Here is a 56,591-nt window from a genome sequence, read left to right as displayed (position 1 = left end):
CGGAAGGACCGACGCCAGGGCGGACGGCCGGCGCCGGTAGTGCCGCGCGCAAGGTGGTGCTTTGCTGAGGAGAGTGAGGGTGGAGCGCGGCTCGGGGGGAACCCCAGTGCGGTACTGCAGCGCGGCCACGAGAGGAGCGATCACGATGGAGAGCGAGCGAGCGCACCCGGAATCCGTGTCGGTGGAGCTGAGCGGATGCAGCAAGGAGGACGCCCGGATCGTCTTCGACGCCCTGTGCGGCTGCTACTCGTCCGACCGGTGTACGGACGACGTGCCCCGCGAGTTCCACGAGGTGCGCCCGACGGTGTGGCTCGGCACCTTCGACGTCGCCGAGACCCATGGGCCCGAGTGCGGGCCCACCCGGCTCGGGGCGTCCGTCGTCGCGGACGTGCAGGGCGGCTACTGGGCGATCGACCGGTTCCGCATGACCCTGGACACCCTGTTCACCGTCCAGGACCTGGCCACGGCCTCCGGGGACCAGGAGCGGGAACTGCACGTCCGCCTGGAGAGCCGCTGACGGCACCGGCGGTGTGAGGGGCGCCGGCCGCCGCGGGAAGGCTGCGGCCGTACGGCCGTCGGAGTGACGGCGGCCGTCCCCTCCGCCCCGGGGACGCGCGCCCCGACCTTTTGCAACTAGTTGCACAACTGCCTCCGGGTCCTCTACAACTAGCGGGTACGCCACCACGCACGGAGGGCCCGATGAGCCGTTACCCGCACCTGCTGAGCCCGCTCGATCTGGGCTTCACCACCCTGCCCAACCGCGTCCTGATGGGTTCCATGCACGTCGGGCTGGAAGAGGCGCAGGGCGGCTTCGAGCGCATGGCGGAGTTCTACGCGGCCCGCGCCCGCGGGGGAGTGGGACTCATCGTCACCGGCGGCATCGCCCCCAACGACGAGGGACGGCCGTACGAGGGCGGCGCCAAGCTGACCACCGAGGCCGAAGCCGGCCGGCACGCCGTCGTCACCGCCGCCGTACACCGCGAGGGCGGCCGGATCGCCCTGCAGATCCTGCACTTCGGCCGCTACGCCTACCACCGCGACCTCGTCGCCCCCAGCCCCCTCCAGGCGCCCATCAGCCCCTTCGTCCCCCGCGAGCTGACCGACGCCGACATCGAGCGGACCATCGACGACTACGTCCGCACCGCCCGCCTCGCCCGGCAGGCCGGGTACGACGGCGTCGAGATCATGGGCTCCGAGGGCTACCTGATCAACGAGTTCGTCGCCGCGCCCACCAACCGGCGCACCGACCGCTGGGGCGGCTCGTACGAGAACCGCATGCGCCTGCCGGTCGAGATCGTCCGCCGGGTGCGCGAGGCGGTCGGGGAGGACTTCATCGTCATCTACCGGCTGTCCATGCTGGACCTGGTGCCCGGCGGCTCGACGCTGGAGGAGGTGATCCGGCTCGCCCGCGCCGTCGAGGCGGCCGGCGCCACCCTCATCAACACCGGCATCGGCTGGCACGAGGCGCGCATCCCCACCATCGCCACCTCCGTGCCGCGCGGCGCCTACACCTGGGTGACCAGGAAGCTCATGGGCGCCGTCTCGGTCCCGCTCGTCACCACCAACCGCATCAACACCCCGGAACTCGCCGAGCGGTTGATCGCCGACGGCTGCGCCGACATGGTCTCCATGGCCCGCCCGATGCTCGCCGACCCCGACTTCGTCGCCAAGGCCGCCGCCGGGACGCCCGAGGCCATCAACACCTGCATCGGCTGCAACCAGGCCTGCCTCGACCACACCTTCAGCGGGAAGATCACCTCCTGCCTGGTCAACCCGCGCGCCTGCCACGAGACGGAACTGGTGCTGTCGCCGACCCGCCGGCGCAAGAGCGTCGCCGTAGTCGGCGCCGGCCCGGCGGGCCTCGCCTGCGCGGTGGCGGCGGCCGAACGCGGCCACGCGGTCACCCTGTTCGACGCCGCCCCCGAGATCGGCGGCCAGCTCAACGTCGCCCGGAAGGTCCCCGGCAAGCAGGAGTTCGACGAGACGCTGCGCTACTTCGGCCACCAGCTCGCGGCACACGGCGTCGACGTACGGCTGAACACGCGCGTGGGCGCGGCCGACCTCGCCGGCTACGACGAGGTCGTCGTCGCCACGGGTGTCGCCCCGCGCATCCCCGACATCCCGGGCGTCGACCACCCGCGCGTCCTCGGCTACCTAGACGTGCTCCAGGGGGGTGCCCCCGTCGGCGACCGGGTGGCGATCCTCGGTGCGGGCGGCATCGGCTTCGACGTCGCCGAGTACCTGACCGACGGCGGCGACAGGACCAGCGAGGACCCGGCGGCGTACTTCCGGGCCTGGGGCGTCGACACGGACCACCGCACGCCCGGCGGCCTCACCGCACCCGAGCGGCCCGCGCCGCCGCGCACCGTCCACCTGCTCCAGCGCAGGAGCACCAAGGTCGGTGCCGGGCTGGGCAGGACCACGGGCTGGATCCACCGCACCGAACTCAAGCACCGCGGCGTCACCATGGTGCCCGGCGTGCGCTACGACCGGATCGACGACGCCGGACTGCACATCACCGTCGACGGCACCAGCAGTGTCCTGGAGGTCGACACCATCGTCCTGTGCACCGGGCAGGAGCCGCGCCGCGACCTGTACGAGGCACTGCTGGCCGCCGGGCGCGCCGCGCACCTCATCGGCGGCGCGGACGTGGCCACCGAACTGGACGCCAAGCGCGCCGTCAAGCAGGGCACGGAACTGGCGGCGTCCCTGTAGCGGCCGCCCCCGGACACGGCGGGGGCCGGGACCCGGGCCTCGGCCTCGGTCTGGGCCTGGATCGCTGCCGGGGCCGGGGTTCCGCCTGGTCCTGGGTTTCTGTCCGGTCCTGGTTTCTGTCCGGTCCCGGGCCGGGGACCCGGCCGTCCGGCGACGCGGCCCTCCCTAGGATGGGCCGCATGTCACTCCCGCACGCCATCCTCACCGCCCTGCTGGAGAAGCCGTCCTCCGGGCTGGAGCTGACGCGCCGCTTCGACCGGTCGATCGGCTACTTCTGGTCGGCGACGCATCAGCAGATCTACCGTGAGCTGGGGAGACTGGAGGCGGACGGCCTGATCCGCACGCTGCCGGCCGAGCAGCCGGCCCGCGGGCAGAAGAAGAGTTACGAGGTCCTGGCGGCGGGCCGCGCGGAACTGGCCCGCTGGACCGCCGCCGCCCAGGAGCCGAAGCCGCTGAGGGACGCCCTGCTGCTGCGGCTGCGCGCCGCCGCTGTGGTCGGCACGGCCGGCCTCGAAGACGACCTCAGGCGCCATCTCGCACTGCATGCGAGGCAGTTGGCGGAGTACCGGGAGATCGAGGAGCGCGACTTCCCGCCCGGCCGGGACAGCTCCCAGGACCGGCTGCGGCACCTGGTGCTGCGGGCCGGGATCGACCTGGAGACGTTCTGGACCCAGTGGCTCGGCCACGCACTGGAGGAGTTCACCGACCTGCCGGACGGCACCTGAGACCGCGCTCCCGCGCTGCCCGGCCCGGCGGACGCCGGACGGGCGGCCGTCACCGCGTCAGGTGCCTGGGACTACCGGTCCTCACAGCCGGTACGGTCTGGAGCGGTGGCGCAGTACCCAGCCGGTGGCGATCAGCGCGGCCCCCACGAGGGCCCCGCCCGCCGCCAGCGTGACCGCACCGTACTCCTTGACGCCCCCGCCGAGGCCCCCCATCACACCGGGCGAGTGCCCGGCCGGCGCGGACGTGGCCGACGCCGTCGGCCCGGAGGCGGCGGTGACGACGACCGACTGGGTTCCGGCGGTGATGTTGTCCGCGCACACCACGATCACGGTGTACGTGCCCGGCCGCACACTCTGCCAGGCGGCCGACTGACTCACGCTCGTCCCCGTGAGCGCCGCTCTGCGGCCCTGCGCGAAGCTGGTCTGGCCGCGTCCGAGCAGCGATGCCGTCCCCCAGCCGCCGCCGACCGGGGTGCACGCGCTGGTGGTGACCGACACGGTGGAGCCGTCGGCGCGCACCGAGATGCCCGGCGCCGCCGCCGCCGGTCCTGCGGCGACGGCGAGCGTGACGGCGGCTGCCGCCGCGACCGGGGCGCGGCGCGGGCGTGGCTGAGTGTGGCGCATGGGACAGTCCTCCGGCGGCACGGTCGGCGGGCCACCCCATGTGCCGCCGGAGATAGGGGATCGCCCGTGCTGCCTCCTCAGGGGCAGCCAACGCCCACCGGGCGCCCGTCGCACGCGCGGCGCACCCGCCCGGGTGACGGCGGGCACCTCCCGGTCGCCGGTCCGGTCGTATGGCCTGACGGCGGCTCTGGTCCGGGCCGGTCGAGTCGGCCTGACGATGTGTCCGGTCGGGGTCCCGGGTCGGACGGTCCGACGGTGTGTCCGGTCAGGGTCCGGTCCGACGGTGCGTCCGGTCCGGTTCGGTTGGGACGGCCTGACGGTGTGTCCGGTCCGGTTCGGTTGGGACGGCCTGACGGTGTGTCCGGTCCGGGTCCGGTCGGACGGTTTCCCCGGCGTGTGGAGTCCCGGTCCCGTCGGACGGCCCTACCGCCCTCCCGCCCCGGTGGTCACCGTCCGTTCCGCCGAGAAGCCGCCCCAGGTACCGTCGGGCAACCGCGCCCGCAACCGCACCCGGTGGCTGACCCGGGCGTCCCGGCCCAGGTAGAAGCTGTACGACGCCTTCTCGCGCGAAGGCGGCCCGCCCCAGACGAGGGAGGTGGCCGGCTGCCCGTCGAGCTGGACCTGGTACTCCGTCACCTCACCGCCGGTGCACGGCGTGACCCAGTCGAGGTCGAGGTGGTACGCCCCGTCCGCACGGAGTGTCGCGGCCCGGAACGCGGTGGGCGCGGTGCCCTGCCCGTCGCCGACGGCGCCCCGCCCGCACGCCGTGAGCAGCGCCAGGGCCCCGCACACCGCGACGACACGCCCGGGAAGGCGGCACGGGCGGGAATCGGACTCCGGAACGCTTTGCACGAGGTCGGCCTCCCCGTCAACTGCGGCGTGGGGAGCCCGCACACCGCTGCGGTCATTAGTCCGGACCAATATGCCGAGCTGACCGGGGACCCATCAAGAGGCGGGGGTGCGCGAGCCGCCCGCAGCGGTGCGTATGCTGACCGCATCCCAGTCGAACTACCCGGTGGCTCCGGGTAGTTCGAGCCGTGGCGTGGATCGCTGTCGTCGCTGGTCCCACGCCTGCGCCGGTGGCCGGGGGAGTTCAGGACCCGTGGGTCCGGCCCCCGGTCGCCCGGCAGGCGTTACGGGCCTTGAGCGGCCCCGTCCCCTAACGTGTGGTCGCACGATCGCATTCATCACCGATGAGATGAATGTCTGTCAATGTCCCCGAGGAGAGGGTTCCTCATCGTGCGTGTCCAGTCGCTGACCCTCGTCGCGGCGAGCGCCGCCCTGCTGGCTCCGACGACACTGCCCGCCGCCCCGTCCCCGCACCACCCGCGCAGCGAGCCGGCGGCCCGCGACGAGGGCGAGGTCGGCGCCGCCGACCTGCTGGCCAGGACGCGCGGCTGCGCCCAGGTGTCCCGCGGCCGCTACCGCTCCGACGCGGGCGCCCGGGCCACCATCCCGGTCTGCGGGCTGCCCGGCGCCGTCTACTGGAAGGCGGACCTGGACATCGACTGCGACGGGCGGCCCACCCGGCGCTGCAACCGCCGCACCGACCCGCAGTTCTCGCCCACCGCCGCCTACGCGCAGTCCGACGGCCGCCGGCTGAACGCCGAACGCCTGCCCTACATCGTGCTGCCCGCCCCCAGCCGCATCTGGGACCACCGCGCCAAGGGCCTGCGCGGCGGTTCGGTCGCCGCCCTCGTCTACCGGGGCCGGGTGCGCTACGCGGTCGTCGGCGACACGGGGCCACGGGACCTCATCGGCGAGGCCTCCTACGCCGCCGCGCGGCAGCTCGGCATCTCCGCCGACCCGCTCGGCGGCGGAGCGCGTTCGGGAGTGACGTACATCGTCTTCGAGAACTCGCGGGTCGGCCGCATCGAGGACCACGCGGCGGCTGTGGCAGAGGGCGAGCGGCTGGCCCGGCGGCTGGTGGGTGCCGGCGCACGCGTCGGATGACCGGGGGACGGGACGGCCCGGCGGTCCCGCCCCCGGCCCGGTTCACACCTTCCGGTAGGCGTAGGCGTCCGCGGCAGCCGCCTCCACCTCGTCCAGTCCGGCCCCCGTGGCGGCCGTCACGACGGCCGCCACCGCGCCCTCGACGAACGGGGCGTCCACCAGCCGCGTGCCGTCCGGCAGTTCGTCGCCCTCGGCGAGCAGTGCCTTCACCGTGAGCACGGCACTGCCGAGGTCGGTCAGCACGGCCACCCCGGCCCCCCCGTCCACGGCCGCCGCCGCCGCGGCGACCAGCTCCGCGCTGGTGCCCAGCCCGCCGCCCTCGCGGCCGCCCGCGGGCGCCACGAGGACCTCCTCGGCCCCGCCGGCAAGTCCCTTCGCCAGGTCCGCCACCGAGGCCGCGACCTCGGCGCTGTGCGACACCAGCACGATCCCGACCCGTCCGCCGTCACCCACGTCAGCCCTCCGCCCCTTCGGCCGTGCCACTGGCCCCGCTCGTCCTGCCGGTCCCAACTGTTCTGCCGGATTCGGTCGCTCCCGTCGCTCCGGTCGTCCCGGCCGTCTCGGCCAGCGCGGCGATGAGCAGTGCCGACGACGTGGCGCCGGGGTCCTGGTGCCCGATGCTGCGCTCCCCGAGATAGCTCGCCCGGCCCTTGCGGGCCTGCAACGGCGTGGTCGCCTCGGCGCCCCGGTCGGCGGCGGCGCGCGCGGCGGCGAAGCCCTCGCCGAGCGCCTCCACGGCCGGCACCAGCGCGTCGACCATCGTCTTGTCGCCCGGCGCGGCCCCGCCCAGCTTCATCACCCCGTCCACTCCGGCCCGCAGCGCCTCGGCGAGCTGCTCCTCGGACACCTCGGAGGCGTCCGCCAGAGCCTTGCCGGTGCGGCGCAGCAGCGTCCCGTACAGCGGCCCCGACGCGCCACCGACCGTCGAGATCAGCTGCCGCCCGGCCAGCGTGAGGACCCCGCCGGGCGTGTCGGGTGCCTCCTGCTCCAGCGTGGCCCGCACGGCCGAGAAGCCGCGCTGCAGATTGCTGCCGTGGTCGGCGTCCCCGATGGCCGAGTCGAGGTCGGTGAGCCGCTGCGCCTCACGGTCGACGGACGCGGCCGTCGCCGTCATCCAGCGGTGGAAGAAATCGGCGTCGAGCACTGGAACTCCCTTGCGTGGTGGATACGGTCGAGCTGCCGGCACGGTCACAGACCCCAGCGCAGGCCCGGCGTGTTCACGGGCGCGTCCCACAGCCGCAGCAACTCCTCGTCGATCTGGCACAGCGTGACCGAGGCGCCCGCCATGTCGAGGGAGGTGACGTAGTTGCCGACCAGCGCGCGGGCCACGGCCACACCGCGCTCGGCCAGGACCCGGTGCACCTCGGCGCCGAAGCCGTACAGCTCCAGCAGCGGGGTGGCGCCCATCCCGTTGACCAGGAGCAGTACGGGGTTGCGCGGGTTCATGTCCTCCAGGATCGCGTTCACCGCGAAGTCCGCGATCTCCCCCGACGTCATCATCGGCCGCCGCTCCCGGCCCGGCTCGCCGTGGATGCCGATGCCCAGCTCCAGCTCACCGGCCGGCAGGTCGAAGGTGGGGCTCCCCTTGGCCGGGGTGGTGACGGCGCTCAGCGCGACACCGAAGCTGCGCGCGTTCTCGTTGACCCGCCGGGCGATCGACTCGACCTGCTCCAGTGGCCGGCCCTCCTCCGCCGCGGCGCCCGCGATCTTCTCCACGAACAGGGTGCCGCCCGTGCCGCGCCGCCCCGCGGTGTACAGGCTGTCGGTCACCGCGACGTCGTCGTCGACCAGTACCTTGGCGGTCCGGATGCCCTCGTCCTCGGCGAGTTCGGCCGCCATGTCGAAGTTGAGCACGTCACCCGTGTAGTTCTTCACGACGAACAGCACACCCGCGCCGCTGTCCACGGCCGCCGCGGCCCGCAGCATCTGGTCGGGCACCGGGGAGGTGAAGACCTCACCGGGGCACGCGGCCGAGAGCATCCCGGGACCCACGAACCCTCCGTGCAGGGGCTCGTGCCCCGATCCGCCCCCGGACACCAGCGCGACCTTTCCGGCCACCGGAGCGTCCCGCCGGACGATCACCCGGTTGTCCACGTCGACCGTCAACTCGGGATGGGCCGCCGCCATGCCGCGCAGCGCGTCCGCGACCACGGTTTCCGCAACGTTGATCAGCATCCTCATGGGTACCTCCTGGGAAATTCGGCAGGCGGGTCTCGGCTGGGGTTCCGCTGTCGGCAGTATCGGTCTTGCGGCAGCGAAGGTCACGCGCGGGAACGTCATGGGCGCGCCCCGGTCCGGGACCACGATCAGGACGCGTACGGACGCCGCCGTCCTCGCACACCGGGGCCTCGCCGGCCCATGGGGCGCCCGCATCGCCCGCACCCACCCGCGGCACCCGGGCGGCGTAGGCGCAGAGCGTTCTGTACGCCCTTTCCGGCGTGCCCTCAGGGTGCGGACATGAGCAGTCAGGCCCCCACCTCGGAGGATGTCGCCGGGGAGGCCGGTGTGTCCCGGGCGACCGTCTCCCGGGCGACTGTCTCCCGGGTCGTCAACGGGGTCCGCGACGTGGACCCCGGGACCCAGGAACTGGTGCACCGGGCCATCGAACGGACCGGCTACGCCCCCGACCGGGCCGCCCGAGCGCCGGTGCCCCGGCGCGCGGAGACCATCGCGCGCGTCGTCTGCGGAGCCGGTGACGCTCCGGGGGGCAGTCAGGAGGCCTTCGCCGCCCGGATCTTCGCGGACCCCTTCTCACGGCGGCAGTCGAGCGGTGTCGCGCACGAGCCGGCCCAGGGGTACCGCGTCCCACCCCATGGTCCGACCGTGCACGACGGCACCGCCCGCGGCGCCGCCGCCGACGATGCCGGGCAACCCGCTGCCCACGCCGAACAGGCGGCCGCCGTCCGGCGCGGCGAGCAGCAGGGCGCGCGGACGCCCGCCGCGGGAGTCGGCTGCCGCTCTCCTCCACCAGCCCCTCGGCGATCGACTCCGTCGCGACGTTGCTGATGGAGCCCGAACTCACTCCGGTGGCCCGGAGGCGCGCGCCGCGGCTCGACGGGCCGTCGAAATACAACTGTTGCACAACGGCGGTCCGGCTTTCCCCCGCAGGTCACGTGCCGTGCGGGCGCCGTCCTCCGGTACCTGGCCTCCTTGTTCGCGGACGGAGGGGGACGAGGTTCGTGCCCGGCCTCTTGACGCCTTCTTCTTGCGGGTCTTAACTCACTCCCTAAATTAAGCCATTGCCTCCTTCAGGAGTCGAACGCTGACGACGTTCGGAGCGGGGCGCGGCTGTCCACTCCCGGAAAGGGACACCAGGAGCCATGCGCAACATCCGAGCCGCGGCCGTAGGCGCCGTCACCCTCTCTCTCGCCCTCGCGGCCACGGCCTGCGGAGGCGGTGCTTCCACCGGCGGCGGGTCCAACGACTCGCCCAAGACGCTCACTTACTGGGCCTCGAACCAGGGCGCCAGCATCTCCGTGGACAAGAAGGTCCTCCAGCCCGAACTCGACAAGTTCGAGAAGCGGACGGGCATCAAGGTGAAGCTGGAGGTCGTTCCCTGGGCGGACCTGCTGAACCGGATCCTGACCGCGACCACCTCCGGGCAGGGTCCCGACGTCCTCAACATCGGCAACACCTGGAGCGCCTCCCTCCAGGCGACCGGCGCCCTGCTGCCCTGGGACGCGGCGAACTTCGCCAAGATCGGCGGCAAGGACCGCTTCGTCGACTCCGCCCTCGGTTCCACCGGCGCCCAGGGCAAGGACCCGGCAGCCGTACCCCTGTACTCGATGGCGTACGCGCTCTACTACAACAAGAAGATCTTCGCCGACGCGGGAATCGCCCAGCCGCCCGCCACCTGGGCCGAGCTGACCGCCGACGGCAAGAAGATCCAGGCCAAGGGCAAACAGGTCATCGGGGCCGAGGGGGCCAACCTCTCCGAGAACATCCACCAGGTGTTCGTGTTCGCCGAGCAGCACGGCGCCCACTTCTTCGGCGCCGACGGCAAGCCCGACTTCACCAGCGACGCGGCGGTCGCGGCGGTCAAGCAGTACGTCGACCTGATGGCCAAGGACAAGGTCATCCCGGTCAGCAACGCCGAGTACGCGCAGAACCAGTCCCTGAGCGACTTCGCCAAGGGCAGGACGGCGATGGTGCTGTGGCAGACCGCGTCCGCCACCTTCAAGGCGCTGGGCATGAAGGACTCCGACTGGGCCGCCGCCCCCGCGCCCGTGCAGTCGGGCGCTCCGGGTACGGGAGCGCAGATCAACTCGATGGTGGCCGGCATCAACATGGCGGTCTTCAAGAACACCCACAACCTCGACGGCGCCGCACAGTTCGTGAAGTTCATGACGAGCGACGAGGAACAGAAGATCCTCAACACCGCCTACGGCTCCATCCCGCCGGTCAAGTCCGCCCAGGCGGACCCGGCGTTCAACTCCCAGGGCACTGCGGTGCTCCGCCGGACCCTCGCCGGCAGTGCGCAGGCGCTGCCGCAGGTGGCCGACGAGTCCCAGTTCGAGACGGCCGTCGGAACGGCGGTGAAGGAACTGTTCGCCGACGCCGCGGCCGGCCGCGCGGTGACCACCGACTCGGTGAAGGCCAAGCTGCAGAAGGCCCAGCAGCAGATGCCGGCGAAGTGAGCACGGACACCCCCATGGCGACCACTGCCTCCGAGACGGGTGCGCGGCCGGTGCACCGGACTTCCCCCGGTGCGGCGCGCGGCCCGCGCCGCACCGGGCGGATCAAGCGCATCGCACTGCCGTACCTGCTCCTGCTGCCCGCACTCGTCCTCGAACTCCTCGTCCACCTGGTGCCGATGGTCATCGGCATCGCGATGAGCTTCAAGGAACTCACCCAGTTCTACATCCGGGACTGGGGTACCGCCCCCTGGTCCGGCATCGACAACTACAAGCTGTCGGTGGACGTCGACGGCCCGGTCGGCGAGGCCCTGCTGCACTCCTTCCTCGTCACCGTCGGCTTCACCCTGCTCTCGGTCGGGCTGTGCTGGGCGATCGGCACCGCCGCCGCCGTCTTCATGCAGGACACCTTCCGCGGGCGCGGCCCGCTGCGGACCGTCTTCCTGATCCCGTACGCCCTGCCCGTCTACGCCGCCGTCATCACCTGGGCGTTCATGTTCCAGCACGACAACGGCCTGGTGAACCACGTCCTGCACGACCAACTGCACCTCACCGGAGAACCCTCCTTCTGGCTCATCGGCGACAACAGCTTCTACGCCCTGCTCACCGTCTCGGTGTGGAAGGGATGGCCGTTCGCCTTCCTCATCGTCATGGCTGGACTGCAGAACATCCCCACTGAGCTGTACGAGGCCGCCGCCCTGGACGGCGCCGGCCGGTGGCAGCAGATCCGCCGCATCACCCTGCCGTCGCTGCGCCCGGTCAACCAGGTGCTGGTCCTCGTGCTGTTCCTGTGGACGTTCAACGACTTCAACACGCCCTACGTGCTGTTCGGCAAGGCGGCACCCGAGGCCGCGGACCTCGTCTCGATCCACATCTACCAGTCGTCCTTCGTCACCTGGAACTTCGGCACCGGCTCGGCCATGTCGGTCCTCTTGCTGCTGTTCCTGCTGGTGGTGACGGGCGTCTACCTGCTGCTGACCTCCCGAGGAAGGAAGACGGCCGATGTCTAGCACCGTCCGGACGCCCCGGCCGGCCCGTGCGCCGATGGCCCCGCCGCGATCGTTCCTGTGGTCGCGGCGGATCTTCCTCACCCTGCTCACCGGGTTCGTCCTGGTGCCGGTCTACGTGATGGTGTCCAGCTCGCTCAAGCCGCTGCAGGACGTCTCGGGGAAGTTCCGCTGGCTGCCCAGCGGACTGACCCTGCGCCCGTACGTCGACATCTGGTCGACGGTCCCGCTCGCGAAGTACTTCATGAACTCCCTCATCGTGGCGGGCGCGGCGACCGCCGGCTCGGTGGTGATCGCGGTCTTCGCCGCCTACGCGGTCAGCCGCTACTCCTTTTGCGGCAAACGCCTCTTCACGGTCACCGTGCTGTCCACGCAGATGTTCCCCGGCATCCTCTTCCTGCTGCCGTTGTTCCTCCTCTACGTCAACATCGGCAACGCCACCGGCATCGCCCTGTTCGGCTCGCGAGGCGGCCTGGTCCTGACGTATCTCACGTTCACCCTGCCGTTCTCGATCTGGATGCTCATCGGGTACTTCGACTCGGTGCCGCGCGACCTGGACGAGGCGGCCCTGGTGGACGGCTGCGGACCACTGCGCGCCCTGTTCCGCGTCGTCGTACCGGCGGCTGTCCCCGGCATCGTCGCCGTCGCCGTCTACGCCTTCATGACCGCCTGGGGAGAGGTGCTGTTCGCCTCGGTCATGACCGACGACGCCACCCGCACCCTCGCCGTGGGCCTGCAGGGCTACTCCACGCTGAACGACGTCTACTGGAACCAGATCATGGCCGCCTCGCTCGTCGTCAGCGTCCCCGTGGTCGCCGGATTCCTCCTCCTGCAGCGCTACCTCGTCACGGGACTCACCGCGGGCGCGGTCAAGTAGCACACCCCCGTTCTCCTCCGAAAGGCTCTCCGTGTCCGACTCGACAGACCTCGCCGCCTTCCCCCGCGACTTCCTCTGGGGCACCGCCACGTCCGCATACCAGGTCGAAGGCGCCGTGGCCGAGGACGGCCGCTCGCCGTCCATCTGGGACACCTTCTCGCACACACCCGGAAAGACCGACAACGGCGACCACGGCGACACCGCCTGCGACCACTACCACCGCTGGCCGCAGGACGTGGCCCTGATGAAGCAACTGGGCACCAACGCCTACCGGCTGTCCATCGCCTGGCCCCGGGTCGTCCCGGACGGTGACGGCCCCGTCAACGCCAAGGGACTCGCCTTCTACGACCGGCTGGTCGACGGCCTGCTGGAGGCGGGCATCACCCCGAGCATCACCGTCTACCACTGGGACCTTCCCCAGACCCTGCAGGACCGCGGCGGCTGGACCGAGCGGGCCACCGCCGAACACCTGGCCCGCTACGCGTCCCTCGTCGCCGAACGCCTGGGCGACCGGGTCACCCACTGGGCCACCCTGAACGAGCCGCTGTGCTCCGCCTGGATCGGTCACCTCGAAGGCCGGATGGCTCCCGGCCTCACCGACCTGACCGCGGCCGTCCGCGCCTCCTACCACCTGCTCCTCGCACACGGCCTGGCCACACAGGCCGTCCGGGCGGCCGTCCCGGGCGCACAGGTCGGCCTGGTCACCAACCACTCGACGGTCGCGGCGGCCTCGACGAGCACGGCGGACGTAGCCGCGGCGGCGCGGATGGACGGCCACACCAACCGCTGGTGGCTGGACCCGGTCTACGGCCGCGGTTTCCCCGCCGACATGCGGGAGCTGTACGGAGTCGAACTGCCCGAGCAGGCAGGCGACTTCGCGACCATCGCCGCACCGCTCGACTGGCACGGCCTCAACTACTACTTCCCGGCCACCGTCACCGACGACCCCACCGGGCCGGCCCCCTACGCCCGCGAGATCCGGCTGCCCGACGTACCGCGCACCGGCATGGACTGGCAGATCGACGCCGACGGCCTGGAGAGCCTGCTGATGCGGCTCACCGACGACTACGGCGTCCGCCGCCTGTACGTCACCGAGAACGGCTCGGCCTTCCCCGACACGGTCGCCCCCGACGGCAGCGTGGACGACCCGGGCCGCACCCGCTACCTGGAGCAGCACCTGGCGGCCTGCGCCCGCGCCGTGCGCAAGGGCGCCCCGCTCGCCGGCTACTTCGCCTGGTCCCTGCTCGACAACTTCGAGTGGGCCTACGGCTACGACAAGCGTTTCGGTCTCGTCCACGTCGACTACGGGACCCAGAAGCGCACCGTCAAGACGAGCGGACGGCGCTACGCGGAGATCGTCCGGGCGCACCGCCGGGGCCTCGCCACCGGGTGACACCTGCCGTACGCACGCAGACCCCGTCCGCCGTGACACATCAGGCGGGCGGGGCCGCCGGCGCGCGGCGACGCGACACTCACGCCTGGGTTACGTGTTCGAGGACGGCCTGCACCCCAACGAGGCCGGGTCCCACGCCATAGCCTCCGCCATGGACCTCGACGCCTTGTGAACGGGCTGCCTCAACCGGGGCACGCGGGCTGTTCACCCGGCTGCCCGCCGGGCCGCACCAGCTCGGCGTTGAACTGCGCCCCGGTCAGCAGGGCGAGGTTGGACAGCCACAGCCACACGAGGAAGACGACCACGCCTGCGAGGGAGCCGTACAAGCGGTGGTAGGTGCTCACATGCGAGGCGTACACGGCGAAGCCCAGGGAGACGAAGAGCAGGAGAACGACCGCCAGACCGCCGCCCGGCGCCATCCTGCGCACCGGCCGGGACGGAGCCGGACCCGAGCGGTACAGCACCAGGACCAGAGCGACCGCCACCGCCGCCAGAACGGGCCAGCGCAGCGCCTCCCACGCGGCCTGGGGCACGTCGCCCAGGCTCAGCGCCCGGCCCAGCCGGCGGGCGGCGCTGCCACTGAGCAGCAGCGCGAGCGTCGTCGTCAGGAGCAGGGAGATCAGCACGAGAGCGGTGATGACGATGCGCGGGGCGGTCCGCCACACCGGCCGGTGCGCGCCGGTGCGGTGCATGGCGTGCAGGGCCCGGCGGAAGACGCTCAGATAGCTGGAGCCCGACCACAGCGCGCCCACGCCGCCGAAGGCGACCAGCACCCACGCCGCCGACGACTGCTCGGCCAGCTGCTGCAGGGTGCTGCGCAGCAGCCCGCGGGACGCGACGGGGACGGCCCCCGTCACCCGGTCGATCACCTCCGGGGTCGCGGCGGGCATGGTCAGCCCCAGCACCGAAAGGATCACCAGCAGCACGGGGAACAGGGCGAGCATCGCGTAGTAGGTCAGAGCCGCGGCCCAGTCGGTGACGTCGTCGTTCCACAGGGCCACCGGTGTCCGGCGCAGCGCCGCCCACCACCGCTTTCCCCTGGTGCCGGCTTCGCGCATGATCTCGCTGCTCTCACTGTCCGTCGTTCGGGGGCCCGGCACCTTCGGCCTTCGTACCGGTGGGACCGGTGGGCTCGGCGCGTACGACGACCGCGTAGGAGCCGACGCCGAGGAGGCGCTCCCCGCAGATGTCGCCGAGGGCCGTGTACAGCATGCGGATGTGCCCGGTCGCGTCGTCGAAGGCGACGTCCTTGACGGTGCCGCGGGCGACGCCGTGTTCGGTCAGGAGGCGGTGGCCGATGACCTCGTGGTGGGTGGGGAAGTTCCTCGTGCCGGGATCGGAGGTGGCGCGGGAGCGCACGATGACTGCGTCCCGCCCCATCGCCTCGACGGCCTCCCAGGCGATGGGCGCGGCATGCCTGCGGGCTTTGGACAGGCGCAGGCAGGCGATGGTCCTGGTGTGCGCGTCCACGGTCAGGCCGTCGACGCGCCCGAGGAGTTCCGCCTCCTCCGCCGTGATCACAGGGAGGCCCACGGCCTGGGTGAAGAGCATCATGCCTGCCTTCCCTCCGCGGCGGGGGGTGCGTCCGTGGCCGGCGGTGTGCCCGCGGCCGGGCGTGTGTCCGCGGCCGGCTCTCGGGTGTGCGCGTCGAAGGCCTCGACCTGGGCGCTGAAGCTGGGCAGGTCGTGGGTGACGTAGTGGCGGGCGTGCGAGGGGACGACGAGGGCGCGCCCGGAGACGGCGCGTGTGTCTCCGCGGGGGATGAACACCTTCCGCTCCCGGCGGTCCAGGTTCTCGTTCGCGGCGATCTCGAAACCGATCACGCGTCCGCTGCCGCCCGCCTCGATCACGACGTCCAGGACGGTGCCCACCTCGGTTCCCCGGTCGGTGAGGACGGGCGCGCCGATGACATGGCCGTGCCCGGCTTCGCCGGACCCCACCACCGCCTCGTGCTCCGCCAGGACCGTCTCGCCGGGAATCATCACGGCGGACGGGCCGACGGCATGCACTCCGCAGAAGGGCAGGCTCTTCCTGAGGGGACCGGCCAGCAGGCCGCGCCCGCTCAGGGTGAACCCGGTGACCCGGCCCGCCCGGGCGTCGAAGACCGTGTCCTTGATCTGGGCGACCGCCTCGCCGCCCAGCGTCACGACCACCCGCTTGGTCAGTTCCGAGGCGAGGACGGGGGCGATCACCGCGCGCCCCTTCGGCCCGACCGGTGCCCCGGACGCACCGCGATCACCGTTCCGCTGCGCCGCCTGGCCTGAACCGCCAGCGCCGCCGCGGTGAGCAGGACCGCCGCCGCGACGAGGAAGACCACCCAGCCCCACCATTCCATCACCGACCTCCTCGCTGCCGTGTCCGCGACCGTGTCCGGCTCGGGCCGTCGCCCCGTCAGGGCGGGCCCCGGGCTGTCCGTCTGCCCCCGGTTCCGGCGTCGCATGCCTTCGCCGCGGGCGGGGACTCACTCCTCCCGATGGGCCCGGAGCACGAGCATGGAGCGGGCCTCGATCTCCACCTCGCTGCCGCTCTTGACCAGCGGCCGGTACTCGACGTACGGGATGGCCGTGTCCACCTCCACGGCCCACCACGGGCCGGTGACTTCCGGAACGGTGAAGGAAAGGCCTTGGCTGTGGGCGTTGAAGAGCAGGAGGAACGAGTCGTCCTCGACGGGCAGACCCCGCAGATCCGGTTCCGTGATGGCCCTGCCGTTGAGATGGACCATCAGGGACCTGGCGAATCCGGTCTCCCAGTCGGCGTCGGTCATCTCGCGCCCGGCGGGCGTGAACCAGGCGATGTCCTTGACCGCGCCGCGGCTGTCGTGCGGGGCGCGTCCCTTGAAGAACCGCCGGCGGCGGAAGACCGGGTGGTCGCGGCGCAGCGCGATCAACTTGCGGGTGAAATCGAGCAGTTCGCCTGCCTCGGTCACCTGTGACCAGTCCATCCACGACAGTTCGCCGTCCTGGCAGTAGGCGTTGTTGTTGCCCCGCTGGCTGCGGCCGGTCTCGTCACCGTGCGAGATCATGGGGACGCCTTGGGAGAGCAGCAGGGTGGCGATGAGGTTGCGCTGCTGGCGGGCGCGCAGCGCGAGGATGTCGCGGTCGTCCGTGGGCCCTTCCGCGCCGCAGTTCCAGGAGCGGTTGTGGTTCTCCCCGTCGCGGTTGTCCTCGCCGTTGTCCTCGTTGTGCTTGCCGTTGTAGGAGACCAGGTCGCGGAGGGTGAAGCCGTCGTGGGCGGTGACGAAGTTCACCGAGGCGCAGGGCCGTCGGCCGTCGCTCTGGTACAGGTCCGAGGAGCCGGTCAGGCGGGAGGCGAACTCGCCCAGTGTGCCGCCCTCGCCTCGCCAGAAGTCGCGTACCGTGTCTCGGTACTTGCCGTTCCATTCGGTCCACAGCGGCGGGAAGTTGCCCACCTGGTAGCCGCCGTCGCCGACGTCCCACGGCTCGGCGATGAGCTTCACCTGGGAGATCACCGGGTCCTGCTGGACGAGGTCGAAGAACGACGACAGGCGGTCGACCTCGTGGAACTGGCGGGCCAGGGTGGCGGCGAGGTCGAAACGGAACCCGTCGACGTGCATCTCGCTCACCCAGTACCGCAGTGAGTCCATGATGAGCTGCAAGGTGTGCGGATGGTTCATCCGCAGGCTGTTCCCGGTGCCGGTGGTGTCCCAGTAGAAACGGGGGTCATCCTCGGACAGGCGGTAGTACGCCGGGTTGTCCAGGCCCCGCAGCGACAGCACCGGGCCGAGGTGGTTGCCCTCGGCGGTGTGGTTGTAGACGACGTCGAGGACGACCTCTATCCCCGCCTCGTGCAGGGTCTTGACCATCGACCGGAACTCCTGCACCTGCTCGCCCCGCTGCCCCGACGAGCAGTAGGCGTTGTGCGGAGCGAAGAAGCCGAGGGTGTTGTACCCCCAGTAGTTCGCCAGGCCCTTCTCCACCAACGCGTGGTCCTGGACGAACTGGTGGACCGGCATCAGCTCCACCGCCGTGACGCCCAGTTCGACGAAGTAGTCGACCATGGCCGGGTGCGCCAGCCCGGCGTAGGTGCCGCGCAGCGCTTCGGGAACCGCCGGGTGGCGCCGCGTCATCCCCTTCACGTGCGCCTCGTAGACGACCGTCTCGTGGTAGGGGGTCCGCAGCGGGTGGTCGCTGCCCCAGTCGAAGTAGGGGTTCACCACCACCGACTTCGGGGTGTACGGGGCGGAATCCAGGTCGTTGCGGCGGTCGGCGTCGTCGAAGTGGTAGGGGAACAGCGCCTCGTTCCACTCGACCTCGCCCTCGATCGCCTTGGCGTACGGGTCGAGCAGCAGCTTGTTCGGGTTGGACCGCTCACCGTGCTCCGGACGGTACCGGCCGTGCACCCGGTACCCGTAGCGCCGGCCCGGGCCGACGTCCGGAAGGTAGATGTGGTGGACGAAGCCGTCCACCTCCCTCAGCGCGACGCGCTCCTCGGTGCCGTCCTCGTCGAAGAGACACAGCTCGACACGCTCCGCCACTTCGGAGAACACGGCGAAATTGGTCCCGGCACCGTCGAAGGTGGCTCCCAGCGGCGACATGTGCCCCGGCCGCGGACCCACACCCGTACTCTCCTGCCGTATACGCATGATCGAGCGCCTCCCCAGCACGGCCGGCACGGAGGGTGGGCACCCCGCCCTCGTCCGCTTCCTTCTGCCCTGCGCCGTCCGCGGGCATGCCCGGTGCGCGCCGGCCGAGTACGGGGTGGACCCCCGTGTACCCGGGCCGGTGCGTCGAGGTCAGCGGGGTGTCGCGGGGAGGCGGAGGCGGCCGTCGTGGACCTCGGCGATCCGGTCGACCGCGCTCAGGTGGGTGCGGTCGTGGGTCACCAGGACGGTGGCGGTGGCCTGTCGGTGGGTCAGGCGGGTGATCAGGTCGATGACGGCGGCGCCGCGTTCGTGGTCGAGGGCGCTGGTGGGTTCGTCGACCAGGAGGACGGTGGGGTCGTTCATCAGGGCGCGGGCGATGTTGACGCGCTGGCGCTGGCCTCCGGACAGCTGGTGGGGGCGGCGGTGGGCCTGGTCCGCGAGGCCGACCGCGTCGAGGAGTTCCCTCGCCCGGGCCCGTGCGGTACGGGGCTTGCGGCCGTCGATCTGGGCCATGACCTGGAGTTGTTCGGCGGCGGTGAGAGAGGGCAGCAGGTTGGGCTGCTGGAAGACGATGCCGATCCTGCGGCGGCGCAGGTCGGCCAGCTCACCACGGCTCAGCCCGGTGGTCGGGGTGCCGTCGACGGTGACGGTGCCGGCGTCCGGGGTGATGAGGGTCGCGGCGACGGCCAGAAGGCTGGACTTGCCCGAGCCGGAGGGCCCGACGACGGCGGTCAGGCTGCCCTTGGGGACCTCCAGGCCGACCTGGTCGAGAGCGGTCAGGCGGCCCTCACCGTCGGGGTAGGTGAGGGTGACGTCGGTCAGTACCAGGCTCATCGGGCGCTCCCCAAGGCGGTCAGCGGGTCGACGGAGGTGATGCGGCGGACGGACAGGGCCGCTCCGAGGACGCCCAGGAGGATCGTCACGGCGGCCGGGAGCAGGACGGTGGCGGGCGTGAGGACGAACGGCACGGCGGAGCCTGCCACGAGCGCCCCCAGGGCGGCGGCCGAGCCGGTGCCGAGCAGGGTGCCGCCGGCGAGCAGCACGACGGCCTGTCCGAGGGCGTCCTTCAGCAGGCCCGCGGTGGAGGCGCCCAGTGCCTTCAGGACGGCGACGTCACCGCCGCGCTGGATGGTCCACACCGTGAAGAAGGCACCGATGACGAGTGCGGAGATGGCGAACAGGAAGCCGCGCATCAGCTGCAGGGAGCCGTTCTCGGAGGTGTAGGAGCCGATCGCGGACAACGAGTCACCGGTGGCGACCGTCCTCGTGCCGGCCTGCTGGTCGATCGCGCCCACATCGGCCCCGGAGGTGGTCTCCAGGGCGATGACCGTGGCGGTCGGGGCCCCGCCGGTGCCGGTGCCGGTGCCGGTGGGCGGGGCGGCCTTGCGCCAGACGTCGAGGCTGGTCCAGATGACCGGGGTGTGGCTGAAGTACGCCTCGCCGCGCACGGCCGCCACCGTCAGCCGCTGCCCGGCCAGGGCGAAGGGGTCCCCCGGGCGCAGGCCGAGGTCGTCGGCGGCCCCGGTGGACAGCACCACCGCGTCGGCGCCGATCCTGCCGCCGTCGGGGGCGAGGCGGGAGCCGGGCCGCACCCCGAAGGCCGACACCCCGGCACTCCGGTCCCCGGCGGTGGCCTTGGTGGTGGTGATCCCCAGCGGTTCGGCGGACTCCACGCCGGGCGCCCCGGACCACTGCCGCCACTGCCGCTCGGTGACGGTGGAGTCCGCGTACGACACCTGACCTGTGCCACCGGGGGCCTGGAAGGCGATCCGGTCGGCGGGCAGGGACGTGATCGCGGAGGTGTTCTGCCGTCCCAGTCCGGCCGTCAGCCCGGACAGCAGCCCGACCAGCAGGGTGAGCAGCACGACGACGGTCCCCATCAGGGCGAAGCGCCCCTTGGCGAACTTCAGGTCTCTCCAGGCGACGAACACGGCCTCGGCCTGTCCTTTCCAGCGGGAAACGGTACGACCCCACCCTCGCCGCGGAGCCCCCGGGCGCGCGTCCGGCGCAGGACGGCACTTCGCGGGCCGAAGGACGGCAGGCGGGTTCCAACTTTCGATGGAGGCCGCACGGAGTTTGGCTCCGTAACCTGGGACGCACTGTGAACACCGCTGCCCCCGCCCTGACCCCGACCACCCGGGCCCTCGCCTGGTGCCTGCACCTGCTGGTCGTCGGCCTGCTCGCCCTGGCCGCCGGCCGCGCTCCGGCGGACGGCAGGCCCCACGCCGGGGCGATCGCCGCCACGGCGGCGGTGTGCGGCCTCGTCTACGCAGCCGGTCCGCTCCTGCCCCGCGTCCGGACCTCGCGGCGGGCCGCCGCCTGGTGGCTGACCGCCGTGGGAGCCGTGTGGGTGGCGCTGCTGGCCCTCACCCCCGACGCGGTGTGGGTGGCGTTCCCGCTGTACTTCCTCCAGCTCCACCTGCTGCGCCGCCGCACCGGCCTGGCCGCGGTGGCCGCCACCGCCGTGGCGGCCGTCGTCGCCTTCGCCGCCCACACCGGCTCCTTCGGCCCGGCCATGGCGATCGGTCCCGCGCTCGGCGCCGCCGTCGCCGTCGCCGTGGTCTGGGGCTACCAGGCCCTGTACCGCGAGAGCGAACAGCGCAGGCGCCTGATCGAGGAACTCACCGCCACCCGGGCCGACCTCGCCCGGGCCCAGCACACCGCGGGCGTGCTCGCCGAACGCGAGCGGCTGGCCCGCGAGATCCACGACACCCTCGCCCAGGGACTTTCCAGCATCCAGCTGCTGCTGCGCGCCGCCGAACGCGCCCTGCCCGGCCGGCCCGACACCGCCGCCCGCCACGTCGACGCGGCGCGCCAGGCCGCCGTGGACAACCTCGCCGAAGCCCGCCGCTTCGTCGCCGCCCTCACCCCGCCCACGCTGGAGGGCACCACCCTGGCCGGCGCCCTGGAACGCCTGTGCGCCACCACGTCCGCCCGCCACCGCCTCACCGCCCGCCTCCACCTCACCGGCGACCCGGTTGCGCTGCCGACCGCGCACGAGGTCGCCCTCCTGCGCATCGCCCAGTCCGCCCTCGCCAACACCGTCCGGCACGCCCGGGCCACCACCGCCGAGGTCACCCTCAGCTGCCTCGGCGACCACATCGCCCTCGACGTCGTCGACGACGGACACGGTTTCGACCCCGAGCGGCTGCCCGCCCCCGACCCTGAGGCAGGCGGCTTCGGCCTCGCGGCCATGCGCGCCCGCGTCGACGCCCTCGGCGGCACCCTGACCATCGAGGCCGCCCCCGGCCACGGCACCGCCCTGGCCGCCCGGCTCCCCCTCGTCCCGCCTACCGAGCCCGAGGCCCGCCCGTGACCGACGCCGCCCCCATCCGCCTGCTCCTGGCCGACGACCACCCCGTCGTACGCGCCGGGCTGCGTGCCGTACTGGAAACCGAGCCCGGCCTCCTCGTCGTGGCCGAAGCCGCCACCGCCGAGGACGCCGTCGCCCGCGCCGCCGGCGGCGACATCGACGTCGTCCTGATGGACCTGCAGTTCGGCAGGGGCATGGGCGGCGCCGAAGCCACGGCCCGGATCACCGCCCGCCCCGGAGCGCCCCGCGTGCTGATCGTCACCACCTACGACTCCGACGCCGACACCCTGCCCGCCATCGAGGCCGGCGCCACCGGCTACCTCCTCAAGGACGCACCGCCCGAGGACCTGGCCGCCGCCGTCCGCACCGCCGCCGCCGGACGCACCACCCTGGCCCCCGCCGTCGCGGACCGCCTGATGAACCGGCTGCGCACACCGGGCACCGCCCTGACCCGGCGCGAGACGGAAGTCCTCTCCCTGGTCGCCGACGGCCTGTCCAACCAGGCCGTCGGAGCCCGCCTCCACCTGACCGAAGGCACCGTCAAGTCCCACCTGGCCCGCGTCTACGCGAAGCTCGGCGTCGACTCGCGCACCGCCGCCGTCGCCGCCGCCACCAGCCTCGGCCTCATCCGCCGCTGACCCCGGGGAGCCCCGCGACCGCCGCCTGCCCGAGGGCTGCCGGCCGCCGCCGCCCGAGCCGCTGTAGTGGGCGAAGACGACGACGTCGCTGTCGTAGCCGCGGACGCCGGTGCAGGCGCCGCCGCAGGTGATGAGCCGCAGCTCGGGCGTGGGAGCGGGTCCGTGGACCGCCTCGGTGGGGAAGCGGTCCCTGGCCACCGTGACGACCAGGTCGACGGCGAAACGGGCGGTGATCCCGTCGGCGCGCCGGATGCCCACCCGGTCCCCTGCGCGGGCCTGACCCAGCCGCCAGAAGACGGCTCTGCCGCCCGGCAGCCGCGCCGAGTCCACATGGCCGAGCAGCACCGCCGGCCCCGTCTGCCCCGGGGCGGAGCCGCCGTCGTACCAGGCGGCCGCGCGTGCCTGCTCCGGACGCGGCACGGCCACGGTGCCGTCCGCGTTCGGGCCGAGGCTCAGGATGTCCGCGTGGATGCCGAGGCGTGCGAGGTCGATCCGGACGGGAGGGGAGCGGTCCAGCGCGGGCGCGCCGGGGGAGCGGTGGCCGGCGGGCGCGGGGGCAGGGACGCGGGGGCAGGGGCGCGGTGGCCGGGCGCGGTGGCCGGGGCCCGGGGCGGCGGATCGGGCATCTCCAGGACGCCGAGGAACACACCGGCCAGACCGGTGAGACCCGCGGTGGCGCACACCGCCACCGGCCACGGCGACCGGCCGTCGGCGCGGCCCGGCGGTGGGTCGCCGGGCCCCGGCCGCCTGTCGCCGGGCCCTGGCCGCGCACGGTCACGTCCCGGTTTTGCCCGTCACCGTCTTCCGCCGGCGCGCCACCGCGTTCCGGCCGGCCGGTGCCGAGCCCGCCCCGCTCGCTGCCGCGCCCGCCCCGCGTCCCGGCCGGCCGCCGTCCGCGTCCTCAGCCGCGCGTGGCACCGCGGCGGCGCCGTAGCAGCAAGGCGCCCGCGCCCGCGCCTGCCAGGGCCAGCGCGCAACCGGCGGCGACGAGCGGTGTGGTGGAGGCCTGACCCGCGCCGTCCCCGGCGTCGGCCGCTCCCTTGGGCAGCGCGGCCGGTGCGGACACGGTGGCCTGCGGCGCGGCGGACTGCGGACCGATGGACTGCGGGCCTACGGACTGCGGGGCGGCGGACGGCCCGGCGTGCCGGCTGAGCCAGGTCAGGAAGTCCGTGATCTCCGACTCCTGGCCGGTGGCACCCGAGGCCGCGGCCGTGCGCAGTTCGGCGTGGACCGCCCGGGCCTGCGGCTCCAGGAACTCGACGAGACCCGAGGTGTGGTGCGGGATCATCATGTTCACGAACGCGCGGTCGAACCCGTCGCCCTGGGCCGTCGCCCGCAGCCCGGTCATCAGCCGACGGACCTCCTGGTCCAGCTCCGCGACCGTCTTGCGGACACCGGCGGGCAGCTTCGCCATGGCCTGTGCGGGCGTCATCCCGTACCACTGGCGCAGCCAGCGGGTGAACTGCACCACCTGGAGCTGATGGGCGTCGATCAGGGTCTGCGCACGCGTGCGCAGGGCGCCGTCCGCGCCCCGGTCCGTCTCCAGCCGGGCCATGTCGATGGCGGCCTCGTGGTGCGCGATGATCCCCACGAGGAAGGCGGTCTCCAGGTCCTTGCCGCGCAGCGCCGCCAGTTCTCCGCCGAGCCGGCAGGCGAGCGGCGACAGGGACGACGTCGACCCCTCGTCCCCGGTGTGTGCGCCGGAGGTCGCCGAGGGGACGGGGGCGGGGACGGTGGCGGCGACGGCCGGTGCGGCCGGTGCGCACAGGGCGGCGCCGAGCGCGAGCAGCACGGCGCCACGAGGGGACCAGGGGACGGGTACGGGTATGTTCACGGCGGAGCCCTTCTGGGAGGACCGGCGTCGGGCGGAACCGGCGCGGGCCGCCCCTCTCACGGGTGACGGGCCGAGCGGCATGCGGTGCGTGCCCGGTTCGGTACTCACCGTAGGGACAGGCCCGGCCCGGGACCGCGCCGGTGTGCTCCATCCGGCCGTACACCGGCGGCCCCGCCCGGACGGCACACAGCCTCGCCCGGACGGCACGCGGGCTCCGTCCGGACGGCACGCGGGCTCCGTCCGGACGCCGCACGGGCTCCGCCCGGACGAAGCGCGGGCGGCTCCGGCGGGCGGGTCCTACGTCCGGGCGTAGGCGCCCTGGCGTAGGTCCGACCGGCCGCGACGTAGGACTCGCGTCCGTTACGCCGCCGGGCCCGACTGCCTAGGGTCCTCGCCATGGAGGAGACAGGAATTCTCGACGAGGCGCTCCAGCGGCTGCACCGGTGCGGGCCGGAGCGGCTCGGGCGGCTCACCAACCACGCGCCGATGGCGGTCGAGGCGCTCGCCGCGCACGGGCAGGCCGGCTCGGTGCACCGCTGGCTGGATCGGTACACCGGCAAGCTGGAGGAGTTCCCGTCGGGCACCGAACCCGTGACCGCCGCCGACTGGCGTACGGCGCTGGGCGATCCGCGCCGGGTCGCCGACTGGATCGCCTACTTCGAGCGCGAGAGTGCGGAGCGCCCCTGGCGCGACGTGCTCACCGAATGGTGGCCCCGGCTGCTGCCCGGCATGTACGGCGGCTCGACGCACCCGGTGATCAGGGTGGGGCACGCCGTACGCACCCTGCTGACCGGCGAGCACACCGGGCCCCGCCTGACCGAACTCGCCCACGGCCTCGGCTACTGGGCCGCCCGCCACCACCCCGTGGCGGACATCGCCCCGCTGCCCGGCGCCGGCAGCGCGGCCGCCGCCCTCGACGCGGTGGCGCCCATCGCGGCCCAGGACGGCGGCTTCCCGGACCGGCTCGGCCGCGTCACGGGTCTGCCCGTGTGGGCGGCCACGGTCACGGACCCCGACGAGGCGCACCGCCGCCTCACCGAACTGGTGCGCGCGGCGACGCACCGGTACGCCACCCACGGCCACGGTGAGGAGACGATGCTGGTCCACGCGGCCACGGCCCCCAACGCCGTACTGCGCACGCTGCCCGCGCTGCCCAGGGCCCTGTGGGCGCCGGGCCTGCGGGCCGCCTGGACGGCCTCCGCGGCGGTCACCGCGATGTACGCGCCCCGGGACCCCGTCGCGTACGTGCCACCGGGCACGTTCACCCCGGAAGAGGTCTTCGCACGGGCCCTGGCCCACGGCGACGAACACGTCATCAAGCTGACCGACACCGCCCTCGACGTAGGCGACGAACAGGCGCTGGCAGCGGCGCTGCGCGCCGTCGAACTGAGCGAGCCACCGGTGTGACCGCGCGCACCGCGCCGACCGCGCGGCCGTCCTCGCGAGGGGCCGGGCGGCCCTCGTCCCCGCGCGCGTCCGGGCCTTGCGCACCGCGTCGCTACGCTCGACACCACGATGAAGAACCACACCACTGCGCTGGGTCCGAAGGCCGACAAGGTCACCGTCCGACGGCACAACCTCAGCCTCGTGCTGAGGACCGTGCACGACGCGGGCGAGGTGACACGGGCCCAGATCGCCACACGGGTCGGACTGACCCGGGCCGCGGTGTCCTCCCTCGTCGAGCAACTGCTCGTCCACGGATTCGTCACCGAGTGGGGCAAGACGAGCAGCGGCCAGGCGGGCCGCCCCGGCACGGTCCTCAAAGTGGCCCGGAGAGGCCCTGCGGGCCTCGGTGTGGAGATCAACGTCGACCACGTCGTCGTCTGCGTCGTCGACCTCGCCGGCACCGACCGCGTCCGGCTGGAGGAGCACGTCGACAACCGCGGGGTGCAGCCCTCGCAGGTGCTGGAACGGGCCGCCCGGCTGGCCGCACGGGCCCTCGGATCGGCGGCCGAACAGGGACTCGACCCCGTCGGAGCCCATGTGGCGGTGCCGGGCCTGGTCACCGGCGGCACCGTGCGGCAGGCCCCCAACCTCGGCTGGCGGCGGGTCGCCGTGGAGGGACTTCTCGCGCAGGCACTGTGCGCGCTGCGGCCCGACCGGCCGCCCCTGCCGGTCAGTTCCGACAACGAGGCGAACGCCGCCGCGCTCGCGGAGCTCTGGTACGGGGCCGGGACGGAGGGTGTGCGCAGCTTCCTCTACCTCACCGGGGAGATCGGCATCGGTGGCGCCCTCGTGCTCCAGGGTGAACTGCTGCGCGGCGCGCACGGGTTCGCCGGCGAGATCGGCCACATGGTGGTCGACCCGGACGGGCCGCTGTGCCGGTGCGGCGCCCGGGGCTGCCTGGAGCAGTACGCCGGACAGGCCGCCCTGCTGGACGCGTCCGGCATCGGCACGGGCGCGGGGGTGCTGGGCGTCGCCGAACTGCAGCGGCGGGCCCGGCGCGCGGACCCGGCCGCGCTCTCGGCCATGGAGCGGGCCGGGCGCGAGCTGGGCGTGGCGGTGTCGGGAGCGGTGAACCTCTTCGACCCGGACGCCGTGATGCTCGGCGGCGTCTACCGGGAGTTGATGGAGTGGCTCGCCCCGGCCGTCGAGCGTGAACTCGCGCGCCGGGTGGTGTCCGGCCTGTGGCGCGAGGACCGCACCAGACTGCGCGCGGCCTCCGCACTGGGCGGCGCGGCACGCGGCGCGGCCGGAGTCGTCGTACGGGAGGTCCTGTCCGACCCGGCGGCGTACGCCGAACACGCCCCGCGACCGGCCTGACCGGCACCCCGCCCCCCGCCCCGGGACCGGCCCGACCGGCACCTCGCACCCCCGTCCACTCGCCCGAGCCCGCCCCTGAGCCCGGCCCCGGGGCCGCGTCCGTGCCAGGCCCCGGGCCGAAGTCCGGGGCCGGTCCCACGCACCTCGCCCGGGTCCTGGGCTGGGGCGGGGCCCCTGCCGGCGCCTGCGGCCGGGGCCTCGCCCCGGCCTCGCCCGCGCGACCTCGGCCGGCCCCGCCCCTCGACGTCGGCCGGCCCCTTGCCCTCGACGACGCCCGCCCTCAGTCGGCCCCACGGCCCCGCCACCGCCCGCAGCCGTCCCCGTCCCCGAGCCCGCGCCCCCGCCCGGTTCCCGCGCCCCGCCCCGCTGCCGGCCTCCGTCAGCCGTCCTGCGCCGCGATCAGCGCCCGGTACCAGTGGTAGCTGTCCTTCGGTGTGCGTTGCTGCGTGTCGTAGTCGACGCGCACGATCCCGAAGCGCTTGGCGTAGCCGTACGCCCACTCGAAGTTGTCCAGCAGCGACCACACGTAGTAGCCGCGGACGTCCACGCCCGCGTCCATCGCGGCCCGCAGCGCGTGGAGGTGGTCCCGCAGGTAGGCCACCCGGTCGGTGTCGTGGACCGCTCCGTCGGGACCCACCTCGTCCTCCTCGGCCGAACCGTTCTCGGTGATGTGGACCGGCGGCAGAGCGTCCCCGTAGCGCTCCTTGAGGGACACCAGCAGGTCGGTGAAGGTGGCGGGGGCGACCGGCCAGCCCATGGCGGTGCGGCGGACGCCCGGCAGCGGCACCTCCTCGTAGCGGTTGTCCGTGGCCACGCGCCGGGCCGGGTCGCTCTCGCGGTGGGGGGCGTCGGCGACGACGATCGGCCGGTAGTAGTTGATCCCCAGGAAGTCCAGCGGCTGGGAGATGAGGTCCAGGTCGCCGTCGCGCCGGAAGTCCTGCCCGGTGATCAGCTCGCCCCAGGTCTCCTCCTCGGCGGCCGGGTAGCGGCCGGCCAGCAGCGGCTCGGTCCATACCAGGTTGTGCAGGGTGTCCGCGCGGACGACGGCCGCCCGGTCGGCGGGGGAGTCCCCGGCCGGCAGGTTGCGGTCGAGGTTGAGCGTGATGCCCACCTCGCGCACGCCCGCCTCCCGCAGCGCCCGTACGGCGAGGCCGTGGCCGACGAGCAGGTGGTGGGCCGCGGCCAGTGCTCCCCGGCCCTCGCGGGCGCCGGGCGCGTGCCGCCCGACGGAGTAGCCGAGGAAGGCGCTGCACCAGGGCTCGTTGAGGGTGATCCAGCGCGGCACGCGGTCGCCCAGGTGCTCGGCGACCACCGCCGTGTACTCGGCGAACCGCTCCGCCGTCTCCCGTACCCGCCAGCCGCCGCCCGCGGCGGAGCCGCTGCCCGGCGGAGTCTCCAGCGCCTGCGGCAGGTCCCAGTGGTAGAGGGTCGCGGCGGGCTCGATGCCGGCCGCCAGCAGTTCGTCGACCAGCCGGGAGTAGAAGTCCAGGCCCTTCGGGTTCACCGGGCCGGTGCCGTCCGGCACGACGCGCGGCCAGGCGATCGAGAAGCGGTACGAGTCCACCCCCAGCTCGCGCAGCAGTGCGACGTCCTGCGGGTAGCGGTGGTAGTGGTCGCAGGCCACGTCCCCGGTGTCGCCGCCTGCGACCAGACCGGGGGTGTGGCTGTAGGTGTCCCAGATCGAGGGGCCGCGGCCGTCCTCCCGTGCCGCGCCCTCGATCTGGTACGAGGCGGTCGCGGCGCCGAAGACGAAGCCGGGCGGGAAGCCGAGGTGGTCGCTCATGGCGTGCTGCTCATCTCCGTGTTCGAGGGCGTCACTTGACGGATCCGCCGGTGATCCCGGCGGCGATGTACTTCTGGGCGAGGACGAGCAGGACCGCCGCCGGGACGGCGGAGAGCACGGAGGCGGCCATGACGGAGCCCCAGTCGCCGACGTGGGCGCCGATGTACTGGTAGATACCGAGCGTGACCGGCTTGACGTCGTCCGTCGTGTTCAGGGTGAGCGCGAACATGAAGTCGCTCCACGCGAACAGGAAGGCGAACAGGCCGGAGGTGATCAGGGAGTTGCGGCTCATCGGCAGCACGACCCGCACGAACGTCCGCACGGGACCGGCGCCGTCCATCTGCGCGGCCTCGATCACCTCGCCCGGGATCGACACCATGAAGGACCGCATCAGCACGATGGAGAACGGGATGCCGAGGGAGGCGTCCGCCAGCATCAGGCCGAAGTAGGAGTTGACCAGTCCGAGGTCGACGTAGGAGTTGTAGAGGGCGTTGGCGATGACGATGCCCGGCACCATCTGGGTGATCAGCGTGCCGAACACGATGGTCCGCGAGCCGCGCAGCCCGAACCGGGCCAGCCCGTACGCGGCCGGCGCGGAGATCGCCAGGCAGATGACGACCGCGCCGAGCGAGACGGCCAGCGAGGTGAGCAGGTGGCCGCCCTGGTCGCCGAGGGCCTTGGAGAAGCCGGACAGGTCCAGGCTCCCGGGCACGGGGTCGACCTGGAGCAGCCCCGAGGCGGGCTGGAGCGCGGTGTTGAGCATCCAGTACAGCGGGAAGAGCATCACGCACAGGATGAGCACGCCGGCGACGGTGGAACCCCAGCGGCGCCTGGAGGTCTTGGGTGTCTGAGAGGCCACGGACGTCACTTCCCCTCGGTGCGGTTGGCCCGCAGGTAGAACACCGCGAACACGGCGGAGACAAGGATGAGTACGTTGCCGACGACGGCGCCCGCGCCGAAGTCCAGCTGCACGAAGGAGTTCTGGTAGGTGAGCGTGCCCAGGGTCTGGGTGGCGTCGGCCGGGCCGCCGTCTGTGAGGGCGAGGATCAGGTCGAGGATCTTGACCGTCGACATGAAGCCGAGGACGAGGACGACGGTGATCACCGGCCGCAGCGTGGGCAGGGTGATGGAGCGGAAGGACCGCCAGGCGGAGGCGCCGTCCAGGGAGGCCGCCTCGTACAGCTCCTCGGGGATCTCCTGCAGACCGCCGTAGAGGATGACCATGTTGAAGGGGACGCCGATCCAGATGTTGACGAGGATCACCGACAGCAGGGCCATGCCGGGACTGGTCAGCCACGGGGTGTGCCCGCCCAGGCCCAGGGTGTCCAGGAAGGAGTTGAGCACGCCGGTGTCCTGGTCGAGGATGCGCCGCCACACGATGCCGGACACCACCATCGGCACCAGCCAGGGCAGCAGGATCAGGGAGCGCAGCACCCCGCCGAGCGGGAACCTGCGGCTGAAGAACACCGCGAGCGCGAGGCCGATGCAGAACTGCCCGAGCAGCGAGCCGGCGGTGAACACGAGTGTGTGCCACAGTGCTTTGCCGAACAGGGCGTCCTGGAAGACCTTCGACCAGTTGTCGGCGCCGTTGAAGGGGGCCTCACCGGTGAAGAAGGTCTTCGGCGTGTAGTGCTGGAAGCTCATCACGACGTTGCGGACGAGCGGGTAGCCGAAGAACAGCAGCATGAAGACGACGGCGGGGGCGACGAACCCCCACTGCGCGAGGCGGCGGCGCAGCCGCAGCCGCCGCGGGTCCGGGGCGCCGGCGGTCCGGACCGCGGCGGGCGCCGGGACGGTGACGGTGGACGTGGTCATGTGCGCGTACCTCAGTTCCCGCTCGTGGCCCGCTGCTGGGCACGCGTCAGGGCGGTCTTGCTCGACTCGCCGGTCAGGGCCGACTGGAAGGCGCTCTGCAGGGCGAGCGACACGCCCGACCATCCGGCGCCGAGCTTCGCCGTACGGGAGCGGGCCGCCGCCACCTGGTCGGCGAGGGCGTCCAGCTCGGGCACCCGCTCGCGCCAGACCGCCGCCGCCCGCTCGTCGGCCGGGACCATCCAGCTGTTGAGCGCGTACGTCAGCTGCTCCTTCTCACCGGCCAGGCAGGCGACGATCCGCCCGGCCTCCTTCTCCCGGGTCCGGTCGCCGGTGTTCGGCACGGTGAGCACCGCACCGCCGAGGGGCCCCACGGACTTCTCCCCGGCGCGGGGCACGGGGATCTGCGCGATGCCCCAGTGCAGCGACTTCTTCGTGTTCAGCGTCTCCACCTGCCACGGGCCGTTGATCATCATGGCGGCGTTGCCGGCCATGAACTGGTCGTTGACGTCCGCCTGGGTCCAGCTGACCGTCGACTTGGACAGCGAGCCGTCCTTCAGCAGGGACTTCCAGAAGTCCAGGGCCGCCACCACGCGCGGTCCGTCGAGCCGGGTCTCGTCGCCGCCGGCGGACCACATGAACGGCGTGAACTGGAAGACGCCGTCCTCGGCGCCGCCCGCGCTGAGCGCCAGGCCGTACCGCTTGCCGTGGGTCAGCTTCGCGGCACTGGCGCGCAGTTCGGCCCAGGTGGTGGGGACCTTCAGGCCCGCCTTCGCGAGGACGTCCTTGTCGTAGAAGAGCGCCAGCGTGTTCACCGAGCGGGCCGCGCCGTAGTACGTGCCCTTGTAGGAGCCGAAGTCGACGATGCCCTGCGGGACGTGGTCGGTGCCCAGGCCCAGGGAGCGCAGGTCGGTCAGCCCGCCCGCCTCGGCGAACGTGGGCATCTCGGACGCGTCGAACTGCACGATGTCGGGCAGTGACTTCGAGGACGCCATGCGCAGCGCCTTCGTCATCACCTGCGCGGCCGGGACGCTCTGCTGTTCGATGCTCACGCCGAGCTGCTTGCCGCAGCGAGCCATCGCCTGGGCGTCCCAGCGGTGGTAGGACTCGTCGGTCGAGGAGTTCAGCACGGTGTACACGTCGCCGTCGCGCTGCTGTCCGCAGCCGGTCAGGGCCGCCCCGGCGACCAGGGTGAGGACGGCGGCGAGCGGTGCGCCCGCCCGGCGCGAGCGTCCGCGGCGCCCGACGGCCGGGTCCCGGCCCGGCCGGCCGAAGGTCCACCACCCGGAGGCGAACCGATCTTCGGGAGTCGCGTTGAAGCGCTTCGACATGCTGCGGCCCTTGCTGTCGTGTCACCCGGCGGCGTCGCCGGAGGCTTTGTTTGCTGAGATGACTAATACGGCAATCGCCAGCTCCGCGCTAGACCCGCAACCGTGTTCGTTCGCCCACGGTATGAAGTGGCACTCCGTGCCTGAGCGGAGATCATGCCTGGTCAGTGGCTTGGAGTTGCGGCGAAGTGATCGCAGCTGGGATTTGTTCTGTGTACGATCAAATCCCGGGCGACAGCCTCCGCAGTCCCCCCGCCGAACAGCCCCGTCCCCCCGAGGAAGACCATGAAGTTCACCAACGGGTTCTGGCGCATCCGCGACGGCGTCCAGATCGCGTACGCCACCGAGGTACGCGACGTCCGCGCCGAATCGAAGCGCTTCACCACCTATGCCGCCGTGCAACGGGTGACCCGCAGAGGGGACACCCTCAACGCCCCGCTCCTCACCGTCGACTGCTTCTCGCCCGCCGAGGGCGTCATCGGTGTCCGGATCACCCACCACGCGGGCAAGCGGCACCCCGGCCCGGAGTTCGCCCTCGCGGCCGAGCCCGGCGGCGCGGGCGCGGTCCACCGGCACGGCACCGTCACCGAGCTGGTCAGCGGCCCGCTGACCGTGCGCCTGGACCACGCCGCCCCGCACACCCTGAGCTTCCACGGCGCCGACGGACGGGAGCTGACCCGGGCCGGCCGCAAGGGCACCGCCTTCGCCACCACCGGGGACGGCGCGCACCACGTCATCGGCCAGCTCGCCCTCGGCGTGGGCGAGCAGGTCTACGGCCTCGGCGAGCGCTTCACCTCGTTCGTCAAGAACGGCCAGGTCGTCGACGTCTGGCAGGCCGACGGCGGCACCAGCAGCGAGCAGGCGTACAAGAACATCCCCTTCTACCTGTCCTCGCGCGGCTACGGCGTCTTCGTCAACCACCCCGGCGCGGTCTCCTTCGAGGTCGGCTCCGAGTCCGTCGGGCAGGTGCAGTTCAGCGTCGAGGACCAGACGCTGGAGTACTACGTCGTCGCGGGCCCCACTCCGAAGGACGTCCTCACCCGCTACACCGCCCTCACCGGCCGCCCGGCCCTGCCGCCCGCCTGGTCCTTCGGCCTGTGGCTGACCACGTCCTTCACGACGGACTACGACGAGGCCACGGTGATGTCGTTCGTCGACGGCATGACCGAGCGCGGCATCCCGCTCTCCGTCTTCCACTTCGACTGCTTCTGGATGCGCGAGTACCAGTGGTGCGACTTCCAGTGGGACCCCGACGTCTTCCCCGACCCCGAGGGCATGCTCACCCGCCTGAAGGCCAAGGGCCTGAAGGTCAGCGCCTGGATCAACCCCTACATCGCGCAGAAGTCACCGCTGTTCGACGAGGCCGCGCGCCTCGGACACCTGGTGCGGCGGCCGAACGGCGACGTGTGGCAGTGGGACCTGTGGCAGGCGGGCATGGGACTGGTCGACTTCACCAGTCCCGACGCCCGCGCCTGGTTCCAGGCGAAGCTGAAGCCGCTGCTGGACCAGGGCGTGGACTGCTTCAAGACGGACTTCGGCGAGCGCGTCCCCACGGACGTCGTCTGGCACGACGGCTCCGACCCGGAGCGCATGCACAACTACTACACCCACCTGTACAACCGGACGGTCTTCGAACTGCTGGAGAAGGAGCGCGGCCGGGGCGAGGCCGTACTGTTCGCCCGGTCCGCGACCGCGGGCGGCCAGCAGTACCCCGTGCACTGGGGCGGTGACTGCTGGTCCTCCTTCGAGGCCATGGCCGAGTCGCTCAGGGGCGGCCTGTCCCTGTCGCTGAGCGGCTTCGGCTTCTGGAGCCACGACATCGGGGGCTTCGAGGGCACGCCCGACCCGGCGGTCTTCAAACGCTGGCTGGCCTTCGGCCTGCTCTCCTCCCACAGCCGCCTGCACGGATCGTCGTCCTACCGCGTGCCCTGGGAGTTCGGCGAGGAGGCCGTGGACGTCACCCGGCGCTTCACGCTGCTCAAGCACCGCCTCATGCCCTACCTGTACGGTGCCGCCGCCGAAGCCCACCGCACCGGCGTCCCGGTGATGCGGCCCATGGTCCTGGAGTTCCCCCACGACCCGGCGTGCCGCCCGCTGGACCGCCAGTACATGCTCGGCCCCGACCTCCTGGTCGCCCCCGTCTTCAGCGAGGTGGGCGAGGTGGAGGTCTACCTGCCCGAGGGCACCTGGACGCACCTGCTCAGCGGCGAACGGGTCACCGGTCCCGCATGGCGCACCGAACGGCACGGCTACGACAGCCTGCCCCTCTACGTCCGCGAGGGCGCCGTCCTGCCGCTGGCCGCCGACGACCGGCGGCCCGACGGCGACTGGCTGGACCACCTGACCCTGCTCGCCCACCCGCGGGCCGCGGCCGACGACACCTGCCGGGTCCAGGTACCCGACCTGACCGGCGCACCGGCCGCCGTGTTCCACGTCCGGCGGGAGGGCGGCCTGCTGCGCGTCACCGCCGAGGGCACCGACCGGCCGTTCACCGTGCGCGTGGCGGGCGGGGCGAGCGCGCGGGGCACGGGAGAGGTGACCGTCGCGCTGGAATGAGGGCGCGACCGCCGGCGGGGCCCGTGCTCGGTCGGCGACCGCCGGTGCGCCGACCGCGCCCGCCCGGACACGGTACGGCTCAGCCCTCGGCCTCCTGCTCCGTGAGCGTCCAGGCGTACTGCAACCAGTCCGCCACCGTGACGGCGCCCAGGCCCGCGCACACCAGCCGGGTGGCGCGTGGCGCGCAGACGTAGCCGCCGGTGAGGGCGCCGGCCACCCAGACCGAGGTGCAGAACGGGCACGACACCAGGTCGCCCACCGCGCGCCGGACACCGCTGCCGCGCGGCTCGTCCATGACCTCACCGGCCGGTATCTCCTCCGTGCGCCGGGTGAAGGGCGCCCGCAGGAAGCTGGTGACCTTGTCCTTCGTCAGCAACCGGGAAGCCTTGAACGTCGCCGCGCCCAGCAGGGCCACGTCCCACGGCGGAACGCGCTCGGGCAGCCGCAGGCCGCGCCGGCGGGCCACCCCGGCGAACAGCGCCGTGCCCGCCGCGAACGCCCCCGCGAGCGCGGCGTACCCGCCCAGCGGCACCTCGTCCCGGTCGTCGTAGGACCCTTCTCCGGCCGCCATGCATGACCTCCTCGCGCGTCGTGCCGATGCGCGGGGCCGGGTGCCCAGCGGGGCACCGCGTCACACGTGCGCGGGCCCGGCCGGTCCACCGGCCCCGTACGAGGGCCCTCTTCGGCAGGCCGCGGGGGAGCTTCGGCGAGGTCGGCGTGGATCCGGCTCCTCGGGGTACCCACGGCGCATGGCGGTGGGCAGGAGCACGACAGGACGGCCGCACGGGGGAACCGGGGGGACTGCGGGAGCGACGAACCCGGCACTGGGACGCGCCCTGCTGCGCTGGGCCACCACGACCGATCACAAGGTGATCGGCAACCTCTACATGGCGACGGCGTTCTCGTTCTTCCTCTTCGGCGGGGTGCTCGCCCTGCTGATGCGGGCCGAACTCGCGCGCCCAGGTCTGCAGTTGGTGAACGCGGCCCAGTACAACCAGCTGTTCACCATCCACGGCACGGTGATGATGCTGCTGTTCGCGACCCCGATGTTCGCCGGGTTCACCAACGCGGTCATGCCGTTGCAGATCGGCGCGCCCGACGTCGCGTTCCCCCGGCTCAACGCGCTGTCGTACTGGCTGTACCTGTTCGGCGGGCTGACGGTGGTGTCCGGATTCCTGGTGCCCGGGGGAGCGGCCGGCTTCGGCTGGTTCGCGTACGCGCCGCTCAACAGCGCGATCCGCAGCCCCGGCGCGGGCGGTGACCTGTGGGTCATGGGACTGGTGGTCACCGGCCTGTCCACGACGCTCGGCGCGGTCAACTTCATCACCACGATCCTGTGTCTGCGCGCCCCCGGCATGACCATGTTCCGCATGCCGATCTTCACCTGGAACGCGCTGTTCACCTCGATCCTCGTGCTGCCCGCCTTCCCCGTCCTGACCGCCACCCTGCTCGCGCTGGAGGCGGACCGCAAGTTCGGTGCGCGGATCTTCGAGGCGGGCGCCGGCGGGGCGCTGCTGTGGCAGCACCTCTTCTGGTTCTTCGGGCACCCCGAGGTGTACATCGTCGCCCTGCCGTTCTTCGGTATCGTCTCGGAGATCATCCCGGTCTTCAGCCGCAAGCCGATCTTCGGTTACCTCACCCTGGTCGGTGCCACCATCGCCATCACCATGCTCTCCGCGGTGGTGTGGGCCCATCACATGTTCGCCACGGGCGCGGTGTTGCTGCCCTTCTTCTCCCTGATGTCGTTCCTCATCGCGGTGCCCACCGGCGTGAAGTTCTTCAACTGGATCGGCACCATGCACAAGGGGTCGCTGTCCTTCGAGACGCCCATGCTGTGGTCGCTCGGCTTCATGGTGACGTTCCTGCTCGGCGGGATGAGCGGCGTGCTGATCGCCTCCCCGCCGCTCGACCTGCACCTCACCGACAGCTACTTCATCGTGGCCCACCTGCACTACGTGCTCTTCGGCACCGTCGTGTTCGCGATGTTCGCCGGGTTCTACTTCTGGTGGCCGAAGTTCACCGGCCGGTTCCTCGACGAACGGCTCGGGAAGATCCACTTCTGGACACTCTTCGTCGGCTTCCAGACCACGTTCCTCGTCCAGCACTGGCTCGGCGAGGCGGGCATGCCCCGCCGCTACGCCGACTACCTGGCCGCCGACGGGTTCACCCTGCTCAACACCGTCAGCTCCATCGGCGCCTTCCTGCTGGGCCTGTCCACGCTGCCGTTCCTCTACAACGTCTGGAAGTCGGCCAGGGACGGGCGCAGGGCGGAGGCCGACGACCCCTGGGGCTACGGCCGTTCGCTGGAGTGGGCGACCTCCTGCCCGCCCCCGCGCCACAACTTCACCGCGCTGCCCCGCATCCGCTCCGAGTCCCCGGCGTTCGACCTGCACCACCCGGACGTGGCCGAGCGGAACACGCGCGGCAGCAGGCCGGCTGACGGACCGGCCGACGAGAGGCTGCACCTGTGAAAACCGAGGCCCGGCTCTTCACCGGCGTGGCGGTGTTCTTCGCCCTGTCCGCCGCCGGCTACGGCTGGTGGGCGGCGGAGCCCGCCGGCACCGCCGCCCTGGCCGTCACCGGCCTGACGGCCGCGCTCGTCGCCGTCTTCCTGCGGGTGCAGCACCGCAGGCGCGGCCCGCGCGCCCAGGACCGCTCCGACGCCGAGGTCGTCGACACGGCGGGGCCGCTGGACTTCTTCTCCCCGCACAGCCCCTGGCCCCTCGTGGCCGCCCTCGGCGCCGTACTGGCGGCCCTGGGTGTCGTCTTCGGGCTCTGGCTGGCTCTGATGGGCTTCGGTGTGCTCGGCTGCGGGATCCTCGGCCTGGTCTTCCAGCACGCCGGCCGGGACGACCCGAACAGCGCGCCGACCGGGCCGGACGTCGTCGTCCGGGCCGCCGGTCAGCGCTCCGGCCCGCGTTCCGGTCCCGGCTCGCCCTCCTGAGCGTCCGGCCCCGCCGCGTCGTCGCCGTGGTACCAGGCGCTGAGAGCGGCCCGCAGCCGCTGCACCTGCGGTACGTCCCCGCCGTCGGCCTCCGGTGAGACGAGCGGCCTGGGCACCCGCCGGGCCGCCCTGATCGCGTAGCCGGTCTCCTTGTCCAGGGGCGCGTGCCGCTCGGTGTAGCCGCCGCTGACCGTCTGCCGTACCTCGCCGGTCTCCTCGCCCTCGGCCAGCCGCTCCAGTTCGGCCTCCCGCAGGGCCAGGCAGACCCGTTTGGTGACCATGAGGGCCAGCGGCGGCAGCAGCACGAGAGCGACGCGGAAGACCCAGGTCAGCGTGTTGAGGGAGATCCTGAAGGTGTGGGCGACGACGTCGTTGCCGCCCGCCGCGAGCAGCACGCCGTACAAGCACAGGCCGGCGACGCCGAGCCCGGTCCGCACGGGCCGGTCGCGGGGCCGGTCGGCCAGGTGGTGCTCTCGCCGGTCACCGGTGATCCACGCCTCGAAGAACGGATACGCGTACACAGCCGCGAACAGGACGAGCGGCAGCACGACGGCGGGCAGGAGGACGTTCCACATGACGGTGTGTCCGGCGATGGTGGTCTCCCACGGCGGTACCAGCCGCAGCGAGCCCTCCAGGAACCCGACGTACCAGTCGGGCTGCGACCCGCTCGACACCATGTCGGGACGGTAAGGGCCGTACATCCAGACGGGGTTGATCTGTGCCACCCCGGCGAGCAGGGTCAGGGTGCCGGCCACCGTGAAGAAGAGCCCGGCCGAGCCGGCCATGAACTGCGGGAACAGCGGCTTGCCCACCACGTTGCCGTTGTCGCGGCCCCGGCCGGCCCACTGGGTGTGCTTCAGGTGGAACACCAGGACCAGATGGGCGGTGACGAGGGCGAGCAGCAGCCCGGGAATCAGCAGGACGTGCAGCGAGTACAGCCGGGAGATCAGCTCGTGCCCGGGGAACTGGCCGCCGAAGACGAAGAAGCCGACGTACGTGCCCACGACCGGGACCGACAGCATGACGCCCTGCGCGATCCTCAGGCCCGTCCCCGACAGCAGGTCGTCCGGGAGCGAGTAGCCCGCGAAGCCCTCGGCGAGCGACAGCAGGAAGAGGGTCACGCCGATCACCCAGTTGAGCTCACGGGGGCGGCGGAACGCGCCGGTGAAGAACACGCGCAGCATGTGCACGCCGATCGCCGCGACGAAGACCAGCGCCGCCCAGTGGTGCAACTGCCGGATCAGCAGGCCGCCGCGCACGTCGAAGCTGATGTGCAGCGTCGAGCGGTAGGCGGCCGACATGCGGATCCCGTCCAGCGGCGCGTATGTGCCGTGGTAGACGACCTCGGTCATGTCCGGATGGAAGAACAGGGTCAGCCAGACGCCGGTCACCAGCAGCACCGCGAAGCTGTAGAGCGCGATCTCGCCCAGCAGGAATGACCAGTGCTCGGGGAAGGCCTTTCGCAGAAGGGTCCCCGCTTCGTGGAGGGGTGCCCGCCCGTCGAGGCGGTCGGTGGTCCGCTCGGCCGCGTCACGGAGCCCGGCCGCGGCCCGGGCCCTCCTCCTGCGCATCAGCACGGCGCACGGGTGCCCGTGCGCCGTCGGCGGAAACCAGGTGTGACGCTTCCTCTACGTGCGGTCGCCCTGCGGCTCGCCCCGCTGGTCCGGCGTGCCGTGCGGCGGCGGGCCGGCCGGCTGCGGGGAGGTCGCCGGGGTCACCGGGGGCCCGCGCGCGCCGCATGCTGCCCGGGGCGCGCGACCGTGGGCCCCCCGGGGCGGGCCGGGCACCCGACTGGAGTTGCCGCAGACGCCCGGTGAGCACCTCCGTGACCGGCACGCGGTCGGCGTGGGTGCGTTCGTGGGCGATCAGTTCCCCGACCTCCTCGGCGGTCAGGCAGCGCACGCGGCGCTCCAGGGAACCGAGGGGCAGCCGGTCGTGGTCGGGCAGGGGCAGGGTGCTGCGGCCGGGTTCCTCGGCCATGGAACTCACTTCCCCGGGACGACGGGCGCCCGTGGGCGCGGGGGCCGCGTGGCGCGGGACCCCGCGCCCCCGGGCGGCGCGCACGGCGCTCGCCCGCAGCGGTCGGCGGGGCGGTCGCGGATCAGTGACCGCCGGGGCCTCCGCTGCCGAACGAGCCGCTGCCGCCCTCGTTCCACCGCGGGCGCGTCTGCGTCGGGCTGGTCCGGGACCGGGCGTTGCCGTGCCCGGGCAGCTGGTGCGGCGTCAGGCGCCCGCCGTCCCGGGGCACCTCGTCCGGCTCCCGGTTCTCCAGCACCTCGCCGACCGGGCCGCTCTCCGGCAGCTTCGGCTGCTCCTGGGGGCGCGGCGGCGCGGGCTCCCGTCGGCGGATGCGCGCGCCCATCCAGAACGCGCCGATCAGCAGCGCCACCAGAACGAGTCCGGCGACGAACGGCCAGATGCCGATCGCGGCCCCGTGGGCCGCGGCGATGTCCAGCGATGCGTTGCTCATGGAGCGCGGGTACCCCTGGTCACCGGGGCGAACCCGGGGGGCTGCGCCGTCGGTCCGCCCGATGCGCCCACCGTGGGCGGATCGGCGTGGGCGGATCGGAGCGGGACGCCCGCAGCCGGGGGACTGCGATCAGTCGGAGCGGGCCTCGCGGGTACGGGAGCGGTTCGCCTTGCGGACCGCGTCCAGCAGCTCGTCCTTCGACATCCGCGAGCGCCCCTCGACCCCGAGGCGCTTGGCCAGGTCGTACAGGTGTCCCTTGGACGCACTCCGTCGACGCCCTCGCCGCTGCGCCCGCCCTGACCGCGGGGCCGGGCCGACCGCGGGTCGGAGGGGCCCTTGCGGCCGCCCTCCTTGCGCTCCCAGTGGTCGCCGACCTTCTCGTACATGTGCTTCAGCGCTCCGTACGCCACCCGGTGCGCCCGTTCACCCTCGCCGTACGTCTCGACGGCGGAGTCGTGGGCCTTGATCCAGGTGCGCTGGGCGTCCCCGGAGGAGCGCTCCAGCGTCGACGGCAGCTCCTGTCGTCCGGGCACGGGTATCCACCTCCGTGGGTCGGTCGCTCTGCGGCCGCCGCCCGAGTGCCCCGGCGGGCCGGCGGGAAACGAGGCGGGGCGCCGAGGCGGAAAGCGTGACGGAAAACCGCTCAGGACCGGGGGAGCACCGGGTTTGGCGGGTGCGGCACCGGCTACTCGCGAGACGTGACCACGACGCATACGACATCGTCGACGCCTTCGCAACAGGAACTCGTCCAGTTCCTGGAGGACCGCTTCGCGTGTGCGCAGGCGTGTACCGAGTGCGCGCGGGCCTGTGCGCTGCGCGCGAGCCTGGTGGATGTGGGCGGAGGTGAGGAGCAGGACCTGCTGCGACGCAGGGGCATCATGTGCGCGGAGGTCTGCGACGCCACCTGCAGAGTGCTGTCGGAGCAGAACAGCCAGGACGAGGCGGGCATCCGCACGCAGTTGGCCTGGTGTGTGACCGTCTGCCTGGAGACGGCGCACGTCTTCGACCGGCACCCGGGTGCGGAGCAGGCCGCCGACGCCTGCCGGACGTGTGCCAAGGCCTGCGGGGAGTTCACCGCGGTCCTGGACTGAACCGGACCGGCCGGGCCCACCCGCCCCGGCCGTACTCGCCCCGGGCGGGCCGTCGACGCGCCGCCGGGGGCGCGTTAGCCTGCCTGAGGTGGAGAGCATACGCACGGGTGAGCCGGCGGGGACGGGCGGCGATCGCGAGGGCGGCGATCCCGGGCTCTTCGGGCCGGACCCGGGGCTCTTCGGGCCGGACTCGGTGACCTGGCAGCTGCACAGCGACCCGATGATGTGGGTCGCCGGCATCCGGGCGCTGTACCTCCAGGCGCTGCACCCCCGCGCGGTGCGCGGCGTGATGGAGAACTCCGACTTCCGCCGCGACGCCTGGGGCCGGCTGATGCGCACCGCGGACTTCGTCGGCACCACGACGTACGGGACGACGGACGCCGCCGAGCAGGCCGGGGCCCGGGTGCGCAGGATCCACCGCATGCTGTCGGCCACCGATCCGAGGACGGGCGACCGGTACGGCGTCGACGCCCCCGACCTGCTGCTGTGGGTGCACTGCGCGGAGATCGACTCCTACCTGCACGTGCTGTGGCGGTCCGGGTTCCCGCTCACCACCGCCCGGGCCGACCGCTACATAGCCGAGCACCGGGAGAGCGCCCGCCTGGTCGGCCTCGACCCGCACACGGTGCCCGCGAGCCGGACGGAACTGGCCGCCTACTTCGGCTCCGTACGCCCCGAACTCGCGGCGGGCACCGACGCACGCGCCGTGGACGACTTCCTGCGCCGCCCGCCGGCGCACGCCCTGCTCGTCCCGGCGCGCGAGGTGCTGTGGCGGCACGTGGCGCACCTGGCCTACGCCTCCCTGCCGGCGTACGCGCACGAACTGTACGGCCGGCCCGCCCCCGTCCCCGCTGCCGTCACCCGCCGGCTGCGGGCCACCGGCACGCTCCTGCGCTGCGTGCCCGCACAGGTGCGCTGGCAGCTCCCGCCCAAGCACATCCTGCGCGCCGTCGCGAGGCTCGGCCCGGCGGCGCGTCCCGCGCCGTACCGGAGCGCCCGGTAGCCGCCCTGGCGGATGCACGAGGCGATCAGCCCGGACGCGTTGATCGGCGGCGACACCGGCTTCGCGCGCACCGCGCGAAGCGGCCACGGCTTCACCGGCCGCCGGCCACGCGACCCTGGCCGCCTCCGGTCCCCGCGTGCTACCAAGAGCCATGAGCGCACACGAGGCACGGGGCGGCTACGACGTGGTGATCGTCGGCGGCGGGCACAACGGGCTGGTCGCCGCGGCCTACCTGGCCCGCGCCGGCCGTTCGGTGCTGGTGCTGGAACGGCTGGGCCACACCGGCGGGGCGGCCGTCTCCACGCGTCCGTTCGCCGGGGTGGACGCCCGGCTGTCCCGCTACTCCTACCTGGTCAGCCTGCTGCCCCAGAAGATCGTCCGGGACCTCGGGCTCGACTTCCGGGTGCGCACCCGCACCGTCTCCTCCTACACCCCGGCCGTCCGCGCCGGCCGGCCCACCGGGCTGCTCGTGGGCGGCGGTGAGGAGCGCACCCGGGAGGCCTTCGCCCGCCTCACCGGGTCCGACCGCGAGTGGCAGGCCTGGCAGCGCTTCTACGCCATGACCGGCCGCGCGGCCCGGCGGATCTTCCCCACCCTGACCGAACCGCTGCCCGGCCGTGCGGAACTGCGCCGCCGCGTCGACGACGAGGACGCCTGGCGGATGCTGTTCGAGGAGCCCGTCGGCGTCGCGGTCGAGGAGCGCTTCGCCGACGACCTGGTCCGCGGAGTGGTCCTCACCGACGCCCTCATCGGCACCTTCGCCGACGCCCACGACCCGGCCCTGCCGCAGAACCGCTGCTTCCTCTACCACGTGATCGGCGGGGGCACCGGGGCCTGGGACGTCCCGGTCGGCGGTATGGGCGCCCTGACCGACGCGCTGGCGGAGGCGGCCCGCGCGGCGGGCGCGCGACTCGCCACCGGGCACGAGGCCGTCCGCGTCGCCTCCGACGGGCGCAGCGCCGAGGTCACCTACCGGACGGCGGACGGCGAAGGCACCGTCGGCGCCCGGCACGTCCTGGTGAACGCCTCCCCGCAGGCGCTGGCCGCACTGACCGGCCAGGAGCCGCCGGAGCCCGCTGAAGGTGCCCAGCTGAAGGTGAACATGCTGCTCAGGCGGCTGCCCCGGCTCCGTGACACCTCCGTCGACCCGCGCGAGGCGTTCGCCGGTACCTTCCACGTCGCGGAGGGCTACCGGGAACTGGCCGACGCCCACGCCCAGGCCGCCGCCGGCCACCTGCCCGCCGCGCCGCCCTCAGAGATCTACTGCCACTCCCTGACCGACCCCACGATCCTCGGCCCCGAGCTGGTCGAACGGGGCTGCCAGACGCTCACGCTGTTCGGTCTGCACACCCCGGCCCGGCTGTTCGCGCAGGACAACGACGCCGTACGTGAGGAGCTGCTGAAGTCGACGCTGGCGCAGCTCGACGCCCACCTCGCCGAACCGCTGGCCGACTGCCTGGCCACGGACGCCGAGGGCCGGCCGTGCATCGAGGCGAAGACCCCGCTGGACCTGGAACGGGACCTCGCCCTGCCCGGCGGCAACATCTTCCACCGGGCGCTGAGCTGGCCCTACGCCCAGGAGGGCACCGGCCGCTGGGGCGTGGAGACCGCTCACGCCAACGTGCTGCTGTGCGGCGCGGGCGCGGTGCGCGGCGGCGGGGTCAGCGGCGTGCCGGGACACAATGCGGCCATGGCGGTGCTGGAGGGCAGGAGGTGACAGGACGGCTGAATGCCGCGGTCGTGCGGGGGCACTCCGACAGGACCGAGGAAGCACAGCACCGACCCCCCACCGGAGGCTCCCATGGCCGACCTCAGCCCGATCGACCTGCAGAAAGCCCTCAGCGGCGCGGAGTATCCCACGGACAAGCAGCACCTGGTGGACCGCGCCCGCAAGAACAAGGCGAACGAGAAGGTCGTCAGCCGGCTCGACGGCCTCAGGCAGGACCACTTCGACGGCCCCAACGAGGTGCAGAAGGCCGTCTTCAACGAGTGACGCCGCCCGTACGCCCGTGAACGGGCACGCCGTGAACCGGGCCCGCTCGTGAACCGCGTGCGCCCGTGGACCGGCCGTGGGCCTGCCGTCCCCTCGGGAGGCGGGCCCACGGCATGCGCGGTGGCCGTCGGCCCGCTCAGTCCGCGGAGGCCGTCCACCCCCGGGCCGTCACGCGGGACGCGTCCGCCGGGCGGGCCCCGTCGAACAGGACACCCCGGTGCGTCTCGACGCGCTGGGCGTCGATGTAGGCGCCGCGTCCCACGTAGAGGCGGTCCGTCGTGTACCGCCAGCGCAGCACCAGTTGCCGGGCCGCCGGGAGTCCGGCCGTCACCCGGTGCCAGGCGCGCCCGGAGAAGCCGGTGGCGGTGCCCGCCGGGTGCGGCCGGGGCTGCTCGCCGTGGCGTGTGGCCGTGAACGGCACCGGCTGCCAGGTGGCGCCCCCGTCCGCGGAGGACTCCAGGGCGAGGACGTCCGACTGCGGTTCGGTGTCCCACCACAGGGAGCACCGAAGCCGCGCGCCGCCGGCGAGGGTGTCGAGCGCGGGCAGCGCGAGGGTCGCGGTGGTGGCGCTCGCCATGCCCGAGAACCAGGCCGTGCGGCCCCGGTCGGGGCGGACCGCGACGGCCCGCGCCAGGTTGTCGCCCGCGGCGACGCGGGGGGCCGAGCCGGAGCGCCAGGTGCGCACCGGGTGCACGGAGTTGCCGAGGACCACGAGGAACGAGTCGGTCGTCGGGTCCAGGACCAGTGAGGTCCCGGTGAAACCGGTGTGGCCGGCGGTGCTCGGGGTGGCCATCGCGCCCATGTACCAGTGCTGGTACAGCTCGAAGCCGAGGCCGTGCTCGTCGCCGGGGAAGGCCGTGTTGAAGTCGGTGAACATCAACTGCACCGACTCCGGCCGCAGGATGCGCGCTCGGCCGTAGGAGCCGCCGTCGAGCAGGGTCCGGCCGAGCACCGCCAGGTCCCAGGCGCTGGAGAACACGCCCGCGTGCCCGGCCACCCCGCCCAGGCTGAACGCGTTCTCGTCGTGCACCTCGCCCCACACCAGCCCCCGGTCCAGGGCCGACCAGGGCCTGCGGGCGACCTCGGTGGCGGCGATCCGCGGCTTCCAGGAGGCGGGCGGGTTGTAGCGGGTGCTGCGCAGCCCGAGCGGGCCGGTGATCTCCTCGGCGAGCAGCACGTCGAGCGTGCTGCCCGTGATCTTCTCCAGGACCAGCTGGAGGGAGATCATGTTCAGGTCGGAGTACAGGTACACGGTGCCGGGCGGGTTCAGCGGCGCCTCGTTCCAGATCATCTCCAGCTTCTGCTCGTACGTCGGTGCGTCGTACAGCGGCAGGTCGGGCCGGAACCCGGAGGTGTGCGTCAGGAGTTGACGGATCGTTACGTCCTGCTTGCCCGCCCGCCCGAAGTCCGGCAGGTACGAGCCGACCTTCCCCTCCAGCTCCAGCGTGCCGCGCTCGATCCGCTGCACGGCCAGGATCGAGGTGAACAGTTTGGAGAGGGAGGCCAGGTCGAAGACGGTGTCCCGGGTCATCGGGAGCTGCCGGTCCGGCGGGAACTCCACGCCCGTGTCGGTCTTCTCGTCGTAGTCCGCGTAGCGCACCGCCATGCCGATCGGCTCGTGCAGGGCGACGGTGGCCCCGCGGCCGGCGAGCAGGACGGCGCCCGCGTACCAAGGGTGCTTGGGGGAAGGCCGGAGGAAGGCCTCGGCGTCGGTGACCAGCCGGCGCAGGGGCTCCTGGAGCAGGCCGGCGCGGTGCGGGGAGCCGTGGCGCAGCGTCGTCGGGGCGGCGGGGTGCCGCACCGGTCGCTCGGCCGCCGTGGCCGGCACCTCGGGGAGGGCGGAGATGCCCAGCGCGCCGCCCATGAGCAGGGAGACGCGGCCCAGTTGGCGGCGGGTGATCCCGCGCCCGTCCCGCTCTGCCGTCTCCGCCGTGCCGTCAGTCATCGTGAGGCCTCCCGCCGCGCCGCCTGAAAGTATCTTTCGGGACTTGCCGTGCGGGGTGAAACTTTCGTGTCAGGGCGGGCCCTTGTCAACGGGGTGTGCGCGAAGCGGGTGACGCACATGCCCTCGACGCCGGCCCCCCGGCGCGATCGCGTGTACGGACCGGTGGGGGACCGGGGCGGGCCGGTCGCGGCGGCCCGGCGCCCGGGGCGGTGCCCGCAAGATGCTTGACCTCGTTGGGCGGCGGACCCAGGATCGTCTGCCATGACGCCTGGACACGCGAGCACGGTGGACGGAGTCCTGCGGCGCAGCGCCCGGCGCACCCCCGCCCGGGTCGCCGTCGAGTACCGCGACCGCTCCTGGACGTACGCCGGACTCGACGACGCCGTCTCCCGCGCCGCGAGCGTCCTGCTCGCGCGGGGCCTCGCCCCCGGCGACCGCGTCGGTGCCTACGGCCACAACTCCGACGCGTACCTGATCGCCTTCCTCGCGTGCGCCCGCGCGGGCCTCGTCCACGTGCCCGTCAACCAGAACCTCACCGGCGACGACCTCGCCTACGTCCTCGGCCAGTCCGGCAGCGCCCTGGTCCTGACCGACCCCGGCCTCGCGGACCGACTCCCGGGCGGCGTCAGGTCCCTGGCCCTGCGCGACGCCGAGGACTCGCTGCTCGCCGCGCTCCCCGGCGCACCGCCCCACGACGGTCCCGGGCCGCGCGACGAGGACCTGGTGCAACTGCTGTACACCTCGGGCACCACCGCCCTGCCCAAGGGCGCGATGATGACCCACCGGGCGCTGGTCCACGCCTATTCGAGCGCGATCACCGCCCTCGACCTCGGCCCGGACGACCGGCCGGTGCACGCACTGCCGCTCTACCACTCGGCGCAGATGCACGTCTTCCTGCTGCCCTACCTCGCCGTCGGTGCGACGAACACCCTCCTCGACGCGCCCGACGGCGACCGCGTCCTCGACCTCGTCGAGGCCGGACGTGCCGACAGCCTGTTCGCGCCGCCCACCGTCTGGATCGCCCTGGCCAACCGCCCCGACTTCGCGGGCCGCGACCTCGACGGCCTGCGCAAGGCCTACTACGGCGCCTCGATCATGCCCGTGCCCGTCCTCGAACGGCTGCGCGCGCGCCTGCCCCACCTCGCCTTCTACAACTGCTTCGGACAGAGCGAGATCGGTCCGCTGGCCATGGTGCTGGGCCCCGGCGAGCACGCGGGGCGGATGGACTCCTGTGGCCGGCCGGTGCTCTTCGTGGACGCCCGCCTCGCCGACGAGCACGGCGTGGACGTCCCCGACGGGACGCCCGGTGAGATCCTCTACCGTTCCCCGCAACTGTGCGAGGGCTACTGGGACAAGCCCGCGGAGAGCGCCGAGGCCTTCCGCGACGGCTGGTTCCACTCCGGCGACCTCGCGGTGCGCGACGCCGACGGGTACTACACGGTCGTCGACCGGGTCAAGGACGTCATCAACTCCGGGGGAGTGCTGGTCGCCTCGCGCCAGGTCGAGGACGCGCTGTACACCCACCCCGGCGTCGCCGAGGCCGCGGTGGTCGGCCTGCCCGACGAACGGTGGATCGAGGCCGTCACGGCCGTCGTCGTCCCGCGCGGCGAGGTCACCGAGGCCGAGCTGATCGCCCACGTCCGCGAACGGCTGGCGCACTTCAAGGCACCCAAGCGGGTGATCCTCGTCGACGAACTCCCGCGCAACGCCAGCGGCAAGATCCTCAAACGCCAACTGCGGGACCGGCTCGGCGACACCGCACGCGCCTAGGGCACGATGAGAGCCATGCCGACCCACGTGATCACCGACCGGCCGGCGGTGCCGGCCACCGCCACGGCCCCGGCGCTGCTGCTGCGACCGTGGGAGGAGGCGGACGCCGCCCCGCTCGCCGAGCTGTACCGGGACGAGGCCCTGCGCCGCTTCCTGAGCCACTCCATCCCCGACGAGGCGGGCGCTCTCGACTGGATCGCACAGCAGCGACGGGGGCGCGAGGCCGGTGACCGGTTCGCCTTCGCCGTCGTGGAACGCGCGCACGCCGGTACGGCGGATCAAGCGGATCAACCGGCCGGTCCCGCGGGGGTGGGGGAGCACCTGGCCGGGCACGTCGTCCTGAAGAACGTCGCCCCCGGCTCCCCGTCCGCCGAGGTCGGCTACTGGACCGCGGCCCACGCGCGCGGCCGGGGCGTGGCACCCCGCGCGCTGGCCGCGCTGACCGCCTGGGCCTTCGCGACGTTCGCCGCCCAGGGCCTGACCCGCCTGGAACTCGTGCACCGGGCGGACAACACGGCGTCCTGCCGCGTCGCGCTCAAGTGCGCCTACGAGCTGACCGGGAGCCTGCCCGCCGCGCCGCCCGCCCACCCGCTCGACGGGCACGTCCACACCCGGACCCGGATCACGGGCGCACGTCCACGATCCGCTTGAGCTTGCCGACGGACCGCTCCAGCGACTCCGGTTCGACGATCTCCACCGCGACCGACACGCCGACGCCGTCCTTCACCGCAGCCGCGATGGACCGGGCCGCGGCCTGACGCACCTCGGGCCCGGCGCCGGGGCGGGCCTCGGCGCGGACGGTGAGGGCGTCCAGGCGGTCCGCACGGGTGAGCCGGAGCTGGAAGTGCGGCGCGACCCCCGGCGTGCGCAGCACGATCTCCTCGATCTGGGTCGGGAAGAGGTTCACCCCGCGCAGGATCACCATGTCGTCGCAGCGGCCGGTGATCTTCTCCATCCGCCGGAACGCCCGCGCGGTCCCCGGCAGCAGCCGGGTCAGGTCCCGGGTGCGGTAGCGGACCACCGGCATCGCCTCCTTGGTGAGCGAGGTGAACACCAGTTCCCCCTCGGCGCCCTCGGGCAGCACCTCCCCGGTGACCGGGTCCACGATCTCGGGGAAGAAGTGGTCCTCCCAGATGTGCGGGCCGTCCTTGGTCTCCACGCACTCCTGCGCCACCCCCGGCCCGATCACCTCCGACAGCCCGTAGATGTCGACCGCGTCGATCCCGCACCGCTCCTCGATCTCCCGCCGCATCTCCTCGGTCCACGGCTCCGCCCCGAAGACGCCCACGCGCAGCGAGGTGGACCGCGGGTCGACGCCCTGCCGCTCGAACTCGTCGAGCAGCGTGAGCATGTACGACGGCGTGATCATGATGACCCGGGGCTCCAGGTCCTGGATCAGCCGCACCTGGCGGGCGGTCATGCCGCCCGAGGCGGGCACGACCGTGCAGCCGAGCCGTTCCGCGCCGTAGTGGGCGCCCAGACCCCCGGTGAACAGCCCGTACCCGTAGGCCACGTGCACGACGTCGCCCGGCCGGGCGCCCGCCGCGCGCAGCGAGCGGGCCACCATGTCCGCCCACATCGACAGGTCGCCGTCCGTGTAGCCGACGATGGTGGGGAGCCCGGTGGTGCCGCTGGAGGCGTGCAGGCGGCGGATGCGCTCACGGGGCACGGCGAACATCCCGTACGGGTAGTGGTCGCGCAGGTCCGCCTTGGTGGTGAAGGGGAAACGGGCCAGGTCGGCGAGCGAACGGCAGTCGTCGGGGTGGACCCCGGCGGCGTCGAAGGACTGCCGGTGGAAGGGGACGTTCTCGTACGCGTGCCGCAGCGAGGCGCGCAGCCGCTCCAACTGCAGCGCCCGCAGCTCGTCGAGGCCGAGCCGTTCCCCCGAGTCCAGCAGCCCTGTCGCTTCCGTCATCGGGACTCTCCCTCACCTACCACGACAATACGGTCGATCCGTCGACCGATCATTCGGTCGAGATGCTGGAGATCAGTAATCCAGGCCGCCGCGCCGCAGGCAAGGGCCCGGCGCCGAAATTCCTTGCCGCCGCACGGACCCTCCGGACAAGATCGGGCGCATGCCGAACTTCGTGGTTCGCCACGGCCTACCCGCGGCTGGAGTCCTGGCTGGCCGGACGGAGCGAGTACTCCGCGGCGCTCGCCCCCTTCTTCTACGGCCGCTGGGACGACACCGCCCGCGCGCACGCCGAGGCCGACGAGGACCAGACCAACGAGGAGGCCGCCGACCGCTACTTCGCCGAGGCGCGGTTCGACCCCGCCGCGACCCGTGCCGCGCTCGGCGAACTGGCCGCGCCCGTCCTCGTCCTCGCCGGGGAGGCCGACGGCGGCCCCCGCCCGGAACTCGCCCGGCGCGCCGCCGCGGCCTTCGCGCACGCAGAGTTCGCGGCGCAGCCGGGCGCCGGACACTATCCGTGGCTGGACGACCCGGAGTGGTTCGTGCGACGCGTCGCCGCCTTCCTCACCGGGCCGCGGGCCGCTCTGCCGTCGGCAGAATGACCCGGGGCGCCGCCCGGGCCGTCACTACCGTGCCCGCATGGACACCGGACCACGAACCGTCGACGTCAACGGCATCACCCTCGCCTACCGCGCCTGGGGCGCGCAGGACGCACCCCCCGTCGTCCTGCTGCACTGCCGGGGCGCCGACGGCGCCGACTGGGCCCCGATCGCGCGACGGCTGGCGGACGGACCGTACCCGCGCCGGGTGTACGCCCCCGACCTGCGCGGACACGGCGGCAGCAGCCGCCTCGGCGACCGGCCCGGCGCCTACGCCCACGAGGCCCTGCGCGACGACGTCCTCGGCTTCCTCGGGGCGCTCGGTGTCGACCGCGCCGACGTCGTGGGCCACTCGCTCGGCGGTGCCGTCGCCTACCTGCTCGCCCAGCGGGCGCCCGGCCTCGTACGGCGGCTCGTCCTGGAAGACGTACCGGCGCCGGTCCCGCTGGACCCGCCCCGGCCGCCCGCCGAACGGCCGGCCGGCGACCTGCCCTACGACTGGGCCATGATCCGGGCCACCGACGCGCAGCGCAACGCGCCGGACCCCGCGTGGGGCGAGCACATGCACCGGATCACCGCACCCACCCTGCTGGTGGCGGGCGGAGCGAGGAGTTTCGTCCCGCAGCGGGAGATCACCTTCCTGGCCGGACTGATCCCGGACGCCCGGGTCGTCACGGTCGACGCGGGGCACCTGGTGCACGAGGCGCGGCCCGAGGAGTTCCTGGGCGTGGTGGAACCCTTCCTGGCGCACTGATCCCGGTCTCGCGCAAGCGTCCGCAAAGATCCGCAAAGGTCCTCCCGGATGCCCTGTCGGCGCTGCCGACCGCTCGCTAGGCTGGCTCGCGGACGACGGAAATCGGGAGGAGCACGGACGTGGCCGAGAGCACTGTCCAGCAGCACCCGCTCGCGGGATGGCACAAGCCGGAGCTGGACCTCAGCAACGCCGAGTGGCAGTCCAGCAGCCGTGGCCTGGGGGATGTCCAGATCGCATTTGTCGAGGGGTTCATCGCGATGCGCAACAGCGGTCGCCCGGAGAGCCCTTCCCTCATCTTCACGCCCGCGGAGTGGGGCGCCTTCGTCTCAGGGGCACGGGAAGGGGAGTTCGACCTGACCTGAGCGGGGTTCCCCCGCCGGGGCACAGGGGGTGGATGCCGGGCGTCGGGTGCCGGGTGCGCCGGGACGGGCACCGGTGTCCGGTACCGGAGGCCGGTCCACGGGTGTGGCCGCCGCTTTTGCGGACACGCGGCCTTCAGAGCCCCGCCGCGCCGCTGCCCGATCCGGGCCGGCCCGGCAGGGGGAAGGCCGCCCTGTGGAGGTGAGGTACCCATGAGCGCTCCACCGGTCGTCGCAGCGGTCGACGGCTCCGACGACAGCCTGCGGGCCCTCGACTGGGCCCTGGAAGCGGCCCGCCTGCGCGGGGCGCCGCTGCGGGTGGTGCACGTGCGGCAGTACGCCGCCTGGCCCCAGCCCGACGTCCTGGTCGCCGGCCCGCCCGCGGGAGCGGACGACACCGTGCTGGACGCGGCCCGCGCCCATGTGGAGGACCGGGAGCGGACCGACGCCGAGGGCCCGGATCGCGGCGGTGACGGTGCCGGAGTGGAGTATGTGGGCCTGGACGGGTTGCCCGGCGCGCTGCTGCCCGAACTCGGCGCCACCGCACAGCTGTTGGTGCTCGGCTCGCGAGGCCGGGGCGGGTTCGCGAGCCTGCTGCTGGGCTCCAACGGCCTGGCCGCCGCCCGCGACGCGCAGTGCCCGGTCGTCGTGGTTCCCCGGCCCGGACGCGAGGTTCACGGCGACGCCCCGGCCGGGCCCGGCCCACGCGTGGTCGTCGGCCTGCACGTCGACAGCCCCGACGACGCCGTGCTCGCCTTCGCCTTCGCCGAGGCCGCCCGGCGCGGCGCCCGGGTCCAGGCGGTCGCCGCCTACCCGTGGCCGACCCGCGCCTGGGCGCCGGCCGGGGAGCTGCCGACGCCCCCGATCGACCGGTCCGAGGTGGAGGGCGAGATCCGCTCCCTGGCCGAGGGCTTCCTCGCCCCGCACCGGGCCCGGCACCCCGACGTGCCGGCCGACCCGGAGATCCTGCCCGGTGACGCGGCGGGCCGGCTGGTCGCCGCCTCCCGGGACGCCGACCTGGTGGTGGTCGGCCGCCACCGCCGTCGCCTGCTGGCCCCGGCCCGGATGATGGGCTCGGTCACCCAGGCCGTGCTCCTGCACGCGGCGAGCCCCGTGGCGGTGGTGCCGCCGTCTTTGCCCCAGGAGTGACGCCGCCCTCCCGGCAGCTTCCCTCCTTCGGCCCAGGGTGGACAGCCGCGCCGGGGCCGGCGCCGCCGTCTTCACCTGGGGTATGGCGCCGTCCCCTGGGTCGCTTCCCTGCTCGGTCGCTTTCCTGCTGCGGCGCAGGGTGGCAGCCGTGCCGGGGTGCGTGGCGGTGGTGCTCCGTCTTCGCCCCCGGGTGGGGCGCCGTCCTCTGGGCCGCTTCCCTGTTTCGGCGCGCAGGGTGGCTGCCGTGCCCGGGCTCGTGGCGGTGGTCGCTCCGTTTTCACCTCGGGTGTGGCGCCGTCCCCTCGGTCGCTTCCCTGCTCGGTCGCTTCCCTGCTGCGGCGCAGGGTGGGCAGCCGTGCCGGGGTGCGTGGCCGTGGTGGCCCGGCTTCGCCTCGGGGACGGCGCCGTCCGCGACCGCCTTCCTCCGACGTACGGGCGGACCCTCGCGCCCGGGTTGCGCAGGTAACGGGCAGCGGCGTGTCTACCATTAGGCGCATGCAGGACTCGCCCGGCACGGACGCCCGTCTCGCCCTCGACCTCGCGCTGACCGTTCGCCACGACGGCGCCGGCGGTGTCGCCGACGACCTGGCCGACCCGGACGGACTCACCGTTTGGGTGCGGGCCCGCCCGGGCACTGTGCCGGACGCCGGTCACTACAGTGCGGACACGGCCGCGCTGGCCGAGGTCCGCGAGCTGCGCGCCGCCGTGCGCGCCCTCTTCGCCCACGCCGTCCGGCCCGGCGCGCCCAGTCCCGCCGACGCCGGCCGGCTGATGCCCGTGCCCCAGGCAGTCGAGCGGCTCAACACCGCGGCCGCCCGCACGGCCACCGTGCCCGTCCTGTGCTGGGACCCGGCCGGCGACCCGGTGCTCCACCGGCGGCCCGTCCACGGCGCCGGCGACCTCACCGCGGCGCTCGCGCAGGCCGCCGTCGCCTTCCTGGCGGGCCCCGACCGCCGACGGCTGCGCGCCTGCCACGCACCGCGCTGCGTGCGGTACTTCCTCAAGGACCACCCGCGCCAGGAGTGGTGCGGACCCTCCTGCGGAAACCGGGCCCGCGTCGCCCGCCACCACGAGCGGCACCGGGCCGCCGGACCGGCCGGCTCAGGATGATTCCCGCCCCGTCCGGAGGCCGCCCGCACGTCGCGAGGCAGGCCGGGGCACGTACCATGGCGGCATGTCGTTCCTCCGTCGCCGCAGCGCCACGCCCGCCGGGCCCGACTTCGACGTCCTGGCCATGGACCCGGGCGACTGGCCCGGCAATCTGGGCGCCGGGCTGCTGCCCGCGCCCGACGGCACCTGCCAGGGCGTGTTCCTGCGCTACGACCTCTTCGGCGGCCGCGGTACCGCCATGATCATCGGCAACCTCCCCGAGGGGTCCCCGGCCCGCGAGGTCGGCGACGGCGAGGTCCCCTTCGAGGTGGCCCAACTGCTGCTGGCCCTGGAGAACGACGAGGAGGTCACCGTCGTCGGCACCGAGGACATGCCGGTGCTCCAGGGCGACAACCTCCTGATCGTGCGCCGGCTCAAGCTCTCCGAGGGCCGGATCTCCTGCGTGCAGTTCGACCGCAGCGACGGCGTCCTGGTCACCATCGCCGCCTGGGACCGCCCGATCACCGACGACCTGTACGCGCTCCTCAAGCCGCTTCCCGCCGAGCTGTTCCAGCAGGGCTGAGCCGACCGCACCCGCAAGGGCCGGCACCCGGGAAAGCGCCGGCACCCGAAACGGGCCGGCCCCACCGGGCGCCGGCCCGTTCGGGGCGCTACAGGTGCGAGGGCCGCACGCTGACGTCCGCGGCCCGCACGAACGCCACCCGGTGGCCGAACTGGATCTCGTAGTACACGTCCTTGCCGACCACCACCCGGTGCGAGTCGGTGGTGAAGGTGACCGAGTACAGGTACTCGCCCGGCACGGCGTCACCGATCACGTACCTCTGGCCCGCGAGCAGCTTGTACGGCAGCGGCGTCACCGACTGCACCGGCACCCCGGCCGGATAGGCCTCCTTCTCGGGGTACGCCCGCCCGTACACCGGCACGCTGTCCGCCCCGGCCTTCGGGGTCACCACCCAGCCGGCCGCGTTCACCGCGGTGGCCTGCTTCGCCGGGTTCAGGAACCAGGCCTTCTGGCCCAGGTACCAGATCGCCGTCCAGTCACCCCGGCGGTCGGCGACCGCGTACTGCTGTCCCGTCTCCGCCCGCGAGGCGACGTCGTTCACGTCGATCGTGGAGTCGCCGCCGCCCGGCCTGAGACCGATGTCCTTGATCAGCGGCGAGGACGTGTCGGGCTGCGAGTACAGCCGCACCTCGTTGGAGCCGTGCGCCGCGCACGGCTGGTCGCCGGTGGTGCAGCCCGTGTACCGGGGCCGGTTCTGCGCGTAGTCGGGACGGATCGTCACCAGCCCGCCGTTCCTGCCCGCGGTCGGCCCGAAGGGACGGCCCAGCAGCTCGAAGTAGTGCCGCCAGTCCCAGTACGGTCCGGGGTCTGTGTGCATGCCCGGCACGGACCCGCCGGTCGGACCCGGCACGGTGTCGTGCCCCAGGATGTGCTGCCGGTCCAGCGGGATGCCGTACTTGCCTGCCAGGTACTTCACCAGCCGCGCCGACGAGCGGTACATCGCCTCCGTGTACCAGGCGTCCGGCTCGGCGAGGAAACCCTCGTGCTCCAGACCCACCGACGTCGCGTTGACGTACCAGTTCCCTGCGTGCCAGGCGACGTCCTTGCCCTTCACGTGCTGGGCGATGAGCCCGTCGGTGGAGCGCAGCGTGTAGTTCCACGACACGTAGGTCGGGTCCTGGACCAGGTTGAGGACGCCGTCCCAGCGGCCCTCGGTGTCGTGGATGACGATGTACCGGACGCGCTCGGAGGCCGGCCGGTCGCCCAGGTCGTGGTTGCCGTAGTCGTCGGTGCCGAACTGCTGGTACGGCGCCGGCACCCATTCGCAGGACACCGAGGCCGGGCACTCCGTACCGGCCGACGAGACGTGCTCGAGGCCCGTCCGCCCGAGTTGTGCCCTGTCGGGGGTGAGCCGCGGCGTGGCGGCCAGTACGACGCGTTGCCCGGCGTCGGTGGTGCGCCGCTCGCCGGAGCGGATCACGTCGTACACGTCGTCGGCGTACGCCGCCGCCGTCGCGCTGTCGTCCGCGCCGGAGAACCGGGCCACCGCCCCGTACCAGTGGGCGGGGTCCGTGCTGAGCGGCTCGCCCAGCCGTCGCTGGGCGGCGGCCAGCAGGGCCGCGCCGCCCGCGACGTTCGCCGCCGCGTCGCCGCGCAGCCGCTCGGCGGGGATCCCGGTCAGCCCGGCCGCCCGGGGCAGGGTCTTCAGCCGGTCCGGCAGCTCCGTGTCCGACGGCACCCGCGCGGGCGCGGCGGGATGCAGCGCGGGGCGCGCGCTGTCACCGCGCGGGTCCTCGGTCCCCTGGCCGTGGTGCTCGGCGCGGGCCAGCGCGGTGTGCGCGTCCGTGAGGTGCATGGGACCGTAGCCGCCGCTCACGCTCACGGCGCCCTCGTGTCCGTCCCAGCGGGACTGCAGGTACGAGACGCCCAGCAGGACACTGAGCGGCACGTGGTACCGGGCCGCGGCGGAGGCGAACGCCTGTTGCAGCCGGCCGGAGTCGTCCGTGGCGCCGGCCGACGGGGCGGCGCCCAGCAGCGGAAGCAGCAGCGCACCGCAGGCGACGGCGCCCGCGGCCGTGCGCGCTCTGGCCCGGCCCCGCACGGCGGTGCGGTCCGGGGTGGCTCTGGAGTCGGTGACGGATCCTCGCAAAGCTGCCTCCTGGGGCGCTTCGGCGTGACGGGGCGTGCGGGGCCGGCGTGGGGTCAGTGGTACCGGCTGTCCGACGATCCGTCAATCATGCGCGCAGTGCGGAGATTTCCCATGTCAGCTGGGGTTTCGGCGAGTTTCGCGACGGCGCCGCGCGGGCCTGCGGGGCGTCAGTGGCGTACACCTGTGGCTCTCCCCGCCGTTGCTCCCGAAGCGGGATGCGGCGGAGGACCGCAGCGCGACGGCGAAGGTCCCGCGGTACGCCCGCCGAGGCGGTGTACCGCGG

General features: G+C 73.3%; 50 protein-coding genes and 4 pseudogenes. 28 read left to right on the top strand and 26 right to left on the bottom strand.

From position 1 onward, the window contains the following. Positions 1-145: 145 nt before the first annotated feature. The 3 genes from ACFC02_RS03165 (at position 146) to ACFC02_RS03155 (ending at position 3,440) form a co-directional block, all read left to right on the top strand. On the top strand, positions 146-517 hold the full coding sequence (locus ACFC02_RS03165) for a hypothetical protein (protein WP_376351359.1): 372 nt from the start codon (positions 146-148) through the stop codon (positions 515-517). 182 nt (positions 518-699) lie between these two features. Continuing rightward, the gene (locus ACFC02_RS03160; RefSeq protein ID WP_376351357.1) at positions 700-2,715 is read left to right on the top strand and encodes an FAD-dependent oxidoreductase; all 2,016 of its coding nucleotides are present in this window, start codon (positions 700-702) and stop codon (positions 2,713-2,715) included. A gap of 179 nt (positions 2,716-2,894) precedes the next feature. After that, positions 2,895-3,440 carry a PadR family transcriptional regulator gene (locus ACFC02_RS03155; RefSeq protein WP_376351354.1) on the top strand — a complete coding sequence of 182 codons (546 nt, stop codon included), beginning with the start codon at positions 2,895-2,897 and terminating at the stop codon, positions 3,438-3,440. Positions 3,441-3,521: 81 nt separating this feature from the next. Here the strand turns inward: ACFC02_RS03155 and ACFC02_RS03150 are convergent, their stop codons facing one another. Both ACFC02_RS03150 and ACFC02_RS03145 read right to left on the bottom strand, forming a co-directional pair. Further along, positions 3,522-4,064, bottom strand: a complete 543-nt coding sequence (locus tag ACFC02_RS03150; protein WP_376351352.1) for a hypothetical protein — start codon at positions 4,062-4,064, stop codon at positions 3,522-3,524. Between the two features lie 423 nt (positions 4,065-4,487). Further along, positions 4,488-4,805: pseudogene (locus ACFC02_RS03145) on the bottom strand (hydrolase); the annotation flags it as partial. Positions 4,806-5,303: 498 nt separating this feature from the next. Between ACFC02_RS03145 and ACFC02_RS03140 the strand changes: the two are divergent. Then, the gene (locus tag ACFC02_RS03140; protein WP_376351350.1) at positions 5,304-6,017 is read left to right on the top strand and encodes a glycoside hydrolase family 75 protein; all 714 of its coding nucleotides are present in this window, start codon (positions 5,304-5,306) and stop codon (positions 6,015-6,017) included. Positions 6,018-6,059: 42 nt separating this feature from the next. Here the strand turns inward: ACFC02_RS03140 and ACFC02_RS03135 are convergent, their stop codons facing one another. The 3 genes from ACFC02_RS03135 to dhaK are packed head-to-tail and all read right to left on the bottom strand — an operon-like array spanning position 6,060 to position 8,198. Next, complete coding sequence (locus ACFC02_RS03135; RefSeq protein WP_376351348.1) at positions 6,060-6,470, bottom strand: PTS fructose transporter subunit IIA; 411 nt, start codon at positions 6,468-6,470, stop codon at positions 6,060-6,062. Between the two features lies 1 nt (position 6,471). Continuing rightward, positions 6,472-7,161, bottom strand: coding sequence for a dihydroxyacetone kinase subunit DhaL (gene dhaL, locus ACFC02_RS03130; RefSeq protein ID WP_376351346.1), 690 nt, complete (start codon positions 7,159-7,161; stop codon positions 6,472-6,474). Positions 7,162-7,205: 44 nt separating this feature from the next. Further along, entirely contained in the window at positions 7,206-8,198 is a 993-nt protein-coding gene (gene dhaK, locus ACFC02_RS03125) for a dihydroxyacetone kinase subunit DhaK (protein WP_360973965.1), read from the bottom strand. 276 nt (positions 8,199-8,474) lie between these two features. Here dhaK and ACFC02_RS03120 point away from each other — a divergent pair. From ACFC02_RS03120 to ACFC02_RS03100, 5 genes and pseudogenes are all read left to right on the top strand, one after another. Further along, positions 8,475-8,792: pseudogene (locus ACFC02_RS03120) on the top strand (LacI family DNA-binding transcriptional regulator); the annotation flags it as partial. Between the two features lie 545 nt (positions 8,793-9,337). After that, on the top strand, positions 9,338-10,654 hold the full coding sequence (locus tag ACFC02_RS03115; RefSeq protein WP_376351343.1) for an ABC transporter substrate-binding protein: 1,317 nt from the start codon (positions 9,338-9,340) through the stop codon (positions 10,652-10,654). A 14-nt stretch (positions 10,655-10,668) separates the two neighbouring features. Then, complete coding sequence (locus tag ACFC02_RS03110) at positions 10,669-11,661, top strand: carbohydrate ABC transporter permease (RefSeq protein ID WP_376351340.1); 993 nt, start codon at positions 10,669-10,671, stop codon at positions 11,659-11,661. Further along, the gene (locus ACFC02_RS03105) at positions 11,654-12,535 is read left to right on the top strand and encodes a carbohydrate ABC transporter permease (RefSeq protein ID WP_376351337.1); all 882 of its coding nucleotides are present in this window, start codon (positions 11,654-11,656) and stop codon (positions 12,533-12,535) included. Before ACFC02_RS03110 ends, ACFC02_RS03105 begins: the two co-directional genes overlap by 8 nt. A gap of 31 nt (positions 12,536-12,566) precedes the next feature. Then, a complete protein-coding gene (locus ACFC02_RS03100; protein WP_376351335.1) occupies positions 12,567-13,928 on the top strand; it encodes a GH1 family beta-glucosidase in 1,362 nt (453 codons plus the stop codon). 182 nt (positions 13,929-14,110) lie between these two features. Here ACFC02_RS03100 and ACFC02_RS03095 read toward each other — a convergent pair whose 3' ends face one another. The 7 genes from ACFC02_RS03095 to ACFC02_RS03065 form a co-directional block, all read right to left on the bottom strand. After that, positions 14,111-14,986 (bottom strand): YihY/virulence factor BrkB family protein, encoded by an 876-nt coding sequence (locus tag ACFC02_RS03095; protein WP_376351333.1) that lies wholly within the window; start codon positions 14,984-14,986, stop codon positions 14,111-14,113. A 13-nt stretch (positions 14,987-14,999) separates the two neighbouring features. Next, positions 15,000-15,482 carry a hypothetical protein gene (locus ACFC02_RS03090; RefSeq protein ID WP_376351330.1) on the bottom strand — a complete coding sequence of 161 codons (483 nt, stop codon included), beginning with the start codon at positions 15,480-15,482 and terminating at the stop codon, positions 15,000-15,002. Next, the gene (locus ACFC02_RS03085) at positions 15,479-16,120 is read right to left on the bottom strand and encodes a PRC-barrel domain-containing protein (RefSeq protein WP_376351328.1); all 642 of its coding nucleotides are present in this window, start codon (positions 16,118-16,120) and stop codon (positions 15,479-15,481) included. The genes ACFC02_RS03090 and ACFC02_RS03085 overlap by 4 nt, the downstream gene beginning before the upstream one ends. Beyond that, on the bottom strand, positions 16,117-16,263 hold the full coding sequence (locus ACFC02_RS03080; protein WP_376351326.1) for a hypothetical protein: 147 nt from the start codon (positions 16,261-16,263) through the stop codon (positions 16,117-16,119). The genes ACFC02_RS03085 and ACFC02_RS03080 overlap by 4 nt, the downstream gene beginning before the upstream one ends. A 126-nt stretch (positions 16,264-16,389) precedes the next feature. Then, a complete protein-coding gene (gene glgX / locus ACFC02_RS03075; protein WP_376351323.1) occupies positions 16,390-18,531 on the bottom strand; it encodes a glycogen debranching protein GlgX in 2,142 nt (713 codons plus the stop codon). A gap of 150 nt (positions 18,532-18,681) precedes the next feature. Beyond that, positions 18,682-19,365: an ABC transporter ATP-binding protein gene (locus tag ACFC02_RS03070; protein WP_376351320.1), complete on the bottom strand. Its 684-nt coding sequence runs from the start codon at positions 19,363-19,365 to the stop codon at positions 18,682-18,684. Beyond that, positions 19,362-20,462 (bottom strand): ABC transporter permease, encoded by a 1,101-nt coding sequence (locus ACFC02_RS03065; RefSeq protein ID WP_376351317.1) that lies wholly within the window; start codon positions 20,460-20,462, stop codon positions 19,362-19,364. Before ACFC02_RS03065 ends, ACFC02_RS03070 begins: the two co-directional genes overlap by 4 nt. Positions 20,463-20,632: 170 nt before the next feature. On the opposite strand from ACFC02_RS03065, the gene ACFC02_RS03060 reads away from it, so the two are divergent. Both ACFC02_RS03060 and ACFC02_RS03055 read left to right on the top strand, forming a co-directional pair. Next, positions 20,633-21,847: a sensor histidine kinase gene (locus ACFC02_RS03060; protein WP_376351314.1), complete on the top strand. Its 1,215-nt coding sequence runs from the start codon at positions 20,633-20,635 to the stop codon at positions 21,845-21,847. Then, on the top strand, positions 21,844-22,482 hold the full coding sequence (locus tag ACFC02_RS03055) for a response regulator (protein ID WP_376351311.1): 639 nt from the start codon (positions 21,844-21,846) through the stop codon (positions 22,480-22,482). The genes ACFC02_RS03060 and ACFC02_RS03055 overlap by 4 nt, the downstream gene beginning before the upstream one ends. A 78-nt stretch (positions 22,483-22,560) precedes the next feature. On the opposite strand, the pseudogene ACFC02_RS03050 reads toward ACFC02_RS03055, so the two are convergent. Further along, a pseudogene (locus ACFC02_RS03050) lies at positions 22,561-23,163 on the bottom strand (sortase domain-bontaining protein); the annotation flags it as partial. 220 nt (positions 23,164-23,383) lie between these two features. Then, a complete protein-coding gene (locus tag ACFC02_RS03045; RefSeq protein WP_376351308.1) occupies positions 23,384-24,316 on the bottom strand; it encodes a DUF305 domain-containing protein in 933 nt (310 codons plus the stop codon). A 396-nt stretch (positions 24,317-24,712) separates the two neighbouring features. On the opposite strand from ACFC02_RS03045, the gene ACFC02_RS03040 reads away from it, so the two are divergent. Next, positions 24,713-25,723 carry a questin oxidase family protein gene (locus ACFC02_RS03040; protein WP_376351305.1) on the top strand — a complete coding sequence of 337 codons (1,011 nt, stop codon included), beginning with the start codon at positions 24,713-24,715 and terminating at the stop codon, positions 25,721-25,723. 108 nt (positions 25,724-25,831) lie between these two features. Next, on the top strand, positions 25,832-27,079 hold the full coding sequence (locus tag ACFC02_RS03035; protein ID WP_376351302.1) for an ROK family protein: 1,248 nt from the start codon (positions 25,832-25,834) through the stop codon (positions 27,077-27,079). Positions 27,080-27,458: 379 nt separating this feature from the next. On the opposite strand, the gene ACFC02_RS03030 is transcribed toward ACFC02_RS03035, so the two are convergent. Genes ACFC02_RS03030 through ACFC02_RS03015 form a run of 4 tightly spaced genes read right to left on the bottom strand, consistent with a single transcriptional unit; the run spans position 27,459 to position 32,005 of the window. Further along, positions 27,459-28,862, bottom strand: coding sequence for a GH1 family beta-glucosidase (locus ACFC02_RS03030; RefSeq protein ID WP_376351299.1), 1,404 nt, complete (start codon positions 28,860-28,862; stop codon positions 27,459-27,461). A gap of 31 nt (positions 28,863-28,893) precedes the next feature. Beyond that, complete coding sequence (locus ACFC02_RS03025) at positions 28,894-29,721, bottom strand: carbohydrate ABC transporter permease (RefSeq protein ID WP_376351296.1); 828 nt, start codon at positions 29,719-29,721, stop codon at positions 28,894-28,896. A gap of 5 nt (positions 29,722-29,726) precedes the next feature. Then, the gene (locus tag ACFC02_RS03020; RefSeq protein ID WP_376351293.1) at positions 29,727-30,677 is read right to left on the bottom strand and encodes a carbohydrate ABC transporter permease; all 951 of its coding nucleotides are present in this window, start codon (positions 30,675-30,677) and stop codon (positions 29,727-29,729) included. Between the two features lie 11 nt (positions 30,678-30,688). Further along, positions 30,689-32,005: an ABC transporter substrate-binding protein gene (locus tag ACFC02_RS03015; protein ID WP_376351290.1), complete on the bottom strand. Its 1,317-nt coding sequence runs from the start codon at positions 32,003-32,005 to the stop codon at positions 30,689-30,691. Positions 32,006-32,287: 282 nt separating this feature from the next. On the opposite strand from ACFC02_RS03015, the gene yicI reads away from it, so the two are divergent. Then, positions 32,288-34,558, top strand: coding sequence for an alpha-xylosidase (gene yicI / locus ACFC02_RS03010; RefSeq protein ID WP_376351288.1), 2,271 nt, complete (start codon positions 32,288-32,290; stop codon positions 34,556-34,558). A gap of 79 nt (positions 34,559-34,637) precedes the next feature. On the opposite strand, the gene ACFC02_RS03005 is transcribed toward yicI, so the two are convergent. Further along, a complete protein-coding gene (locus ACFC02_RS03005; RefSeq protein WP_376351285.1) occupies positions 34,638-35,129 on the bottom strand; it encodes a DUF1360 domain-containing protein in 492 nt (163 codons plus the stop codon). Between the two features lie 178 nt (positions 35,130-35,307). Between ACFC02_RS03005 and ctaD the strand changes: the two genes are divergently transcribed. Further along, positions 35,308-37,029, top strand: a complete 1,722-nt coding sequence (gene ctaD / locus ACFC02_RS03000; protein WP_376351282.1) for a cytochrome c oxidase subunit I — start codon at positions 35,308-35,310, stop codon at positions 37,027-37,029. Next, positions 37,026-37,502 carry a cytochrome c oxidase subunit 4 gene (locus ACFC02_RS02995; protein WP_376351280.1) on the top strand — a complete coding sequence of 159 codons (477 nt, stop codon included), beginning with the start codon at positions 37,026-37,028 and terminating at the stop codon, positions 37,500-37,502. The genes ctaD and ACFC02_RS02995 overlap by 4 nt, the downstream gene beginning before the upstream one ends. Here the strand turns inward: ACFC02_RS02995 and ACFC02_RS02990 are convergent. From ACFC02_RS02990 to ACFC02_RS02975, 4 genes and pseudogenes are all read right to left on the bottom strand, one after another. Beyond that, positions 37,460-39,079 carry a cytochrome bc complex cytochrome b subunit gene (locus ACFC02_RS02990; protein WP_376351277.1) on the bottom strand — a complete coding sequence of 540 codons (1,620 nt, stop codon included), beginning with the start codon at positions 39,077-39,079 and terminating at the stop codon, positions 37,460-37,462. The two genes, ACFC02_RS02995 and ACFC02_RS02990, sit on opposite strands and share 43 nt — an antisense overlap. Further along, the gene (locus tag ACFC02_RS02985) at positions 39,033-39,482 is read right to left on the bottom strand and encodes a hypothetical protein (protein WP_376351274.1); all 450 of its coding nucleotides are present in this window, start codon (positions 39,480-39,482) and stop codon (positions 39,033-39,035) included. Before ACFC02_RS02985 ends, ACFC02_RS02990 begins: the two co-directional genes overlap by 47 nt. Positions 39,483-39,603: 121 nt before the next feature. Next, positions 39,604-39,972 carry a DUF6479 family protein gene (locus tag ACFC02_RS02980; RefSeq protein ID WP_376351271.1) on the bottom strand — a complete coding sequence of 123 codons (369 nt, stop codon included), beginning with the start codon at positions 39,970-39,972 and terminating at the stop codon, positions 39,604-39,606. 129 nt (positions 39,973-40,101) lie between these two features. After that, positions 40,102-40,505: pseudogene (locus ACFC02_RS02975) on the bottom strand (ChaB family protein). Between the two features lie 165 nt (positions 40,506-40,670). Between ACFC02_RS02975 and ACFC02_RS02970 the strand changes: the two are divergent. From ACFC02_RS02970 to ACFC02_RS02955, 4 genes are all read left to right on the top strand, one after another. Beyond that, complete coding sequence (locus tag ACFC02_RS02970) at positions 40,671-41,063, top strand: ferredoxin (RefSeq protein ID WP_376351268.1); 393 nt, start codon at positions 40,671-40,673, stop codon at positions 41,061-41,063. Positions 41,064-41,256: 193 nt separating this feature from the next. After that, positions 41,257-42,066 (top strand): oxygenase MpaB family protein, encoded by an 810-nt coding sequence (locus ACFC02_RS02965; protein WP_376351504.1) that lies wholly within the window; start codon positions 41,257-41,259, stop codon positions 42,064-42,066. 151 nt (positions 42,067-42,217) lie between these two features. Next, entirely contained in the window at positions 42,218-43,783 is a 1,566-nt protein-coding gene (locus ACFC02_RS02960) for a phytoene desaturase family protein (protein WP_376351266.1), read from the top strand. 84 nt (positions 43,784-43,867) lie between these two features. Next, a complete protein-coding gene (locus ACFC02_RS02955; RefSeq protein WP_360973864.1) occupies positions 43,868-44,059 on the top strand; it encodes a DUF2795 domain-containing protein in 192 nt (63 codons plus the stop codon). Between the two features lie 136 nt (positions 44,060-44,195). Here the strand turns inward: ACFC02_RS02955 and ACFC02_RS02950 are convergent, their stop codons facing one another. Next, positions 44,196-46,004 (bottom strand): serine hydrolase, encoded by a 1,809-nt coding sequence (locus ACFC02_RS02950; RefSeq protein ID WP_376351262.1) that lies wholly within the window; start codon positions 46,002-46,004, stop codon positions 44,196-44,198. A 261-nt stretch (positions 46,005-46,265) separates the two neighbouring features. On the opposite strand from ACFC02_RS02950, the gene ACFC02_RS02945 reads away from it, so the two are divergent. Beyond that, positions 46,266-47,774, top strand: a complete 1,509-nt coding sequence (locus ACFC02_RS02945; protein ID WP_376351260.1) for an acyl-CoA synthetase — start codon at positions 46,266-46,268, stop codon at positions 47,772-47,774. A 15-nt stretch (positions 47,775-47,789) separates the two neighbouring features. Next, positions 47,790-48,425 (top strand): GNAT family N-acetyltransferase, encoded by a 636-nt coding sequence (locus ACFC02_RS02940; protein WP_376351258.1) that lies wholly within the window; start codon positions 47,790-47,792, stop codon positions 48,423-48,425. On the opposite strand, the gene paaK is transcribed toward ACFC02_RS02940, so the two are convergent. After that, the gene (gene paaK / locus ACFC02_RS02935) at positions 48,397-49,689 is read right to left on the bottom strand and encodes a phenylacetate--CoA ligase PaaK (RefSeq protein ID WP_376351255.1); all 1,293 of its coding nucleotides are present in this window, start codon (positions 49,687-49,689) and stop codon (positions 48,397-48,399) included. The two genes, ACFC02_RS02940 and paaK, sit on opposite strands and share 29 nt — an antisense overlap. Positions 49,690-49,751: 62 nt before the next feature. On the opposite strand from paaK, the gene ACFC02_RS02930 reads away from it, so the two are divergent. The 6 genes from ACFC02_RS02930 to ACFC02_RS02905 all read left to right on the top strand — a co-directional run bounded on the left by ACFC02_RS02930 (position 49,752) and on the right by ACFC02_RS02905 (position 54,219). Continuing rightward, positions 49,752-50,288, top strand: a complete 537-nt coding sequence (locus ACFC02_RS02930; RefSeq protein ID WP_376351253.1) for an alpha/beta fold hydrolase — start codon at positions 49,752-49,754, stop codon at positions 50,286-50,288. Positions 50,289-50,325: 37 nt separating this feature from the next. Beyond that, complete coding sequence (locus ACFC02_RS02925; protein ID WP_376351250.1) at positions 50,326-51,039, top strand: alpha/beta fold hydrolase; 714 nt, start codon at positions 50,326-50,328, stop codon at positions 51,037-51,039. Positions 51,040-51,158: 119 nt separating this feature from the next. Continuing rightward, positions 51,159-51,401: a DUF397 domain-containing protein gene (locus tag ACFC02_RS02920; protein WP_360977860.1), complete on the top strand. Its 243-nt coding sequence runs from the start codon at positions 51,159-51,161 to the stop codon at positions 51,399-51,401. Positions 51,402-51,611: 210 nt separating this feature from the next. Then, positions 51,612-52,547, top strand: a complete 936-nt coding sequence (locus ACFC02_RS02915; RefSeq protein WP_376351247.1) for a universal stress protein — start codon at positions 51,612-51,614, stop codon at positions 52,545-52,547. A gap of 495 nt (positions 52,548-53,042) precedes the next feature. Beyond that, a complete protein-coding gene (locus tag ACFC02_RS02910; protein ID WP_376351245.1) occupies positions 53,043-53,657 on the top strand; it encodes a CGNR zinc finger domain-containing protein in 615 nt (204 codons plus the stop codon). A 64-nt stretch (positions 53,658-53,721) separates the two neighbouring features. After that, positions 53,722-54,219 (top strand): hypothetical protein, encoded by a 498-nt coding sequence (locus ACFC02_RS02905; RefSeq protein WP_360977851.1) that lies wholly within the window; start codon positions 53,722-53,724, stop codon positions 54,217-54,219. Between the two features lie 88 nt (positions 54,220-54,307). Here the strand turns inward: ACFC02_RS02905 and ACFC02_RS02900 are convergent, their stop codons facing one another. Then, the gene (locus ACFC02_RS02900; protein WP_376351242.1) at positions 54,308-56,308 is read right to left on the bottom strand and encodes an N-acetylmuramoyl-L-alanine amidase; all 2,001 of its coding nucleotides are present in this window, start codon (positions 56,306-56,308) and stop codon (positions 54,308-54,310) included. Positions 56,309-56,591 lie beyond the last annotated feature (283 nt).

It is taken from the genome of Streptomyces sp. NPDC056160 (assembly GCF_042268205.1).
Classification (GTDB): Bacteria; Actinomycetota; Actinomycetes; order Streptomycetales; family Streptomycetaceae; genus Streptomyces.
This window is presented reverse-complemented; position numbering and strand designations above follow the sequence as displayed.

Excerpts from the sequence above, each read along its gene's own strand:
- ACFC02_RS03165 (WP_376351359.1), top strand. The coding sequence starts at position 146 with ATGGAGAGCGAGCGAGCGCACCCGGAATCCGTGTCGGTGGAGCTGAGC.
- ACFC02_RS03160 (WP_376351357.1), top strand. The coding sequence starts at position 700 with ATGAGCCGTTACCCGCACCTGCTGAGCCCGCTCGATCTGGGCTTCACC.
- ACFC02_RS03155 (WP_376351354.1), top strand. The coding sequence starts at position 2,895 with ATGTCACTCCCGCACGCCATCCTCACCGCCCTGCTGGAGAAGCCGTCC.
- ACFC02_RS03150 (WP_376351352.1), bottom strand. The coding sequence starts at position 4,064 with ATGCGCCACACTCAGCCACGCCCGCGCCGCGCCCCGGTCGCGGCGGCA.
- dhaK (WP_360973965.1), bottom strand. The coding sequence starts at position 8,198 with ATGAGGATGCTGATCAACGTTGCGGAAACCGTGGTCGCGGACGCGCTG.
- ACFC02_RS03115 (WP_376351343.1), top strand. The coding sequence starts at position 9,338 with ATGCGCAACATCCGAGCCGCGGCCGTAGGCGCCGTCACCCTCTCTCTC.
- ACFC02_RS03110 (WP_376351340.1), top strand. The coding sequence starts at position 10,669 with ATGGCGACCACTGCCTCCGAGACGGGTGCGCGGCCGGTGCACCGGACT.
- ACFC02_RS03105 (WP_376351337.1), top strand. The coding sequence starts at position 11,654 with ATGTCTAGCACCGTCCGGACGCCCCGGCCGGCCCGTGCGCCGATGGCC.
- ACFC02_RS03095 (WP_376351333.1), bottom strand. The coding sequence starts at position 14,986 with ATGCGCGAAGCCGGCACCAGGGGAAAGCGGTGGTGGGCGGCGCTGCGC.
- ACFC02_RS03090 (WP_376351330.1), bottom strand. The coding sequence starts at position 15,482 with ATGATGCTCTTCACCCAGGCCGTGGGCCTCCCTGTGATCACGGCGGAG.
- ACFC02_RS03080 (WP_376351326.1), bottom strand. The coding sequence starts at position 16,263 with ATGGAATGGTGGGGCTGGGTGGTCTTCCTCGTCGCGGCGGCGGTCCTG.
- glgX (WP_376351323.1), bottom strand. The coding sequence starts at position 18,531 with ATGCGTATACGGCAGGAGAGTACGGGTGTGGGTCCGCGGCCGGGGCAC.
- ACFC02_RS03070 (WP_376351320.1), bottom strand. The coding sequence starts at position 19,365 with ATGAGCCTGGTACTGACCGACGTCACCCTCACCTACCCCGACGGTGAG.
- ACFC02_RS03040 (WP_376351305.1), top strand. The coding sequence starts at position 24,713 with ATGGAGGAGACAGGAATTCTCGACGAGGCGCTCCAGCGGCTGCACCGG.
- ACFC02_RS03035 (WP_376351302.1), top strand. The coding sequence starts at position 25,832 with ATGAAGAACCACACCACTGCGCTGGGTCCGAAGGCCGACAAGGTCACC.
- ACFC02_RS03030 (WP_376351299.1), bottom strand. The coding sequence starts at position 28,862 with ATGAGCGACCACCTCGGCTTCCCGCCCGGCTTCGTCTTCGGCGCCGCG.
- ACFC02_RS03020 (WP_376351293.1), bottom strand. The coding sequence starts at position 30,677 with ATGACCACGTCCACCGTCACCGTCCCGGCGCCCGCCGCGGTCCGGACC.
- ACFC02_RS03015 (WP_376351290.1), bottom strand. The coding sequence starts at position 32,005 with ATGTCGAAGCGCTTCAACGCGACTCCCGAAGATCGGTTCGCCTCCGGG.
- yicI (WP_376351288.1), top strand. The coding sequence starts at position 32,288 with ATGAAGTTCACCAACGGGTTCTGGCGCATCCGCGACGGCGTCCAGATC.
- ACFC02_RS03005 (WP_376351285.1), bottom strand. The coding sequence starts at position 35,129 with ATGGCGGCCGGAGAAGGGTCCTACGACGACCGGGACGAGGTGCCGCTG.
- ctaD (WP_376351282.1), top strand. The coding sequence starts at position 35,308 with ATGGCGGTGGGCAGGAGCACGACAGGACGGCCGCACGGGGGAACCGGG.
- ACFC02_RS02985 (WP_376351274.1), bottom strand. The coding sequence starts at position 39,482 with ATGGCCGAGGAACCCGGCCGCAGCACCCTGCCCCTGCCCGACCACGAC.
- ACFC02_RS02980 (WP_376351271.1), bottom strand. The coding sequence starts at position 39,972 with ATGAGCAACGCATCGCTGGACATCGCCGCGGCCCACGGGGCCGCGATC.
- ACFC02_RS02960 (WP_376351266.1), top strand. The coding sequence starts at position 42,218 with ATGAGCGCACACGAGGCACGGGGCGGCTACGACGTGGTGATCGTCGGC.
- ACFC02_RS02955 (WP_360973864.1), top strand. The coding sequence starts at position 43,868 with ATGGCCGACCTCAGCCCGATCGACCTGCAGAAAGCCCTCAGCGGCGCG.
- ACFC02_RS02950 (WP_376351262.1), bottom strand. The coding sequence starts at position 46,004 with ATGACTGACGGCACGGCGGAGACGGCAGAGCGGGACGGGCGCGGGATC.
- ACFC02_RS02945 (WP_376351260.1), top strand. The coding sequence starts at position 46,266 with ATGACGCCTGGACACGCGAGCACGGTGGACGGAGTCCTGCGGCGCAGC.
- ACFC02_RS02940 (WP_376351258.1), top strand. The coding sequence starts at position 47,790 with ATGCCGACCCACGTGATCACCGACCGGCCGGCGGTGCCGGCCACCGCC.
- paaK (WP_376351255.1), bottom strand. The coding sequence starts at position 49,689 with ATGACGGAAGCGACAGGGCTGCTGGACTCGGGGGAACGGCTCGGCCTC.
- ACFC02_RS02930 (WP_376351253.1), top strand. The coding sequence starts at position 49,752 with ATGCTGGAGATCAGTAATCCAGGCCGCCGCGCCGCAGGCAAGGGCCCG.
- ACFC02_RS02925 (WP_376351250.1), top strand. The coding sequence starts at position 50,326 with ATGGACACCGGACCACGAACCGTCGACGTCAACGGCATCACCCTCGCC.
- ACFC02_RS02915 (WP_376351247.1), top strand. The coding sequence starts at position 51,612 with ATGAGCGCTCCACCGGTCGTCGCAGCGGTCGACGGCTCCGACGACAGC.
- ACFC02_RS02910 (WP_376351245.1), top strand. The coding sequence starts at position 53,043 with ATGCAGGACTCGCCCGGCACGGACGCCCGTCTCGCCCTCGACCTCGCG.
- ACFC02_RS02905 (WP_360977851.1), top strand. The coding sequence starts at position 53,722 with ATGTCGTTCCTCCGTCGCCGCAGCGCCACGCCCGCCGGGCCCGACTTC.